Here is a 57,671-nt window from a genome sequence, read left to right as displayed (position 1 = left end):
ATCGATTTCCAGGCTGTGATTCGGTTACAAAGGTCGGCTGCAATGATATCGAAAAACTCATAGCTTGGGGAAAGAAGTACGGACTTAAGGAAAAATGGGTACATAATGATGAAAATTACCCGCATTTTGATCTGTTTGGCGAGTGGCAAAAAGAAATTTTAATAAAAGAAGAAAAGTGGGAACAGATAAAGAAATTCCGTATATAATGCTACAAATAAGGCGCTCTCTCAGCGCCTTATTTTGGTACGTATTCAAATTTAGCTTCCTGCATTTTATCGTTAAAGGTTACATGCAAATCATATCCATCGAAATACCATGCATCTTTATTTTCTATAAAGAATGTAATTCCTTCTAAATCTGCCGAAGAAAAAATATCGGTTGGGACAACTTGTTGTACGCCTATCGAAAAGCCCGGAATATGTCCGCCAAATCCGTAGCGAACAAAGAATCGTAAATATGCACCTTCACTTAATTCTAATTCATTTTTATACCATTGGGCGGCTTCTTTAGCCATTTGCAAATTCATCGAAGTCATCTCCTTATTCAGGGGATTAACGGTTTTTCTCTTTCTTTTCCGGCACTAAATCCACTCCACCCGGGTGAAAGGGGTGGCATTTACTTATTCTGATGACTGTTAAATAAGCTCCCTTTATAGCTCCAAACCGTTTAAAAGCTTCCAGGCCATATTCGGAACAGGTTGGATGAAAACGGCAGGAAGGAGGCTTGAACGGGCTAACGGCAGCCCGGTAAAATTTAATCAACCCAATAAAAATATATTTCATTGTTTATATAACCTTCTTATTAAAGTTTGGCTACGCTTGGTTCCCTACATAAGATTATACTCCAGCTGAAAACATTTTTCTATATTTTGAATTGCAGATCCGGGTTAACTGATTTCTTTGTCAAAAGTTACTGAAGCAATGGCATCGTGCATATGAATAGATTCTTCGTTGCGGCATGACACTTTGAATTTTGTTACGAAAGGCATTTCATATAAGTCTGCCGCAACCAAACGGACCATATCTTCCACAAAGCGCGGGTTTTCATATGCTGTCTCCGTTACTATTTTTTCATCAGGCCTTTTCAGTACAGGATATAATTTTGCACTTGCATTGCTTTCGGCCGCTTCCAGCAGTTTTTCTTTCCAATCTATCTCTGCCTCATCGAAATCCTCGCCAAAGTCAATTTCCATTGTTATTTGGCCTCGCTGATTGTGTGCGCTGTACTCGCTTATTTCTTTGGAGCAGGGACATAAAGTGGCAATTAGAGCGGAAAGTGACCCCGATAGGGTATACCCGTTTTCCCGGTTATAAGAAACTGTAATGGAAACATCTGCATGATTCATGCCTGAAAGCCCCGTATGTGGACTGTTTTGCTGGAAAAACCATGGAAAGGAAATTTCCACCTCAGTATCATCTTGCTCAAGGCGATCGGCCAGTGCTTTTGTAAAGCTTCTCAGGCTTTTTATATCAACACGAAACCCATTTTCTGAATAGGCTGTTAAAACTTCTGTGAATCGACTCATATTCGTGCCTTTACTTGTTTGCTTCAACCCGGAAGTAAGGGTAAATGCAGCCACTGTTGTTTGTTCATCTGGTTTCAGATTACTTTCCACTATGATCGGATATTTCACATTGGTTATGCCAACTGCATCCAAGTCGAATAAAAAATCCTTTTTTGTGTTTTGCAAGTCTGCCATATCTTGTTTTTCGACAGGCTTTGTTCGAGGGGCGGGTTCAACAGACCCGAATAATTTATGTCTTTGTGCTTTATTTGGCATTTTTTTTTGCGGGAATGTTTTGAGACTGTACATAACATAATCCCCTTTCTCTGTTAAGCTAAAAACAAGTATACTTTACGAAAATTTATTATTCAATTTATTGGTTTATCAGTATCTACATCCATTTTATTTTTGGCTCTGTCTTATTTTTAATTCGTTTCAAATTTGCTTTATGTCTATAAAACACAAACGCAGTTAAAATTGCAATTACGATAGTAAGCCCTGTATCCTGAAAAATAATGGAAACAATAACTGCAACTATACCAGTTATCATGGAAGAAAGTGAAACATATTTGGATAAATATAAAGTTAAGATAAAAGTAATGATCATAATCAGAAATAAAATGGGATTAATACCTAAAATAATCCCTCCGGATGTTGCTACGGCTTTACCGCCTCTAAATTTAGCAAATACTGGATAGGTATGTCCGGCTACAGCGAATAGACCGATTGCTAACCCGTATACATCAGCGCTGAATAATAGTGGTATTAACACGGCAATTGTTCCTTTTAAAATATCAGCAAGGGTCACAGCGATCCCTGCTTTTACCCCTAAAACGCGAAAGGTATTCGTTGCTCCGAGGTTGCCGCTGCCGTGCTCCCGTATATCTATCTTATAAAAAAGTTTTCCCACTACAAGTGCGGAGGGAATCGATCCGAGTAAATAGGCAATAATAGCAAAAATAATATATTCCATCTAACTTCCTACTTTCATCATTAATTTATAAAATGGTTATGATACTTATTTTAGCATGAAGTGCTATTGGAAAGAACCTAAAATGGCAGATATCTTTAAAAAGAGAGGAGATATGTTTAAATATTATGAAATCGGGGTATAAAACAGCATTAGAGTGTTTCATATTGGAGGAATTACATGATAGAGTTTAAGCACGTATCAAAAACATATCCGGATGGTACAGAAGCAATAAAAAATATATCTTTTAAAGTGGAAAGCAGTGAAATAGTAACATTAATCGGACCCAGTGGCTGTGGTAAAACAACAGCAATGAAAATGGTCAACAGACTTATCGAGCCAACGTCAGGCTCTATCTTTATCAATGATAAGGATATTAATAATTATGACATCAATGAATTGCGCTGGAATATCGGCTATGTACTACAGGAGATTGCTTTATTTCCCCACATGACAATCAGTGAAAACATAGCCGTTGTACCGGAAATGAAAAAATGGAAACGTTCAGCTATTCGAAAAAGAACAAATGAATTATTGGATATGGTTGGGCTTGATCCAGCCACATATGAAAACAGATTCCCCACGGAGTTATCCGGTGGACAGCAGCAGCGGATAGGCGTTGCCAGGGCACTGGCTGCTGATCCTGATATTATCCTGATGGACGAGCCTTTCAGTGCACTCGATCCCATCAGCAGGGAGCAGCTGCAGGAGGATATCCGCAATTTGCAGAAAGAAATTAGAAAAACAATTCTATTTGTCACACATGATATGGACGAAGCGATGGCACTCGGAGATAAAGTCGTGTTAATGAAGGAAGGGGGGATCATTCAATATGATGTGCCTCAAGCATTAATTCTGCATCCTAAAACAGACTTTGTGAAAGAATTTATCGGTGAGCGCAAGTCACCATGGCTTACCGCAGTAGATGTTATAGCTAATCCAGATAGTGAATATGTTGTTACAAAAGAAAACGTTGAAACAGGAAATTATCCCAAATCACATATGCTCATTCTTCGAGATGAAAATTACTATTACGAAGGAGGAGTAATAGATGGAGGACACTTCAGTTTAAAGACATTAGAAAATGATATGCCTCTGTATAAAGCTGCAGAGACTATTGAAGAAAATGATCAATTAATTTATCCCGTTTTAAAAGATAAAACGTTAGTAGGTGTTTTAACTTATAAAGATATTGTATTCTTTTTAAAAAGTAAAACTAAGATGGAAAACGGGGTGGTTCAGTGATGAGTGAATTTATCTCCGTTTTTCAGAACCGTCAGGATATGCTGCTTGAAAAAATATGGGAGCATCTGCAGATATCACTTATTTCTTTGCTGATTGCAATGTTTATTGCTGTCCCGCTCGGTTTACTGCTTACAAGGTATCACCGTACAGCTGAGCCAATTATTGGTTTATCTGCTATTATGCAAACAATCCCGAGTTTAGCAGTCCTGGCATTTTTAATTCCATTTTTGGGGATAGGTACTACGCCGGCTATTATTGCTTTAACTTTATATGGGCTGCTTCCTATTCTTAGAAATGTATATACAGGTATAAACGAGGTTGATCCCGCTTTAAAAGAAGCCGCGACAGGGATGGGAATGTCCTCGTTCAGGCGTTTAACAAAGGTCGAGCTGCCAATTGCTACTCCTGTAATCATGGCAGGAATTCGTACGTCAATGGTTCTAATCGTAGGAACAACTACAATTGCTGCCTTGATTGGAGCTGGGGGACTGGGTGAAATTATCCTTCTTGGGCTTGACCGGGGAGCTGATATTAATTTAATCATTCTTGGTGCGATACCAGCCGCATTATTGGCTATTGCACTGGACTTTATTTTAAGGGGCTTTGAACATGTCTCCAAAAAATTCGGCGTTAAATCATTTGTTGCTATGCTGGTGATCGTTTTCCTGGTTGTTTTTACTCCGCTGTTTATCAATTCGGATAGAGCTGATTTGGTTATTGGCGGGAAATTAGGTGCAGAACCGAATATTTTAATCAACATGTATCAGCTATTAATTGAAGAGGAAACGGATTTAACCGTTGAGCTGGAGCCGGGCCTTGGAAAGACTGCATTCGTATTTAGTGCGCTTGAAGAAGGGAGTATAGATGTTTTTCCTGAATTTACTGGAACGGCGATTGTAACACATATGGAAGATGAAGCAGACAGCAATGAAGCAGAAGCGGTTTATGAACAGGCCAGGGATGGAATGAACGATATGTATGACATGGCATTATTGCAGCCAATGGCTTTTAACAATACGTATACAGTGGCCACAACCCAGGAATTTGCTGACACGCATAACCTTGAGGAAATTGGCGACCTGCAGCAAATAGAAGACGAGACGGTTGCCGGATTTACGCTGGAATTTAATGACAGATACGATGGATATGTAGGAATGCAGGATATTTACAACCTTGATATTGCCGAAGTACGGACAATGGAACCGGGTATCAGACAGGGAGCGATAGAAAACAGTGAAGTAGATATCATAGATGCTTATGCAACGGAGAGTTATATGATAGAATTAGAATTAGTGACATTGGATGATCCGGAAAATTTATTTCCGCCATATCAGGGTGCTCCCTTATTAAAGAATGAAACATTGGATGAATATCCTGAACTGGAACAGATTCTGAATCAGCTTAGCGGAAGAATCACTGATGAGGAAATGCGGGAAATGAATTATCAGGTTGATTATGAAGACGCCTCAGCAAATGATGTAGCACGAGAATTTTTAGAAGAAGAAGGCTTTATTGGTGAATAAACCTTTCAAATTAAAAAATTTAAGGAGGCAGTATATATGGCTTGGGAAAACCCTTCAAATGAAAAAATAAAAGAAATATTGGAATCGGCAAAAACAATTGCGGTAGTAGGATTATCAAATAACCCCGACAGAACATCTTACCAGATTTCTAAAATGATGCAGGAAAATGGATATAAAATTGTTCCGGTTAATCCTAGTGTTGATGAAGTGCTTGGCGAGAAGGCTTATGCTGCGCTGGAAGACCTGCCGGAGGATGTGGACATTATTAATGTGTTCAGAAGACCGGAAGTTCTGCCGGAAATAGCAAAAGACGCAGCCAAAACGAATTGCCGAGTTTTCTGGGCACAACAGGGGGTTGTAAACCAGGAAGCATATGATTACCTGACTGAACGCGATTTTACCGTAATCATGGATCTTTGTATTAAAGTCCTGCATGCTGTATTAGTAAAAAAATAAGTCAGGATAAGGGTGACAGCCTCATGTCATCCTTTTTTAATAGGTCTTAAAATAAACCTGGTTTCCCTTTTTTTAATATTATTTGATAGATTCAGCTACACCTCTGGCTTTGATATGCTATACAAGCATCTTTCATATATAGTATACTAAATAGCATGTTCGTGACACGCAGAATAAATTATTGGAATTAGGGATTATTTTTGATTTACGATAACAATAGGCTCAACATGAACTAAAATGTTAATATCATAGAAATCATGCACGCTTATAATTGAAAGGAGCAGGAATAGCTTGAATCAAAAAACAACGCAATACTCGGATGATTCGATTCAAGTTTTAGAAGGACTTGATGCTGTAAGAAAAAGACCTGGTATGTATATTGGCAGTACTGACTTACGCGGTTTGCACCATTTAGTGTTTGAAATTGTTGATAATGCAGTTGATGAAGCGTTAGCTGGGTATGGTAATTTTATTAAGGTAACCATACATAAAGATAATAGTATTTCTGTGGTGGATAATGGCCGGGGAATTCCCACGGGGATGCACAAGACAGGGGTTCCAACTACTGAAGTAATATTCACGGTACTTCATGCAGGAGGAAAATTCGGTCAGGGCGGATATAAAACCAGCGGCGGTCTGCATGGTGTAGGTGCTTCTGTAGTAAACGCGCTTTCCGAGTGGCTTGAAGTAACCATTCACCGGGAGGGCAATACGTATTATCAGCGTTTTGAAAACGGAGGTAAACCGGTTGGTTCCCTTGAAAAGAAGGGGGCAACGAGAAAAAAAGGCACGACGATTCATTTTAAACCTGATACAAGTATTTTTTCAGTAACCAACTACGATTTTGAGATACTTTCGGAAAGGTTAAGGGAATCAGCTTTTCTATTAAAGGGCTTGAAAATAGAAGTCATTGATGAAAGAAATGAAGTGCAAGAAACTTATGAATATCCCGAAGGTCTTAAATCATTTGTTGACTATTTGAACGAAGATAAGGACTCACTGCATCAGGTTGTATCCTTTGACGGGGAGCATCAGGATATCGAAGTAGATTTTGCGTTTCAGTTTAATGATGGATATGCAGAAAATATGCTTTCCTTTGTAAACCATGTACGCACAAAAGATGGCGGTACACATGAATCCGGTGCGAGAACTGCCATTACAAGAGCATTCAATGATTATGCAAGGAAAGCAGGTCTCCTAAAGGAAAAGGATAAAAATCTTGAGGGCACAGATATAAGAGAAGGCTTAACAGCGATTGTTTCTGTCCGCATTACGGAAGAAAAACTTCAGTTTGAAGGTCAGACAAAAGGGAAGCTCGGGACAACAGAGGCACGCTCTGGCGTGGACGCTGCAGTTTCGGAAGGGCTCTCCTACTTTTTGGAGGAAAATGGCGACATTGCCGGTCTGTTAATTAAAAAGTCGGTGAAAGCTAAAGAAGCCCGAGAAGCTGCTCGTAAAGCGCGGGAAGATGCCAGAACAGGCAAGAAAAAACGGAGGAAAGATGCTTTATTGAGCGGAAAGCTAACACCTGCCCAGTCAAGAAACGCTAAGAAAAATGAATTATATCTAGTTGAAGGGGACTCTGCAGGCGGATCTGCAAAGCAAGGAAGAGACCGTAAGTTTCAAGCTGTGCTTCCACTAAGGGGTAAAGTAATAAATACGGAGAAAGCGAAATTGGAAGATGTTTTTAAGAACGAGGAAATATCCACCATTATTCATACAGTAGGTGCAGGAGTTGGTGGAGATTTCGACTTAAAAGATGTGCAGTATGATAAAATAATTATTATGACTGATGCAGATACCGACGGAGCTCACATTCAAGTGCTGTTACTCACGTTTTTTTACAGATATATGCGGCAGCTTGTGGAAATAGGAAAAATATTTATTGCTCTCCCGCCGCTCTATAAAATTTCTAAAGGGAAAGGAAAAAAAGAACAAATTGTTTATGCCTGGAATGAAAAGGAAAGGGAAGAGGCAGTGAAAAAATTTAAAAATGGATATATTATTCAACGCTATAAAGGGCTGGGTGAAATGAATGCAGACCAGCTGTGGGAAACAACGATGAATCCAGAAACGCGCACATTAATCCGCGTAACCTTGGAAGATCTTGCCAGAGCAGACCGCAGAGTTACGACGTTAATGGGGGATAAAGTAGCTCCAAGGAGAAAATGGATTGAAGGCAATGTTGAATTTGGCATGGTGGAAGATGACAATATATTGGAAAATGAAAAAATTCATACTGAAGCTTGAGGTAATTGGGGGGAATTGGTTTGCCACAATCAGAAACTTATCTGGACCTTCCTTTAGAAGAAGTAATTGGTGATCGATTTGGAAGATACAGTAAATATATTATTCAAGATAGAGCATTACCGGATGCACGAGACGGATTAAAGCCAGTACAAAGAAGAATACTATATGCAATGCATCAGGAAGGAAATACGTTTGATAAAAACTTCCGTAAATCCGCAAAGACCGTAGGAACAGTAATAGGGAATTACCATCCGCACGGAGATTCTTCCGTTTACGAGGCCATGGTAAGACTAAGCCAGGATTGGAAAATACGTAATGTGCTGATTGAAATGCACGGAAATAACGGGAGTATTGACGGAGATCCACCGGCAGCAATGCGTTATACAGAAGCCAGACTGGCAAATATTTCATCTGAACTGCTGCGGGATATTGATAAAGAAACGGTAGATTTTATACCAAACTTTGACGATACATTATTAGAACCTGTCGTGCTGCCTTCTAAATTTCCGGGACTTCTTGTTAATGGTTCAACAGGTATTTCTGCAGGGTATGCCACGGATATTCCGCCGCACAACCTGTCTGAAGCAATTGATGCGGTAATCATGAAAATAGATACTCCAAATTGTGGAGTAGATCAGCTAATCCAAGTACTGAAAGGACCAGATTTTCCTACAGGTGGGATCATACAGGGGAAAAAAGGAATAAAAGAGGCATATGAAACAGGCAAGGGGAAAATTGTCGTTCGCGGAAAGACGAGAATAGAAAATATACGCGGCAGCCGTGAGCAAATTATTATTGACGAAATTCCTTATGAAGTAAATAAAGCAACAATGGTTAAAAAAATGGATGAGCTGCGTATTGACAGAAAAGTGGAAGGAATTGCCGAAGTACGGGATGAAACGGATCGCACGGGGCTTAGAGTAGTCATTGAACTCAAGAAAGGAGTTAATAGTGAGGGTGTATTAAATTATTTATTTAAAAATACAGACCTGCAAATTACATACCATTTCAATATGGTAGCTATTCAGGACAAAACACCAAAACTATTATCCCTTCCCAATCTGATCGATGCTTATATCGAGCATCAGAAACAAGTTGTTATTAGACAATCAACCTATGATTTAAATAAAGCGAAGAACCGGGCTCATATTGTAGAAGGCTTAATAAAAGCCATTTCCATTTTAGATGAATTAATTGCAACCATTCGCGCATCGAAAGATAAAAAGGATGCAAAAAACAGCATCATGTCAAAATTTGGTTTTTCGGAAAAACAAGCTGAAGCCATTGTTACATTACAGCTTTACCGTTTAACAAATACAGATATAAAATCATTGGAACAAGAAGCGGATGAGCTAAAGAAGCAAATTAATGAGTTGGAAGCTGTTTTGAATAGCGACAAAAAGCTGCTTCAGACGATAAAGAAAGATTTAAGGCAGATCAAAAAAAGGTTTGGAGACCCAAGAAGAACAATAATTGAAGATGAAATTGAAGAACTGAAAATAGATATTGAGGTCGTTGTTCCAAGAGAAGATGTCCTTGTTTCGGTAACAAAAGATGGTTACATGAAAAGAACCAGCTTGCGATCTTATGGAGCGTCAAATGGACAGGATTTTGCCATTAAAGATAATGATCATGTCGTTGGATTATTGGAGCTAAACACCACGGACACTGTTTTGTTATTTACGAATAAAGGTAATTATATATGTTTACCGGTCCATAAACTTTCTGAAATACGCTGGAAAGATCTGGGCCAGCATGTATCCAATATCGTGCCAATTGAAAAAGATGAACGAATTGTTAAATGTATCCCAGTCAGGAAGTTTGAAGCAGATGAGTATTTAATATTCTTCAGTAAAAATGGAATGGTTAAGCGAAGTGAAATGAAGCTTTATGATGCACAAAGATATTCCAAAGCATTGATTGCACTAAACTTAAAAGATGATGATGAAGTGGTCAATGTATGTCAGACAAATGGTTATTCTGATATCTTCATTACGTCTAATAAAGGATATGGACTTTGGTATCACGAAACAGAGGTTAATGTAGTTGGTCAGCGTGCAACAGGGGTTAAAGCCATTAATTTGAAAGGTGAAGATTACGTAGTAAGTGCCCATACTTTTGATGAACTTTCCGAACCATCAATCGTCCTCATCACACAGCGTGGTGCTATTAAACGAATGAAATTAAAAGAAATGGAAAAAACCAGCAGGGCAAAAAGAGGAAAGCTGATGCTAAGGGAATTAAAAAGAAAGCCCCATCGTGTCATAGGTTTCTTCCTGGTACATGAAAATAATACGATACGCTTTTTAACAAATGAAGGAGATAGCTCTTCCTTATTCCCGCTTGAATTCCCTTTAAGTGACAAGCAGAGTAATGGATCGTTTGTTATTGATTCAGATAATCAGGGAGAAGTAGTGGAAGTATGGAAAGAAGCTTTATATGAAAAGCCTTTTGACAACGGACAGGAAGATTAAATCTTCCTGTCAATTTGCAAAAAAGTTGATAAGGCTTACAAAAAATTCCTTTCAAACTCTTTATAGATTCAGAATAAAATGGTAAACTAAGTATTAATTTGAGAAAGGAGTGGGAATATAGCGGGTTTGCGTGAAGAGATTGTTCAATCTTCGTTAAATTTATTTGAAAAGTATGGGTTTCATGGGGTTTCCGTAAATCAAATTGTAAAAGAAGCAGGAACCTCCAAGGGTGGTTTTTATCACCATTTTTCATCAAAGGATGAATTATTGTATGTTATACACGATACATTCATCACACATGTAATCCAAAAAGCAATGATCGCAAATAGTACTTATGAATCACCAACGAAAAAGTTACAAGCTATTATAAAGGATTTTGTGAAAGTATTCGACCTGTATAAAGCCCATCTTGCTGTATTCTACCAGGAAAATAAATATTTGAAACCGGAATATGAAATAAAAATTAAAAAGAAAAGAGATCAATTTAGACAAATGATCGTTCAAGTAATCAGTGAGGGGAAAAAGAACGGGGAATTCCGCCAGGATCTTCCGATTGAAATAACAGCTATGGCTGTACTGGGGATGGTTAACTGGACATATAAATGGTACCAGCCAGATGGAGAAAATACGATTGATGAAATTGGGGATATATATATGGATTTAATTTTAAGTGCTATCTTAGAACCGGAATCTATTTCAAGTGCAGGATATATGGACTTATTAATTGAAAAGCCTTTCTTTTTAAAGTAAGCTTTTTTTAAGCCAGTATCAGACCGACTGGTCGGTCTCAACATTTATACAGGAGGAAAAATATGAACTTCGAATTAACGAAAGAACAACTTATGATAAAAAAAATGGTGAGGGATTTTGCGGAAGATACAATTCAGCCAAAAGCAATTGAAATTGACAAAGAAGCAAAATTTCCGGTGGAAATCTTTGACCAAATGGGAGAACTGGGATTATTGGGTATTCCGTTTCCCGAGGAGTTTGGAGGCTCAAACGGGGATACTTTGTCTTATGCTTTGGCTGTAGAAGAAATTGGCCGTATTTGTGGAAGCACCGGTTTGAGTTATGCCGCTGCTGTTTCATTAGGAGCCAGCCCGATTTATTATTTTGGAACAGAAGCTCAGAAAAAGAATTATTTAACACCACTGGCAAGCGGCAAAGCGTTAGGGTCTTTTGGTTTAACCGAACCAAATGCCGGATCTGATGCAGGCGGAACAAAGACAACTGCAGTGGAAGATGGCGATGATTTCATTATTAATGGGGAAAAATGCTTTATTACCAACGCAGGTTTTGCCGAAACCATTATTGTAACCGCTGTCACCGGAAAGCAGGCTAATGGCAAAAATATTATATCGGCAATCATTGTTCCATCAGATAGTGAAGGTCTAACGATCACAAGTAATTATGATAAGATGGGGGTGCGTGGTTCCGATACAGCCGAAATCGTGTTAGATAATGTCCGAGTCCCGCAAGAAAATTTGCTTGGTGATCCAGATAAAGGTTTTAAGCAATTTTTGTATACCCTGGATGGGGGCAGGATTTCCATCGCGGCATTAGGTTTAGGCATAGCACAAGCTTCACTGGATAAGGCGCTTAGCTATGCGAAAGAGAGAAAACAGTTCGGAAAATCTATTTCAAGCTTCCAGTCCATTCAATTTAAACTGGCAGATATGTCAATGGAAGTTGAATTAGCCAGGAACATGGTGCACAAGGCAGCGTGGTTAAAGGATCAGGAAAAGCCATTCAGTAAAGAAGCAGCATACGCTAAACTCTATGCAACTGAAACGGCATTCCGTGCAGCAAACCAAGCAATCCAGATTCATGGAGGTTATGGCTACATGCGTGAATATGAAGTGGAAAGATATTTGCGAGATGCAAAATTATTGGAAATCGGCGAAGGTACATCGGAGATACAGCGGCTTGTAATTGCAAGACAACTAGGTTGCTAGTTTCAACTTGCATGTTTCTTATAATTTCCAAAGCATATTGCGTTTGTGGAAGTACTTCAAGTAAAAAGAATAAATGATAATAAAAGTGTTTCAGTTAGGAGGAAGTTCATGATTCAAAAAATACTTATAGCGAATCGAGGGGAGATTGCTGCGCGCATTATCCGTACCTGCCAGAATCTTGGAATTAAAACAGTAGCAGTTTATTCTGAAGCTGATCAACAAGCGCCCTATGTTAAGATAGCGGATGAAAGTCAACTTATTGGGCCGCCCCGTGTAAATGAAAGCTATTTAAATGTGGATAAAATTATATCTATTGCAAAAGATGCAGGTGCAGATGCCATCCATCCCGGTTACGGGTTTTTAAGTGAAAACGGGGAATTCGTTCAGAGATGCCAGAATGAAGGACTTATTTTTATTGGTCCTTCCAGTGAAGTAATGAGACAGATGGGCAGTAAAATTGCTGCCAGAAAGACAATGAAAGAAGCAGGCGTTCCAGTAGTGCCAGGTACTGACGGAGGGGTAGATTCACTGGAGGAAGCGATTGAAACAGCTCACAAAATAGGCTATCCAATTATGCTTAAAGCTTCTGCAGGAGGCGGCGGTATTGGCATGCAGGTAGTAAAATCTGATGATGAATTAACTAAAGCATTTGAAAGTAATTCGAAACGTGCTCTAACATTTTTTGGTGATGGATCCATGTTTTTGGAGAAAAAACTGGAAAACGCCCGTCATATTGAAATACAGCTGTTGGCTGATGAACATGGAAATGCCATTCATTTATTCGAGCGTGAGTGTTCGGTTCAACGCAGAAACCAGAAAGTAATTGAAGAAGCACCCTCTTCCTTTATTTCACAAGAAACGAGAAAGGCAATGGGAGAGGCTGCGGTATCTGCTGCTAGAGCACTGCATTATACAAATGCAGGTACGATTGAATTTCTGGTAGATGAAAATGAAAATTATTACTTTCTTGAAATGAATACGAGAATACAAGTGGAACATCCTGTAACAGAAGAAATTACAGGTGTTGATATTGTGGAACAACAGTTAAAAATTGCCCAGGGTAAGCCCCTAAAAATAGAACAGAAAGATATAAAAATAAATGGGCATTCCATTGAAGCGCGTATTTATGCGGAAGATCCGGTAACATTTTTTCCTTCTCCAGGATATCTATCAAAGTTTGAAGAACCAAAGGGAGATTTCATTCGAAATGAGCTATCGGTAACAGAAGATGTTGATGTTACACCTTTTTATGATCCAATGATAGGCAAACTGATTGTCAAAGGCGATACAAGGCAGGAAGCTATTTCTTTATTGAAAGACGCTTTGCTGCAATATAAAATAGAAGGGATAAAAACGAATATTCCCATGCTTTTAAAAGTTGTTGATCATGAAGAATTTAAGATAGGGAATACGACGACAGATTTTGTTCAAAAACATTATTTACCTTTAGCAAAAACAAATTAGGAGGAATAACTGATGGAATTAAAGGCAAACATGGCAGGAAACGTATGGAAAGTAAATATAAAAGAGGGAGATAAAGTCGAAACTGATCAGGATGTTGTCATTCTGGAATCAATGAAAATGGAAATCCCAATTGCTGCGGAAAAGGCAGGTACAGTTACTGAATTAAAGGTGAATGAAGGGGATTTTGTGAATGAAGGCGATGTTATTGCAGTTATTGATTAATTAGCTGCCGGGAACAGCTCCTCAAAGGAAAGAAGCTGTATGAGGATTTTATATAAGAATTATCATTTAAATCGCGGGGAGGTAAAAATGACTCAACTGATAGATTATAAGAAAGTGGATGATCATATTGGCCTGATTACGCTTAATCGGCCTGAAGCGGCCAATGCCATGTCAAAATCTTTATTGGCAGGTTTGGCTAAGGCAGTCCATGACATAGAAAATGATCCGGCTGTGTATTGTGCAGTGATTACCGGAAACGGCGAAAAGGCTTTTTGTGCCGGAGCTGATTTAAAAGAAAGAAAAGGAATGTCTGAAGCTCAGGTAATTGAAGCAGTAAAAAATATAGGTGAAACGGTTACGCTGGTTGAAAAAATAAAAGTGCCTGTGATCGCGGCCTTGAACGGGGTAGCTTTCGGCGGAGGACTTGAACTTGCTTTAGCATGTGATCTTCGTATTGCTGGTAAAAACGTTAAAATGGGATTAACCGAAACCTCACTTGCTATTATCCCGGGAGCGGGTGGAACACAGCGTCTGCCCCGTTTAGTCGGCCCGGGACAAGCAAAGCGGCTTATTTATACTGCATCAGCTATTACAGCAGAAGAAGCATTATCCATAGGACTTGTTGAGGGAATTGCAGAGAATGAATCTGTTCTTGAAACCGCTTTACAGATGGCTGAAAAAGTCGCCAGTAATGGCCCAATAGCATTAAAACAAGCAAAGACAGCTATTAATCATGGTATGCAAACAGATCTTTCCGCAGGTCTCACTATAGAACATCTTGCTTATAAAGAAACGATACCAACAAAGGATCGTTTGGAAGGGCTGCAAGCTTTCCGTGAAAAAAGAAAACCTGTATATAAAGGTGAATGAAGCAGGAGGAATGAAGAAATGTCGTATGTTGAAGATTTACAAAACAGGATTGGAAAAATAGAAAAAGGCGGCTTGGAAAAATATCATCAAAAAAATGAGGAAAAAGGGAAATTATTTGTAAGAAAGCGTCTTGAATTATTATTTGATGAAGGTATGGATGTAGAAGATGCTTTTTTTGCCAATTGCATGGATGATACCCTGCCATCAGACGGAGTGGTTACAGGAATCGGGAAAGTAAATGGACAATCCGTATGCGTAATGGCTAACGATTCCACAGTAAAAGCAGGTTCGTGGGGGAAAAGAACAGTAGAAAAAATAATTCGTATTCAAGAAACGGCAGAAAAACTGGAAATTCCAATGATTTATTTAGTAGATTCTGCAGGAGCAAGAATTACGGACCAAATTGAAATGTTTCCCGGGCGTCGGGGAGCGGGGAGAATTTTTCATAATCAAATAAAATTATCCGGACGGGTTCCGCAGGTTTGTTTATTGTTTGGCCCGTCAGCAGCAGGCGGCGCGTATATCCCGGCCTTTTGTGACATCGTCGTTATGGTCGATGGAAATGCTTCTATGTATTTAGGTTCACCGCGGATGGCTGAAAAGGTAATCGGTGAAAAAGTATCCCTGGAAGAAATGGGCGGGGCCAACATGCATACCTCTGTTTCCGGGGTAGGAGATGTGTTAGTGAAATCCGAGGAAGAAGCTATTGCATATTCCCGCAATTATTTAAGCTATTTTCCTGGCAATTTCCGAAGTAAACCAAAAGCGATGGAAGCAAAGGAAAAGAAGGATTTCGAAAAGTCTATTACTGATCTTATACCTGAGAATCAAAATGCACCTTTTGATATGCTTGAATTAATTAACCGTGTTATTGATGAAGACAGTTTTTGCGAAATTAAAAAGAATTTTGCACAGGAACTCATTACGGGTCTTGCCAGGATAGATGGAAAATCAGTCGGAATTATTGCAAACCAGCCAAGGATGAAAGGTGGGGTATTATTTCACGACTCTGCAGATAAAGCAGCTAAATTCATGCAATTATGCGATGCCTTCCATATTCCGTTATTGTTCCTGGTAGATGTACCTGGTTTTATGATTGGCACAAAAGTAGAGCGTGCTGGCATCATTCGTCACGGGGCGAAAATGTTGTCTGCAATGAGTGAAGCTACTGTTCCTAAAATTTCAGTAATTGTGAGAAAAGCTTATGGAGCCGGTTTATATGCTATGGCTGGTCCCGCTTTTGATCCTGATTGCTGCCTGGCATTTCCAACCGCTCAAGTTGCAGTGATGGGACCGGAAGCTGCTGTAAATGCAGTGTATGCAAATAAAATAGCAGAACTGCCGGAAGAAGAGCGTCCTGCATTTATTAAAGAAAAACAGGATGAATATAAGGATAATATTGATATATATCGATTGGCATCTGAAATGGTCATTGATGCAGTCATTGATCCGAATAAATTACGGGAAGAACTGATTAACCGCTATGCTGCTTACGAAAGTAAAAATGTAACCTTCACAGAAAGAAAACATGGAGTTTATCCGGTTTAAATATTAGTTTTTATTTTGGGAGGCAGGAAAGGACACACCTTCCTGCCTGCACTTTTAAAATATAGCAAGATTTCCGGGAAAAAATCTATCACGACAGTATCGGTATATTGTTAAGATTTCTTATCCACGGGCTGCCGATGAAAGGCTGCAATTAGTATAAAAAAAGAAAGTCACACTTTTTTAAAAGAATTCCATCATAATAAGATTGGAACAAAAATGATAACGGTTACATCGAAAATTTTTAATGTTAATTCCAAACAGAAAATATAAAACATAAGGGGGAGAATCCATGAGCACAGATATGGGAGGAATTAAAGACATTATTAAGGAAAGCAAAATTGTCTACCCGGATATAGTGAAGCAGGGGGAAACAGAAATTGGGAGCAGTGAAGCTTTTCAAGCCTTGCTAAAAAAATCCCAGGAGGATCCTGAAGCATTTTGGAATGAAGCAGCGAAGGAATTACATTGGTTTAAACCGTGGGAAAAAACGATGAGCGGCAGCTTGCCGGATTTTGAGTTTTTCCAAGGAGGCATTAGCAACCCTAGCTATAATCTGTTGGATCGGCATATCGAAAATGGCGCTGGCAATAGAACTGCGCTGATTTGGGAAGGGGAAGATGGAAAAACCGAATTTTACACCTATAACATGCTGCTCGCAGAGGTGAATCGTTTTGCTAATGTACTTCAGTCTTTAGGTATACAAAAAGGCGACCCTGTTGCTATTTATCTTTCTAATCTTGCAGAGTCGTTTATTGCTATCCTGGCTTGTTTTCGAATAGGGGCTGTTTATAGTACCATCTTTTCGGGTTTTTCAGAGCAGTCTTTAAGCGATCGGCTGTCAAGTTATGAACCGAAAGTGGTAGTTACCGCTGATGCCAGTTTGCGACGTGGTAAAGTGATTCCGCTTAAAGAAAAAGTTGACAATGTTGTTGATGACATTGCCAGCGTAGATGCGGTTGTTGTCGTTAACCGATTAGGTACAAAACCATCTATGCAAAAAGGAAAAGACTTCTGGTGGCATGAAGAAAGGCAAAAGGCGTCCATTGAATTTGAGCCTGTACATGTTGAAGCGAACGAACCAGGTATTGTATTTTACACAAGCGGGACAACTGGGAAGCCTAAAGGTGTGGTCCATGCCGGTATGGCTTTTGTTGTTCAAAACTATATTTATGCGAAATATCATATGGATCATCGTCCTGATGACGTTTTTTGGTGTACCGCTGATGTCGGGTGGTTAACGATGCACATATGGGGTGTTGTCGGCTCTCTGGCAAATGGTGTTACAACGGTTGTTTATGATGGGGCTCCCAACTATCCGGAACAGGACCGTTTTTATCAAATTATTGAAAAATACCGGGTGAATAAGTTATTTACAGCTCCTACTGCATTGCGAATGCTCCGCAGTCTGGGCGAAAGAAAACTTGAACGCTATGACTTGGCTTGCCTCGATGTTGTATCCCTGGTAGGAGAACCATTTGACCCGGAAACGTGGTATTGGACAAAAGATGTACTAGGGGGAGGAAATATTTGTGTCAATAATACATGGGGGCAAACGGAAACAGCCGGAACACCATTAGCTGGAGCAGCTTGGCTTACACCGATGAAGCCAGGGGCGGCAGGTGTCCAGTTTCTTGGCGCAGATGCAAAGATTGTTGATGATGAAGGAAATCCCGTCCCTAAAGGTACATTGGGGAACCTAATCATCAGTAAGCCGTTTCCAATGCTTTGCCGTACATTATGGAGAGAACCTGAGCGGTATTATCAAAAATATTTCAGCCAGGTGGAAGGAAGCTATTACGCAAGTGATATTGCCTTAGAGGATGAAGATGGATTTTTCTGGGTTGTGGGTCGTTCTGATGATGCCTTTAACGTCTCCGGTCATCGTCTGAGTACCATGGAAATAGAAAATGCAGTCCTGGAATGCCAAGGAGTTTCTGAAGTCGCAGTAATTGGCGTGCCGGACAAAATTAAAGGCGAGGTACCAGTTGTGTATGCCACAGTAGCTGAAGGCACTCCTGCAGGAGAGGAACTGAAAAAACAAATTGAAAAAAGTATCATAAAGGGAATTGGTCAGTTGGCTCGCCCGCAAAACATCTTTTTTGTAGAATCCATGCCAAAAACAGTCAGCGGAAAGATTATGCGCAGGCTATTGAAGGAGGTTCAAATAAAAGGAGATGTATCCAGTGATGTGACCGGACTTGAAGATCCTGGGGCAATTAACCATATTAGGGAAATTGTCGCCGCTGACACGAATGCGAAAATATAAATTATACAAGCAGTTTTATTATTCGTATATTTGAAAAGGGTTCAAGCCTCTAAATTCCATTTATGGCCACTGATATAAATTGAATATCTGTGGCCTTTTTTTAAACCAAAAAATTCGTAGTGTATATTAAAAATAAAATGTAAAAATAGTAATATTCTAATTTATCGTATTTAACATCAAGTAATCAATTTTAGTATACTGTAATTTTATTATGTTAACTTAATACATCTTTGTTCAATTATTTCCTGTAAAATGATATGCTAACCATAATGGGAAAGGGGGAACTTAAAACAATGGATAGTCGCTTGTTTCGTGATGTCATGGGGCAATTTACTACTGGCATTACCATTGTATCAACAAATGATGATTACGAAATAAATGCAATGACAGTAAATGCATTTATGTCTGTTTCGTTAAAACCGAAATTAATTGCAGTTTCTATAGATGAAAAAGCAAGTATGTATCCAATATTACAGAAAGAAAAGAAATTTGGCGTAAGCATATTGTCAGAAAAACAAAAAGAGCTTGCCATGATCTATGCTAAACAAAAGAAAAAAGACAGAGAGATTTCTTTTATCCAACTGGACGGAGCGCCTGTCATTGATCATTCCATTGCTGTACTTTCCTGCAAGGTGGAAGATACAATAAAAGCAGGGGATCATAAGATAGTTATAGCGGAAGTAACCGAATTAAAAGTAAATAAAGCCGAACCAGTTATATTCCATGATGGAAAATATAAACAATTGAAGTAAACCTATTTAATGCCGATCAGATGATTTGATTGGTATTTTTCTTTTGCCTATATCTATAGAATACTGACAATAAAAATAATGGTAGAAAAAGCACATAAAGTCTCGTATAATAGACGCTGACAGGATATGAGAAGGGACATGAATAGCGTGATATTGAAGGAAAGAATACGATCAAATGTTCAATTACAACATTTGGCTGCTTTATATCAAATGATGATAGATAATAGGGATCATGAAAATGCAACAAAGGTTCTGGAGTTGTATGAGAAGCTGGATAAGAAGGAAATGATGGTCAGTTTTGCAGGTCACTTTTCTGCGGGAAAGTCTTCCATGATAAGCACTTTGACAGGTGCAGAGATTTTACCTAAAAGTCCTATACCGACAAGTGCAAATATTGTAGAGATCTCTTCAGGTGAAGGAGTGGCTCGTGTTTTTTTTCGTAATCAGGAGCCGGTAGAGTACAAGGAACCTTATGATATTGACATGATCAAGGAATATTCAAAAGATAAAGATGCCATCAAAAGGATGGAAATAAGTACCTCAAAGCCTATCATTCCTCCTGGCTGTAAAATCATGGATACTCCAGGCATTGATTCAGCGGATGACGCAGACCGATTGATGACAGAAGCTTCATTGCATTTAGTTGATGTACTTTTTTACGTCATGGATTATAATCATGTTCAATCAGAAGTTAACTTACGATTTTTAAAAGGGTTGCAGGAGCAGGAGATACCTTTCTATGTGATTATTAACCAAGTTGATAAACATGATGAAGCAGAATTACCTTTTTGTATGTTCGATAGAAGTATTAAACAAACGTTTGATCAATGGAATTTATCGCCAGTACGAGTCTTTTATTCATCATTATTTGCTCCATCTATGGAACAAAATGAATTACCTGAAATCAAACAAACGCTTTTCACCATTTTGGGAGAGGAAAAAGAGGCGTACTCTAGTATTGATCACGCTGTGAAAAACGTAATTGAATCTCATAAACGTTTTTTGAAAAACCAATATGAGGAGAAACTATCCCTCCATGACATGCAGGAAGAAGAAGTGGGTTTTAACCAAATAGAAGAATTATATATGAAACTTGACCAAATAGATGCCAACCTTCTGCGGTTAAAAGAGGATTTTCATCATGAGTTACAGCAAACATTAAAGAATGCTTATTTAATGCCTTCCAGTTTAAGGGATAAAGCAGAACTGTTTCTTGAATCCAAACAAAATGACTTTAAAGTAGGTTTATTTAATAGTAAAAAGAAAACAGAACTGGAAAGGGAAGAGAGGCAGACGGACTTTATTAACTCTTTACAGGAAACGACGGATACTGCTATTGAGTGGAGATTACGGGATAAATTTACCGCCCTATTAAAAACATATGGCGAAGATGATCCGACACTGCAAAATGAAATCCAAAGGCTGAATATAGAATTTACAGCGGAGGACGTCGTTAAGTTAATAAAACCAGGGGCAAAGTTAAATGGTGACTTTGTGTTAAACTATACCAATGACGTTTCAGCTGATATAAAAAATTTATATAAGCAAAAAGCACGAAAATTATGGGATGCCATTTATGAAGTTATTCATAAAAAAAATAAACAGCAAAGAACAGAGCTTGAAAATGAGATCAATTATTTACAGCAATTAAAGGATAATAATAGAAAAAGAGCTGAATTAGAGGCAGAGCTGAACGATAAATCAGCTGCTATTGATAGACAGCTGGAAACAGATACGGTCAATGAAAGTGCATGGAAATTGATTGAAAAGGAACAAATAAACAGGCAACAGCCACTAAAAGTGGTGGTTACTGATTTTAATCATAAAGTTCCTGAGTCTGAAAAGATGAAAGAGAACAGCATTGTTCATACTAAAAAGGAAGCGTCAAATTCCTATTCTGTAGAAAATGTGCTAAAGAGCATGGAGACTGCAGTGGCTACTGTAGAAGAATTACCGGGTTTTCAGACAATGATAGATGATTTGGGACGTAAGCAGGAACGGTTAACACACCGTTCTTATACGATTGCTCTATTCGGTGCTTTCAGTGCGGGTAAATCATCTTTTGCAAACGCATTGTTAGGTGAAAAAGTTTTACCTGTTTCACCTAATCCGACCACAGCAGCCATTAATCGAATAAATCCGGTAACAGAACAACATAAACACGGGACTGTTGTAGTTACTTTGAAGGATAAAGAGACTTTACTACATGATTTACTGTCCATCACAAAAAAGTTCTCTCCATCTGGGACAGAATTTGAAGGGTTATTAGATTGGGTTCTTGTAAATAAAATTCATCAAAACGAACAATTAAATAATTTATATCAATCCTATCTGAGGGCAATGATTAACGGTTATAATGCAGCAAAAGAAAATATAGGCAATAAAATTGCGATTGACCTGAACACATTCAGCGAATATGTAACAGATGAAACCAAAGCATGCTATATTGAATCTATAGATTTATATTATGATTGTTCAGTAACAAGGCAGGGGATTACGCTGGTCGATACTCCCGGAGCCGATTCCGTGAATGCAAGGCATACGAATGCATCATTTGACTATATTAAGTACGCAGATGCCATTCTTTACGTCACGTATTATAACCACGCATTGTCGCGAGCGGATAAAGACTTTCTCATGCAGCTGGGACGGGTGAAAGAAACATTTGAAATGGATAAAATGTTCTTCATTATAAATGCTGCTGACCTGGCAAATGATGATCAAGAACTGCAGCTTGTAAAGAATTATGCAGAAGATCAATTAATACAGCTGGGTGTACGTTTTCCAAGGCTATATCCTGTATCCAGTAAACGATCACTGCAAAATAAATTGGAAGATCAAACATTAAATCAGGAAATGGGCGAGTTTGAAAAGGCATTTTTCCATTTTATTCATCATGATTTAACTTCATTAACGGTGGATGCTGCATTATGGGATCTCCAGCGTATGTTTAAGCAAACCCAGCAATATTTACAATCATTGGATATGGATAATAAAGAAAAAGAAGCATTAAAACGAACACTATCAAGAAGAAAAGACACATTGCATCATACCATATACGGTATGGAAACGGATGTGTTTGAAAAGCAAATGACTCAGAAAATAGAAAAACAATTATTTTATGTTATCGAGAGGTTATCTATTCGATTTCATGATATGTTTAAAGAAATGTTTAATCCTACGACAATAACAGCGTCGGGAAAGCAAGCCCAAATACAGTTACGAATGAGTTTACAAAACTTGATCGATTATGTCGCTTTTGAGCTGCTTAAGGAACTGCAGGCGGTTTCATTGCGAGTAGAAAGTGAAATAAATACTTTGGCAAAAGAAGTATATTTTTCACTTGCAGAACAATGTAATGAGATTGACGAATCTTTCACAGTACCTGATTTCGAAATGAAGAAACTGGAAACGCCAGCATATCAGGAGGTCTTTCCTTCTGCTGATTCAAAAAGTTTTGATAAAATACTATCTACTTTCAAAGGGACGAAAGCTTTTTTTGAAAAAAATGAAAAAGAATTAATGAAGGAACAATTATATGAAAAAGTAGAGCCACTTGCTGGAGATTATATTCATCAAAATAAGATACTTATGCAGGAAGCATACCACGAGCAATGGACAAGTTTAGTTACCGAAATGAAAGTAAAAATAAAAGGCAGTGCAGATAAACATATCGATCATTATGCTGAAATGTTATCAAAACCGGTTGATTTGCACATTGTTAAAGAAAAAGAGCGAGTATTACAAGAAATACTAGAATGGAATAAGGTACAGGAGACGGAGAAAAATGGAAAATAAACAGGTATTATTAGTGGATGGCATGGCTTTATTATTACGCGGGTTTTTTGCTACGGCATTCCGGGGGAATTTTATGAAAACAAGTGAAGGCGTTCCTACTAATGGAATTTATCAATTTATGCGTTATTTTCTGGATGCAGTTAACACGTTCCAGCCAACGCATGTGGTTTGCTGCTGGGATATGGGGAGTAAAACCTTCCGCACCGAATTATATGAAGGTTATAAGCAGAACAGGTCAGCACCACCTGAGGAGCTTATTCCGCAATTTGATTTAATTAAGGAAGTGATGGAAGCATTTGAAATTCCGAATATCGGACTTGAAAATTTTGAAGCAGATGATTGTATAGGTACATTGGCTAAAGAGTACGCTACAGAAAATAAGGTTACTATTTTAACCGGTGACCAGGATATACTGCAGCTTGTACAGGAAAATGTTCGCGTAGCAATCATGCGAAAAGGGCAAGGTAATTATGAAGTTTTTAATGCGGAAAATTTCTATGAAAAAAAGAATATTAATCCGAAACAAATGATTGATCTAAAAGGTTTAATGGGGGATACTTCTGATAATTATCCCGGCGTAAAAGGAATAGGGGAGAAAACCGCATTAAAACTGATTAGGGAGTATGAAACCATTGATAGTTTGCTTGAAAACATAGATGAGCTTCCCAAAGGCATAAGAAATAAAATTAATACGAACATTGATATGCTGTATTTATCCAGAAATCTTGCGGAGATCAAATGTGATGTCCCTGTCAGTTGTGAATTGAACACAGCCGTATGGCAATTTGACAAAACGAAAGTAGAAGACAAATTTAATAAGCTGGAATTTAAAAATCTCGGTAAATTTTTATAGTATGCTTGTTTACTGTAATAAAACAATACGAATTTTCCTTTAATGGAAAAATCTACTGGAGGAATGAATCATGCAATTCCCTTCTAAAAAAGACGGCTGGATTACCGGCCTTTTATGGGGAGTCTCAATGGCCGGTGTTCTTATACCAGCTATAGTAGGCAATCCGCTATCCTCGGTTGTCATATTGCCATTGGCCGTATTTCTTTTATGGTTTTGGTTTAAAACAGATTATAGAATTATGGACAACAAAATAAAGATACGATATGGTCCTATACGGCAAACGGTTCCAATTGAGGACATCAGAAGCATCAGAAAAATGAAGAGCAGATTTGCTGCTGCACCGGCATTATCCTCAGATCGGATTCAAATTGATTACAGTAAATACGACCTCGTTAGAATTTCACCGGAAAATGAGGAAAAATTCATAAAGATGCTGCTTGAGATTAATCCGGATATTTTAGTGGATCAGCACCTAAAAAAACTTAAAAAAGAGACAGTGGATAAGAAGTAATAATCTAAGCATTTTTGAATAAACAGAATGATATGAGATAAACTGCGAAAATAACACGAAAGTAACAAAAGAAATTACGGTGGGGTATATTAAAAGATATGCCTTACTTTTATTTATTTTCTAGTTTACATAATATTTATTATAGGAACCAAATTTAAATCCGTATCATAAACCAAGTGTACTTATGATAGTGAGATGAAACAAAAATCATACCCTAAATTTGATGATTTTTCACAGTGGTTATTGATCATATATTTAAGTTTAAAGCTGCAGAGGATTAAAAAATTTAAGTAAGCATCCTCCAAAAGAGAACTTGTTTCCTGATACATGTAAGCATTTTATTAAGCTCAATATTAATGTTCTTTAATGTTATTTGCACATTTTCTTTATCTAATTTAATAAATAACTTTCTCTGGTTTTAGCTTTAAAAAACCCAGAAAACTCCAGTCTGGTATGTTAATTATCGTTAAATGACACACACTGAAATTTATTTCATTATACATTGTGAATGAATTCACTAATATCACTATTGTCTATGAGCGTTTCTGCAGATCCGATTGCTCTTGTTTGAAATTACGCAAATACAAAAAGCAAGCGTAATCGCTTGCTTTCTTACTTTTTGTATTCTACTTTTTTCAATGGTTTTTTAGCGGGGCCTTCAATTACATCACCAGTATAAGAAAACCTTGATCCGTGACAAGGACAATCCCAGGTCCGGTCACCGGAATTCCATTCGACTTCACAACCCATGTGGGTGCAAGTCGTATCAACCATATGAAGTTTACTGTTCTGATCCTTGTAGACACCGGTTCGTTTGCCCTTTACTCTAGTTACTGTAGCATCATCATCAGATAGATCCTGAACACGTTCTTTCGTATTATCAAATTTTCCTTTAATCATATGTTTTGCTGAATCTGCATTTATTTTCATAAACTTTCGCAAAGATGGATCCGCATGAAATCTGGATGGTGTAAACAAATCTTCGTATGGACTGGATTTATCAACTATCAAATCACTGATTACTTTTGCTGCAATGGTACCGTTTGTCATCCCCCATTTTCTGAAACCTGTTGCAACAAAAATATTTTCTTCACTTTTCGTGATCGGACCAATATATGGAAGTTTATCCATTGTAGTGAGATCTTGTGCTGACCAGCGATAAGAGAATTCTTCGATGGGAATATGTTTTTTTGTAAATGCATGTAGTGCATTATAATTTTCGATCATCGATTTTCCCTGACCTGTTTTATGGTTTTCTCCTCCTATCAGCCACAAATCATCGCCATTTATTGATGTTGTTCTGATGGATCGTGAGGGCGATTCTGCATTGATATACATGCCTCCAGGAAATTCTTTTGATGATTTTACCGCAATGATATAGGAACGTTCCGGGTGCATTCTTGCAAAATAAAAACTGTGCCGGTCGTAAAATGGGAAATGTGATGCTGAAATAATATAACTGCAGTTAATTCGATGTCCATCCTCTGTTAAAATGGACGGGTGTTTATTGTATTCAACGTCAAGCGCAGTCGTATTTTCATAAATTTGTACACCAAGTTTCACACATTCTTTTGCTAAAGCACTTAAATATTTCAAAGGATGAAATTGAGCCTGATTTTCCATCATAAGCGCTGATTTTATCGGTATATCCAGTGGCATTTGATCCATTACTTTCCCGGAAATGTTTAACTTATCATATGCTTTTTCTTCTTTCTCCAATTGATCCATATAGTTGTCGGAATTTGTATAAATATATGCATCTTCATTCGAAAAATCTGCATCAATGGAATGGTGTTCTATTAATTTTTGAATTAATTTACCTGCTTCCTTCCCTGCTTCATAATATAACCGGGCTTTCTCCATTCCAAAATGCTGAATGAATTCATCATAGATAAGTCCATGCTGTGCAGTAATTTTTGCTGTGGTGTGGCCAGTTGTTCCGTTTGAAATTTGACTGGCATCGATCAGTGCTACTTTCACATTTTGTTTAGCTAATAGATAAGCTGCAGTTATTCCGGTAATACCGCCACCTACTATTCCAACATCTGCCTTGATAGATTGATCCAGCTTAGGGAAACTTTCCAAGTTTACTGAATCCTGCCAATAAGACTGGGGAAACTGGGACATTTGATCTTTAGTCAAATATTTCTCCTCCTTTACCACTTTATTGTAAAGTTTTCCCTTTCTGGTACCACTTTATTGTAAAGTTTTCCCTTTCTGGCTAAAAATATGTCTAAAAATAAAAAATGCCACATTTTTTTGTGACAGTAATCATCCTGTTAATCTTCATCTCCATTAAACAGTGTATTTTCTTCTCCCTGATTGTGAATTCCCTTGATAACAAGCCATGCATGAAATTGATTTAAAATTTCTTTTGTAACTTTATTTTCTGCTTCTAACTGTTCTTTAATGTTTCCTATAATAATCCGAAAAAGATCGTGATCCCTGGATAACATATGTACGTCTCTTTCAAGTTCCGGTTTTTTTCCAGGAGTTCTTTATAAAAGCTTTCATCTTCGGTCGACCTCCACTTGGACAGCCGCGTGGTTCATATTCAGGCTATCAGGCCTCGTTGATGGATAATACGTCGCCTGGGTTTCCCAGGCAATAATTCCATCCTTAACGTGGACCTTCCAGCTGCATGAACCGGTACAGTTAACACCATGTGTAGTGCGAACCGTTTTATCATGCTACCACCTTCTGCTGTAATGCCTTTCCGTTTTTGTACGGTCTTCAGGAAATCTTTTATATTGCTCATTCAGCTTTTCTGCTTTTGCAAAGTACGATAAACGCTTCCACAAAGGCGTAGATTGCTTACTCTTATTGCACCTCCAACGAAATGACAGGTTTATAGTTAATATTAGAAAAATCTAAAATGTTAATTAGTGGTAAGAATAACATGTATAGATTACCTGTACAAATAATTAAGTGATTTATATCATACTTTTATGCCGACGCTTACTTTATTCAGCTTGCCCAAAAAACGAGTTAATTATTGACAATTTTTTTCAGAAAATGTTTGACTCATTCTATCGTATTTATTTGGATGAGGCAGATATAAACTTGTATAATATAAAAAGCCGCTAAACCTATGCAGGCAGCGACTTTTATAGTTATTGCTCTTCAAAAAATTTACGGTTTAATTCAATGTACTTCGTTTCTTCTTCCGGTACTTCATCTTCCATGTAAATAGCCTCTACAGGGCAAACTGCTTCACAAGCCCCGCAATCTATACAAATATCCGGATCAATATAAAACATATCTTTTCCTTCTTCTATACAATCAACAGGGCAAACTTCCACACATTCCCCTGATTTCTCTTCTATACACGGTGAAGTGATTATAAATGCCATTCGCCTTCCTCCTCAGTAGTATGATTATTATCTATGTCAGTTACTACCAGTATACCGTATTTCTCTTGAAAAAAAAATAAACTTAATAAAAAAGCTTGTCCATCAAGTAAATCATTCATTTTTCTGTGCTGATTATCTTAGAGATTACTATTCCGCCCAAGAACGAGGGAAATGAATAGAGGTCACGGTAAGAAGTGGAGATATGTTATGGTATTATGGTCAATTATTTGGTCTCCCCTTCATATTGATTGAGGATTCCAATCCTGGCATCTTAATAGAATAATTAACCATAGGTCAAAAAATTAAGATTCCCGGTTATGTCCCTGAACCTTATACGATCCAGCCAAATGACACTTTATGGACTATTTCCATTACAAATAACGTCCCTTTGGATAGCCATTAAATCAACAAATTGACACGCTCCAATTGCAATTAAACGAACAAATCTATTTGCCTCAAAAAGTGAACGATCTCATTATCTCGGATGCTAATTATTACACTTATGAAACGATGCTGTCAGACTTGGAAAAATTAGCTTCAGTGTATCCGTTTATTACGCAGCAGGTAATCGGTAAATCTGTGATGGGTAAAGAAATTATAGATTTGCAGATTGGCAGGGGTTCTGAAAAAAATGTACACGTAAATGGTTCTTTTCATACAAATGAGTGGATCACCCCCCTGTGCTTATCGTTTTATAAATGGGGTACAGCCAACATTTTAACGAAAATATACGCTAAGACAATATTTGGAATAGAAAAGCCGAATCTCCCTACTCTAAGGAGATCCGGCTTTTCTTATATTCATTGAAGGTAAAGGCTGTAGACCGGCCTTACTATTGGATTTGAATGTGTATTTCCCTAGGAAATTAATATGCTCCCCACGCAAGAGGTGATACATGAGCTAACATAGTGTGGGGGAGGTTAGTCATTTCCCATTTGTACTAAACAGTTGCCCCTAATGGCAACTGTTTAGTGCTATATAATTTTATATTTCATCTTCTAGGTTTTCTATAAAAAAATTAAGTTCGTTTAAGATTCCCATCGTTAAGGCAGGATTATCGATTTCCTTTTCTAAGTATTTTATTACATTTGTTACTTCCAAATTCAATGGAAAAAGCTGCCATTAAGGCAGCTTTTAAATTTCTAAACTTAATTCTTATTATACAGATAGGTAAGAGTTTGAAGTTATCGCTCCCTTTTCCCCCTGTTAGCACCGTACGTGTGACTTTCATCGCATACGGCTCCCCAACTAATCCAATTCTATTTAATCACCAACACTTCTGATATCTTAACATTTTCCACCTTCCTATTATTGTTCGCTCTGCAGCTGTTCAATAACATGCTCAGTAGCTTTTTCGATTAACGCATCATCAAAATCTGCATCTGTTGTATCACGACTGGAAAGGATAGCAATAACAATTGGCTCTTTCTGATTAGGAGGCCATATCACAGCGACATCATTTCTTGTGCCGTAACCCCCTGCTCCGCTCTTATCTCCTACTTTCCAGTCTTCCGGAACTCCAGCGCGAATCAACGTATCTCCAGCTTCATTTCCTGTTATCCAATCAGTCAGCAAATCTCGCTTGTCCTCAGGAAGCAAATCACTTAGTACATATTTTTGCAGACTTTCAGCAAGTGCCTGTGGGGTGCTCGTATCTTGAGTATCTCCCGGTACTGCTTCATTTAAATCTGGCTCTATTCGATCTACTTCTATTGTTTCATCACCAATTTCTCTTAATATTTCTTCCAGTCCATCTGGTCCTCCTAGCTCTTCCAATAAAAGATTTCCTGCTGTATTATCACTGTAGCGAATAGCAGCTTCCATGATTTCTTTTAGTTCCATCCCATCATCTACATGGTTCTCCGTCACAGGAGAGTACGTTATTAAATCATCTTTAGAATAAGTGATTACCTTCTCCAATTCCTCCATTGGTTTTGTTTGTAAAATGGCTCCTGCTGCTAAGACCTTAAAAGTAGATGCATAGGCAAATCTTTCATCTGAACGATAGGTAACTGTCTGATCAGATTCTGTATCAATAGCATACACCCCAAGCCTTGCATCAAATTCATCTTCCAGTTCTTTAAAAATTTCCTCGCTTTGAGGTGCCTGTTCTGGAACTTCAGAACTTTCATCACTGTTCTCCACCTCATTAGAGCAGCCTGCTAATCCTATCACGATAATAAATAACAATAAGGATAATAACCTCTTATTAAAAATATCTTGAAAATGTATCATTTAAAATCCTCCTAATTTTTTTGACTACAACCGTAATACAATACTACATATGTAGTCTAAATATGTCAATTCCAATTTTTACCTTTATTCTCAGAAGATTGATAACTTCGCTTTAGAGTGCTAGAATTTAATGTATTACAAATGTAATTCAAAATAACTTTCGGTAAAAAGTTTATACCGCAATGAAGAATGGAGACGAAAAGCATGTTTATTACGACGCTTATTACTGGTTTCATCATTTCTTCCATTACAGTTGGGTATATTTTGCTTATTAAAAAGCTATTCCAAAAGCAATTATCTGCTAAATGGCAATATAATCTATGGTATCTATTGCTTGTTGCTTTAGCCATTCCATTTATACCTGCCCGCTTCATTCCTGCAGGCAATCTATTCAATGCATTTACGGGCAGTCAGTCTATAGAAGGTAGTCCCGATTCCATAAATAACACGGCGTTCGGAACCGGGGGGACAAACGCAAATTGGATGCAGGATTTTTCCGTAACGGTTACCCAGACAAATACGGAGCTGTTAAATGAGATTGTCGCTGGAATATGGATTGCTGGTGCTCTCGTGTTCACCGGGCTTTCTATACATGCATGGCTGAAATTAAAAGGAATTAAAAGGTCTATTTCTCAAGTGAAAAATAAAGACATCCTTGACCTTTTCAAAATATCTAAACAACAGTTAAATATCTCAAAAAATATAATATTGGGCGTTTCAGATGAAGTACGTTCGCCTCTGACATTCGGGTTACGTAAAACCTTTGTTATATTACCGGCGAATTTTGAAGAATGGTTATCTAAAGATAACATCAAACATATCTTCTTACATGAATTAAACCATTATAAATATAAGGATATCCCTACCAACTATTTGATGGTTTTCTTTCAAATCATCTACTGGTTCAATCCTTTAGTTTGGATTGCATTTAAAGAAATGCGCCTGGACCGTGAGATTGCATGTGATTACGCTGTATTAACCTCTTTGGATGACCAAAGCTATAAGAAATATGGAAGTACAATCATTCATTTTATCGATAAATCACCCAGTCACAAGTACAATAAACTGGCAAATCAATTAAATGGATCTAAAAAGCAAATAAAGAAACGGATTATAGAAATTGCCTCCTTTAAAGCAGACTCTAAATTATTGCATGCCAAAAGCATTGGAATTTTCTTGCTGGTCGGAATATTTGTAGTCACACAGATTCCGCTTGCTTCTGTGATGGCAAATGACAATAATCGTTATACATCTTTTAACCATGAACAGACAAACGAAGAAGATCTCAGTGCCTATTTTCAAAATTACGATGGCAGTTTTGTTCTATATGACATGCAGGAAGATGCTTATCATATCTATGATAAAGATAAGAGCACGTTGAGAGTTTCTCCTGATTCTACCTATAAAATCTATAGTGCATTATTCGGATTAGAGGATAACATCATAACACCGGAACAGAATACCATCGAATGGGATGGGACCGAACATCCTTATGACCAATGGAATGAAGATCAAAATTTAGAAACTGCTTTAAATCGTTCTGTTAATTGGTATTTCAAGCAGTTGGATCAGAAAATGGGTCTAGATAGCATTCAATCCAATCTAAACCTAATCCATTATGGAAACCAGGATGTTTCTGGAGGTCTTGAACAATACTGGCTGGAATCTACTTTGAAAATTTCACCAGTGGAACAGGTGGAGCTATTACAGTCACTCTATAACAATAGTTTTGACTTTCAGGAAGCCCACATTGCGGCTGTCAAAAATGCATTGCAAATGGAAGAAAAGAACGGCGCTACACTCTATGGAAAAACGGGAACAGGTAATGTGAATGGCAAGGATATAAACGGCTGGTTTATTGGTTTTGTCGAAACAGAAACAAACACGTATTTCTTTGCAACCAATATTCAAGATGAGGATAATGCCTCTGGAAGTGTAGCAACAGAAATAACCTCAGCCATTTTAAATGATAAGCAAATTTATGAGGAATAAAACCGGGGTGAGACACATGACGAAAAAAGTACCCAGCATTTCTGAAGCAGAATGGGAAGTAATGAATGTACTGTGGCAAAAGTGGCCGCAAACAGCAAATGACGTGATTACCTCCTTGCAGGGGCAAAAAGATTGGAAAGCCAAGACCATACGCACACTTTTAGACCGATTGGTGCAAAAAGGCGTTGTCCATGTCGATAAAGAGCATCGGGTGTATACTTTCTATCCTCTTTATTCCCAGGATGATTGCCAGCGCGCAGAAGCAGAATCCTTCATTAAACGAATATATGGCGGTACTGTAAAATCAATGCTTGTCCAGTTTATTGAAGAAGATTCTTTATCCGAGGAAGATATTGAGGAATTAAAATCGATTTTAGATGAAAAACCGAAAAAGAAAAAATAACCTTTAATAAAATGTTCGCCACTTTATCCTTGCTCCCCTGTTAGAAGTGGGGGGTTATTCCTTTATGTATTATTCGGTTTTTAAAGGCAGGTTTTCTCTCTACGCTGCCGCTAGCGACTGCCGTCGCCAACGAGAGGGAACCTGCCTTTTATCTGCTCATGTTATAATTACAATGATGGATAGGAAAGGGATCCCCCCACCATTTCCTGTTGTACAGGGTTAGAACTCTCAAAACTTTGGTTGAGGTGTTGAGGGTTCTTTTTCTTTGGTGAAAAGTTTCTCCCGCCATTAAACATTTAATTTCTTTATTGGAATTATTACCGTTACCTAAACGAGAATTATCTGATTTGCTAATTTGGACTAAATTAGTAATTTGATTGTTGGACTATTATGGTCGATGTGATGGATGACGGTTCCTTGTTTCAAAGATTCTAATTCATGATGAGTAATGCGAACATTAGATTTAATTAAAAGACTTATTTGATAATAACCAAAACTCCTCCGGAATCCGAAGAGATTGTAAATGATACGAAAGAGTAAGCGGCTATCTTCCTGTCCAATACGTTGATAGTTTCGCAGGGTATAAAGATTGGTTCATACAGGATTTCAGGAGACCCGGATTTACTGTTGAACTCGGCAGCGGTGTTAACCCGCTGCCTGTAGAGCAATTTCCGGAGATGTATGAAAAAAGCTTAGGGATCCTGCTTGCCAATTTATATTTGAATTAAATTTAGAAAAAAGCAGACGGAGAAATAATACCCCGTCTGCTTTTTACAGTTTTCTTTTATATGCTTATTTTATTCAAAGTATTCTTTCAGGAATCCGCCTATCCGGTTACTGTTATCCACAATAAAATAAAACGCATCGGTTTCATTTTTTACATCATACGTTTTACCTGGAGTTAATTTTCTGTTCACAATAAACTTTTTTGCATCTGCATGTACACATTTAATCTGTTTAATGCTTTCCCTGTTTTCCCAATTGAGATGAATCACGCCTTAACCCCCTCTATTCCTTGAAAAGATATAAATGTTTTCCGTAGCCTTCTTTTTCCATATCTTCTTTTGCGATAAAGCGCATGGCAGCAGAGTTCATGCAATAACGCAATCCTCCTGCTTCTTTTGGCCCATCCTCAAATACATGTCCTAAATGCGAATCGGCATTTTTGCTCCTGACTTCTGTCCTGACCATTCCGTGCGTAGTATCCATATTTTCGACTAATTGATAATTATCGACCGGTTTGGTAAAGCTTGGCCACCCACAGCCTGCATCATACTGCTCACGGGAAGAGAAAAGAACATCCCCTGAGATGATATCCACATAGATTCCTTCTTTTTCATTATCCCAATATTCATTTTGATAAGGTCGTTCCGTTCCGTTTTCCTGTGTTACATGGTATTGCATCGGTGTTAACTTCTTTTTTAAATCTGCTTTGTTAACGGGTTTTTGCCAATTTTCTTTAATAAAGTCTTCTCTTCCGGATCCTTTCTTATACAGACGATAATGAAAAGCTTGTTTTTTGTAATAATCCTGATGTTCTTCCTCAGCTTCGTAGAAAGGTTTAGCAGGAAGGATTTTTGTTACAATCGGTTTTGAAAATTTTTTGCTTTCTTCCAGTTCCTGCTTGGAAGCTTCTGCAACCTTCCGCTGCTCTTCATCATGATAAAATATCGCTGTTTCGTACGATTCTCCTCTATCATTAAATTGACCGCCCGGATCAGTCGGATCGATTTGCTGCCAGAATGTTTCTACAAGCTGTTTGTAAGACATAATCTCCGGGTCATAAGTAATCTGCACTGCTTCTACATGTCCTGTTGCATTGGAAGCGACCTGTTCATATGTCGGATTTTCGATATCTCCGCCTGTATATCCTGAAACTATTTTTATAATACCCGGCCGCTCGTCAAATGGTTCTACCATACACCAAAAGCAGCCGCCTGCAAATGTAGCTTTTTCTATATTTGAAGCCATTTCTGCACCTCCAATAGTATAAATTAATACTACTTCTATTTTTTCTTTTATTGTATAAAAAATCAAGTGTGGCGACTTATTTTATATATATAGCTTCGGAAGAGACTGCCCATTTCCGCTATGTGCACGTTTTCCCCTCCTTCCATTTCGTTCCTCTTCCCCACTTTCTTCACTGCTCTCCCAGTCAATAGACTCAAAAGACTCAATTTCTAAGTCATCTGTGGATTCTTTGGAACTTTCCTCTGATTTGTCACCAGAGTCCATATCCTTAAATGCCTTCATCATTTTATACATAGCAGGCAGATTTTTTACCATTGGGCCGTATTCCTGGACAAGGGGGGCACCAGACTGCACTAAATTTAATACTTGCTGTACATTATTTAATGCACCGGACAGTCCTCCTCCCCCTGGGGTGGCAACTCCGGCAGCAGACTGAGAGTTCAATAAACGTGATAAAATCCCCGGTGTGTTATTTGCCTGGGGCATGGTATTCATTGTTCTTCCAGGCATCATAAAATTGCTTGGAGGACGCATTTGGTTAGGCATGACATTACCTGGACGCTGGTTTGGGAAAAACATGTATATCTCCGCCTTTGCATATATTAGTCTGGATTATTGTACGTATTTTATCAGAAATTGTGTAGGCTGTTGTAAAGCAAAATCGTTTTTAATAGTGATTAAATATATTAGGAAATACTATTTCCCGGGAAACCGCAGGAATTTACAATTGGTTTGCTATTTCGGGCAAAATATAGCGAAAAATACAGAATGAAAACATTTCGTGTAGAAATAGGCTTCCTCCCCAGGGTTGCTGCTGAGCATATTAGCACGAATGGAAGAAAATCACATTGAATAAAGAACGCATGTTCCGGTATAATAATTTAGAGGTGAGGAAAATAGTACAGGACAGAGGAAATATAAAATGGTCGACGCTCATGCTCCCGGAGCATGCAGAATTGCTTAAAGAACTGTGGGCAGAAGATAAAAAAGCAGTGAAACCGATATTGGATCCACAGGAAATAGAAAATATGAATCATCAACTTGAGGAAGCTTATGTGCATCAGCATGCCGTTACCTTATCTATTTATGAAAAAGGAATTGAAATGGATTACGCCGGAAAAATAAAAAACATGGATAAAGAAAGGAAATGTATAATATTAAAAAGGAAATATAACGGGGAAATAAAAATAAACTTTGATTCTGTTATCGGGTTTACAATAAATTAATGGCGCCCTTGCAAGAGCACCATTAATCAGTTTCTTTATAGATTTCCCATAGTTCATCAAATACAGTCAGTGCACCTGGAAACGGGCTGTTCGTTTCCAGGTATCTGCTGATTTCGTCATACTCAGCTGAATGCTTTGGAAAGTCGAATGATTTATATGCCCAGTCAGCAAGGCGACTTTCATCATTTGGTTTGAGTTTCCCCCGATAAGTCATTAAAAAATGGTAAAATGAACGCAAAGCTTACACCTCTTAGTCTTCCATGAAATTCCGATGTTTTTCCTCTTTTTTGCGTGCAACAAGTTTTGATAAGTATATACTTGCCTCATATAAAACGAGCAATGGTACTGCAATAATAAGCGGTAATATTAAATCCGGCGGCGTGACCATGGTACTAATGACAATTAAAATAAAATAGGCGTATTTTCTTTTTCTTCGCATAAATTCCGGAGATAAAAGCCCAAGACTCGTCAAGAACATCGATATCACCGGTATTTCAAACAATATAGCAAATGGCAATGTCACCCGGAGTACAAATTTAAAATATTTTTCCGTAGTGAACATTTCGTTAAACATCCCTTCACTGATACTGAGCAGGAAAGGCAAGATCAGTTCTACAAACATAAAATAGCCAAATACAAAACCACTCACAAATAATAAAAAGATTGCCGGAATGTACGGTATGCTTGCTTTTCTTTCTTTCGGGGTCAGTCCCGGTTTAATAAATGCCCATATTTGGTAGGAAAGAAGCGGCAAAGTAGCTGTAATAGCCACCAGTCCGGCCATCATAAAATAAAGCCAAACTGCTTCTCCAGGACTGAGAATGGTTAGCTGAAAGTCCAAATCTTTAATGAAGAAATTATATATATCCTCGACAAAAATAAAACCGGTAATAAAAAATGCAACAAAGAAAACAGCGGTCACAATCAGCCTATTTCTCAGCTCGGAAAGATGTCCGACAAGATTCATTTCTTTGTCATTATATTCTGTTTCATGCTTAGCCATTATTTCACCTCTTGCAGCCTTGGACGACTATCTGATAAACATAAAAGAAGATGCAAGGCTATATACCTTACACCTTCACTTCACCCTATAAATATTCATTTTTCATCCTTTGAGGAAGCGTTATCTGATGATATATCTTTTGTAGCATTTTTAAACTCTTTCAAGGACCCCCCAAAAGCTTTGCCAATCTCCGGCAATTTAGAAGGGCCGAATATAATCAGTGCAATGATAAGTATTAAAATTAACCCCGGGATACCAATACTGCTTAACATTTCATTCACTCCCAAAGATTTATTTGGCAGGTACAGGTTATTGTGTTCTCTTTACAAAAGACTTTCCCGCCTGCATAAGTAAACTGCGAAAACCTTTATTTTTCTAATCCTTATTTTCATTTGTAGCTATTTCTTTTACTTCATTTACTTCATCTTTCACATCACCGGTTAAGTCATTTGCAGACTTTTTGAATTCCCTTAACGTCTGACCTGCAGCTTTACCGATTTCTGGTAATTTGGACGGACCAAATATAACTAATGCAACGATTAATATTAAAATCAAACCTGGAACACCGATACTGGCCATGATTTCACCTTCTTTAAGTTATAGACTTTATTAAGGTAGCAATTATTTAAAACAACAAAAAACAAACGAATCTTCATAGCATATTATACTTCCTTCCATTAGAAACATCAATAGTTTAACATGTAATTCACTAATTGGACAAATCATACAATAACTTTGCTTGTTCATAGTCGGACGGTGTATTCATATTGAAAAAATGCTGCTGTAAAACTTCAGTCGAGATCATGGCAAAATCATCGACATAGTTTACGTGAATGTTTTTAAAAAAACTTTTCACTTTTAGCTCATCTTTATCCAGCTGCTGCTGTACAGCTTTTAAAACAGACCGCCGATATATTCCCGATAGCGGATGAGTTTGCTCATTGAAAACAGGTACAACTGCTTCATAATCGTGGAGGCGTGACAAGAGATACTTATAGACCTCTCTTTTAATAAGCGGCGTATCACAGGCAGAGACAACATAAGCATCTGCTTTCTTATGAAAAAAAGCTGTTTCCAGTCCGGCTAATGGCCCTTTTCCCGGGAATCGGTCACTGACAATATTACTGGTAAGAAATGAATATGCTGAAGGCTCATTTGCAACTATTACCAGATCATCTGTACAGCTTGTTAATTCATCATGTATATGCTGAATCACTTTTTTATTTTCTATAGATAACAAAGATTTATTCTTTCCCATTCTGGATGATTTTCCTCCAGACAGAATTACTCCGGTAACAGTCATAAAAACTCCTTGATTTATTATTTTCGATCATATTGCAAAAAGTAATAATCATAAGGGTTTTTTTCATCCGTCTCCCCTTTTTCCCTTGAAGTTAAATGCCAGTCCTCATTGGAAAAATCAGGGAAAAAGGTGTCCCCTTCAAAGGGTTCATCAATCCATGTAATATACATTCTGTCGGCATAAGGCATTACTTGCGAGAAAATGTTTCCTCCGCCGATCACAAAAAACTCCTTTTCCGGTTCCCTCCTGTTCAAATCCATTACAGTGGATACATCAGAAATAACTTTCACTTCTTCCGGAAGATTAATTCCTTGCTTTGTTAAAACTACATGCTCTCGTTTTGGCAGAACCCTGCCAATGGATTCAAAAGTTTTTCTTCCCATAATAATCGTTCCGCCAGTAGTTTTTTCTTTAAAAAAACGTAAATCCTTTGGAAGATGCCATGGCAAATCATTTTTGTACCCTATTACACGGTTTCGATCCATTGCTACTAATAATGATATCAAATTTATCCCCCCTGTTTAAACAGCTATTGGTGCTTTGATAGATGGATGTGGATTATAGTCAATCAGTTCAAAGTCAGATAAATCAAAATTGAATATGGAATTTTTATCTTCGTTGATTTTTAGTTTTGGAAATTCCCGTTTTTCTCTTGCCAGTTGCGTATTAACTTGTTCAATATGATTTGAATAGATATGAGCGTCTCCTAGTGTATGCACGAATTCTCCGACTTCCAGGCTGCATTCATGGGCGATCAGTTGAGTCAGTAATGCGTAACTTGCAATATTAAACGGCACTCCCAGGAAAACGTCAGCACTCCGCTGGTACAATTGACAAGATAATTTTCCTTCAGCAACATAGAATTGAAATAATGTATGACATGGGGGGAGTGCCATGGACGGGATATCTTCGGGATTCCAGGCAGAGACAATATGGCGCCGAGAATCAGGTGTTGTGCGAATAGATTCAATTACCCCCTTTAGCTGATCGATCGTATCATTTTGGGATGTTTTCCACTTTCTCCATTGCTCTCCGTAGACTGCACCCAGTTCACCATATTTATAAGCAAATGCTTGATCACTCAGTATTTTATCTTTAAATTTGTTCATTTGTTCTTCGTATTGCTTTTTAAATGCCGAATCCCGCTGACTGCGATTTCCAAAATCGGTCATATCAGGTCCTCCATAATCAACGCTTTTTACCCAACGTTCAAATGCCCATTCATTCCATATATTATTATTATGTTCAAGTAAATAACGTATATTGGTATCCCCTTTGATAAACCAGAGAAGTTCACTTGCAACTAGCCGGAACGGAACTTTTTTAGTAGTTAATAAAGGAAACCCATCGCTTAAATCAAAACGCATTTGATGACCAAATACAGAATATGTCCCAGTGTTTGTCCGATCTTCTTTTTTTGTACCCTCATCTATAATATGTTTGCATAAATCCAAATAAGCCTGTTCACCTTTAATCATAGCGCTGCCTCCAAATATCATAGTTCATTTACTATTATTGTAACATAAAGAACTCATGATAGTATTGTATTGAATTGTAATGTAACCGTAATTCATAAGTAGCGATGTTTCTCATAAAACTTTATAGACAGCTAAAAAGGAAGGGGATTTTTGCATGATTAACGGTACAGTAGAGCAAGTAGTAAAAAAATCTGTTTTATACAGCTATGTGCTGAGTCAGCCCCTTATGTTTTACGTCGATGCATACCCTGAATTGCAGAATGAAATATTATTGGAAACAGAACAGCTTCAGTACGGTGAACACGGGGAATCGGTTAAGATTCTGCAGCATAAATTAAAAAAATTATCCTACTATGATGATGAGATAGATGGAGATTTTGGGCTATTCACGGAACATGCGCTAAAAAAAGTACAAACCGAACACCATATAGCATCTTACGGCCAGGCTGATGAAGATACCATTGGCGCCATCATAAAAATGGAAAAGGAAAGGTATCTGAATCAAGTGGAGCAGCTATCCGAATCTATTTATCCCGGGATGCACGGGGAAGATGTGAAGATTGTGCAGGAGGCATTGCAATATTTTGGCTATTATAAAGGGGAATTAGATGGCATTTATGGCCCGCTTACAAAGCAAGCCCTTGAAATTGCCGAGGAAGAACATGGCATAGAATTATCTGAGGAGATTACCCAAGAAGCGCTAACTGCTTTATATGAATCAGATCAGGATGAAAGCCCGGAAACATCCGAGAATTTGAATGGAAATGCGGAAATTAATCAAGAAAATGAAGAAGCAAAAAATACGAAGAACGAAAAAGATAAGCAGGAAAAAGAAATAAAAAAAGTGAAAGTTGAAGCTTCTCATACGGATGCTGTAGTGAATGAAGCCCGGGCAATGATTGGGTCTCCCTATACCTGGGGGGGCACAGCTCCCAGTGGCTTTGATTGCAGCGGATTTATTCAATATATATTTCAATCACAAAATGTAACGATCCCCAGAACGGTAAGTGAAGTATGGAATTTTGCCCAGCCGGTGGAATCCCCTTCTGTAGGTGATCTTGTTTTCTTTGAAACATATAAGCCTGGACCCTCCCATATGGGTATTTATATAGGCAATGGAGAGTTTATTCATGCCGGAGAATCAAATGGTGTTGAAATCAGTAAATTAAGCAATTCTTACTGGGAACCAAGATACTTAGGCGCAAAACGAATTTTACAGTAATAGTCGCCTTAAGCAGTCTACATGTCATCTAAAGCTGTTTCATAAACTTTATATATTTGTAAATACTAATCCTACAGCATAGAAAAGGTGGGATTAGATGACTGGTTTAGTAGTAAAGTTACTTGTTACTCCAATTGGAATCATCCTGGCTTCCTGGATTTTTCCGAATGTCAATTTTGGAGGCTGGTATCAGCCAATTATTATTGGTGCAGGATTAGCTTTTATTGGTTTTGCAATGGAACTTGCCATACTAAAAGAAAATACAAACTGGCTGAGCACTTTTATTGATTGGGGTGTCTCGGCTATCGTGATTTATTTTGGGGCTATGTTTTTCGTGAATACCTCCGTAACATTTTGGGGTGCAGTTTTAACCGGAGCACTTCTCGCTGTAACTGAAATATTTCAGCATAATTGGCTGTTAAACAGTGATCGAGCACATAAAAAATCGGTTAGTGAGTAGCATCAAAAAAGAACCATCGTATTGAAAGGGATACCGAATGGTTCTTTTTTGATGCTTTTTTAACTTTCTAAAATAACCCTTGCACTTTTCCTTCGTTTGTAACATCCATATTTAATGCAGCAGGTTTTTTTGGTAAGCCCGGCATGGTCATTACATCTCCCGTCAATACAACGATAAACCCTGCACCGATTGATGGGCGCAGTTCCCTTATGCTGATGGTGAAATCATTCGGACGTCCCAGAAGGGTCGGATCGTCAGACAGGGAGTATTGCGTTTTTGCCATACAAATCGAAAGCTTCCCCCACCCCTGCTTTTCATAAAATATTATTTGTTTTTTGGCTTTTGACGATAATTCAATGTCATTTGCTCCATAAACGGTTTGGGCTATTTTTCTGATTTTGGATTCTAGTGACTCATCTATATCATACAAATAGCGGAAATCTTTATCAGGAGAATCTGCTTTATCAATTATTTTTTTCGCTAATTGGACACCGCCCTCTCCCCCATTTGCCCAAACATCAGTTAATGCTACTTCTATATTTCTGGACGCGCACCAAGTTTCAATGAAATTTGTTTCCGCCTCGGTATCAGTAGGAAATTTATTAATAGCTACTACGAACGGCAGGCCAAATGTTTCAACCGTCTCAATATGTTTTTTTAAGTTTTCCATACCTGCTTTTAATGCTTCTACATTCTCTTCTTTCAACTGGTCTTTTGCAACTCCGCCGTGCATTTTTAAAGCGCGGACAGTTGCTACGATAACAACAGCATCTGTTTCAAACCCGCCTGCCCGGGACTTGATATTGAGAAACTTTTCGGCACCGAGATCAGCTCCAAAGCCTGCTTCTGTGACGACGTACTCCCCTAGTTTGGCCGCAGTTTTTGTTGCTATAATACTATTGCAGCCGTGTGCAATATTGGCAAATGGGCCACCATGAATGATGGCCGGCGTGTTTTCCGTTGTTTGCACCAGGTTTGGCTTCATGGCATCCTTCAGCAGTAATGTGAGTGCTCCTTCCACTTTCAGGTCTTTGACGGTAACCGGCTCTTCTTCATGCGTATAACCGACGACAATATTGGAAAGCCTTACTTTTAAATCATCCAGGCTCATAGCCAAACATAAAATGGCCATGATTTCCGAGGCTACCGTAATATTAAAGCCTTCTTCTCTTGGAACACCACGTAAAGGACCTCCCAGGCCAACGACAATTTGCCTTAAAGCCCGGTCATTCATGTCCATTACCCGTTTCCATTCAATCCTTCGGGAGTCAATATTTAATTCATTACCCCGGTGAATATGGTTATCAATCATGGCGGAGAGCGCATTATTTGCTGCTGTAATTGCATGCAAGTCTCCAGTAAAGTGCAGATTAATATCTTCCATCGGCAGTACTTGTGAATAACCTCCTCCTGCTGCGCCCCCTTTCAATCCCATTACAGGGCCTAAGGAAGGTTCACGAAGCGCAATAACGGTTTTTTTGCCAATTTTATTTAATGCCTGACCAAGACCGACAGTAACCGTCGACTTCCCTTCCCCTGCAGGTGTCGGATTAATGGAAGTAACCAATATTACTTTTCCATCCGGTTTATCCTGAAGTCTATGTAACAATTTATCAGACAGTTTTGCCTTTGTATGACCGTACGGCTCCCAATCATCCTTGGATAATTGAAGATCTGAGACAATCTCACCAATCGGTTTTAATTGTGCCTCTTGCGCTATATCGATATCTGTTTTCATATAGGATGCCCCTTCCCCTTTTTAACTTGATGCTCGAATCTTATTAAGCGGTTTCATTATAACTTAAATTGTACTTTTTATAAAATAATATATGGGAAAATTTAATAATAAACGATCCAATAGAGAGCCGATTTTAAATATTTAAAACCGATTGTTAGTGAAATTCTTGACTGACACTTATAATTAAGCTATATTAGACTCAAGCAAAGAAGATGTACGGATTCATTTACAGCATAGGCAGCTTCTATAGAAGTGGATGTGAAAGTGATCCTGCAATTCTATATGGGCTGCCTTATTTTATGTTCTGTTAGTCTGCTTTGTATTACCACGTTTCCTATGATGAACGTGAAAGTTTTTAGGAGGATTATATACATGGAAAACGGAGTAGTAAAATGGTTTAATGCAGAAAAAGGCTATGGCTTCATTCAGCTTGAAGAAGGAAATGATGTTTTTGTCCATTATTCAGCAATTCAGGAAGAAGGCTTTAAATCTTTGGAAGAGGGCCAGCAGGTATCTTTTGAAATTGTTGAAGGCGAGCGTGGACCGCAAGCTGCAAATGTAGTTAAAAACTAAATTGTTTCTATATATATAAGCAGTAATCCTATGCAGGATTACTGCTTTTTTTAATGCCGGTTTACTATAATGATGCCTTTTCAAATAAACCTCCCCTTTCAGGCATCTTCAACTGCATTAATAGCAATTGAAATAAAGGAAAAATCAATGCTGTAACATATGCTCCGAATATCAGCGGAACAATAAATAGTTGAATGAAATTAATGACATTATAAGGTTCTTTTATAAATCTGTATGGTCCCCTTTTAAATAGCAGAACCCCAGGCAGCATAAACTTTCGCAGTGTCCAAAACCTTCCCAGACTCAGCACACACCAAAGCTTCCCTGCTGAGACCAGGATAAATAAAAATAAGAAAAACACATTAAATGTCCCCGGGTTAATTAAAAACAGCCATTCAAACAGGATGGACAGGAAAAATAACTGATGAAGCAAACGCAGCCATTTGTATTTTCTTCTTTCTTTTTCAACTGCCCTCCTTTCCTTAAACCATTGTTCATTTCTTTTCGATATATATAACTCCAAAACCCTGACTGATAATATGAATAAAAACGTGAAATACATCAAAATAGCCAATTTAAATCACTCCATTATTTTTATCATAAGGTCAACGCAGGAACATTTGTTTCTTTTTTCAATTATTATCTACAATTATTTCACATTTATGCCACAAACTTTATTAACCAAAAGGTTAGTAAAACCCTTATATAATGCTTGGTTTGAACTATTGAATAAATTGTGAAACCTGATGAATTGTAATTAAAACTATTGCTAACTTGTGTATGATGAAATCAAGAGGAAATTTTATATGAAAGGGTGGTAAAAATGAGCAGCATAGAAGGAAAAAAACAAGAAGAAAAAACACATGAACAAAAAGAACCTGACCTAAGAGGCACTTTCATATCAGTATTATTCGTTGGTCTATTTATTATCGTCAGCTGGGTTCTTGTATATGCACTATTTATTATCAGATAGAAAAAATAAATAGGGAGGGATATAATAATGCATTTACACAAGTTTGAAAAAATATGGCTTACCTTAGGTGTAGGATCATTGGTTGTATTTCTGATGGTACTTGGATTTGGAGCTTTCTGGCTGGGGACACACCCGCAAAGTCACGGAGCTACGATCGATCCGCAAAATATAGAAGCACACGAAGCATTTAAACCAGAAAATCTGGGAGTAACAAAAGTGGAAGATGACAAATACATTGTAAATATTGTCGCTGAGGCATTTAATTATGATTTGGGAACGGATGAGGATGGTTCTCCTGTAAACACGATTCGGATTCCAAAAGGATCTACTGTTTTATGGCAGGTTACATCACCTGATGTAGTTCATGGATTTAATGTAGCAGGAACAAATGTAAATATGATGGTTGAACCGGGCTATATCAGCAGTCTCGAGACAGAAATGAATAATACCGGGAAATTTACAATCGTATGTAATGAGTATTGCGGAACAGGCCACCATTTAATGTATGCAACTTTGGAGGTGTATGAATAATGGCAATGGAAAAACTAGAAAAGTTTTATGACAACTCAAGGCTGCCTCTATCTATATCAAAGCAGGAATCAAGGCTGTATATGTCCTTCATGTATGTTGCATTTATTTCTTTGGCAATTGGAGGTCTGGCAGGCCTCCTGCAGACACTTGTAAGGTCCGGGACCATTACGCTTCCTTGGGGAATTGATTATTACCAGGTACTAACATTGCACGGTGTAATTCTTGCTCTCGTATTAACTATCTTTTTTATTATCGGTTTTCAATTTGCTTTAATGGGCAAAACAGTCGGGATGTCAGATAAACATCGGAAAGCAGGATGGCTGAGCTTCTGGGTCATGTTAGTTGGTACAACACTTGTTGCTATTACAATACTCTTGGGCAGAGCAAATGTGTTATATACGTTTTATGCTCCATTAAAAGCACATCCGCTATTTTATATTGGATTAGCTTTAGTTATTATTGGAACTTGGATCGCTGCATTTACGAATTTTCACCAGCTGTATAAATGGAAGAAAGAACATCCAGGTGAAAAAACACCACTTCTAGCATTTATGGTTGTTATTAATTTTATCATGTGGGTTGTTGCTTCCCTTGGAGTAGCTATTGCTGTAATTGTGCAGTTTATTCCATGGTCTTTAGGCTATGCAGAAACTATCAACGTATTGGTTAGCCGTACATTATTCTGGTACTTTGGTCATCCGCTCGTTTATTTCTGGCTATTGCCTGCATATATGGCCTGGTATGCTATTATTCCAAAAATCATAGGTGGAAAAATATTCAGTGACTCACTGGCAAGACTTGCTTTTGTACTGCTGCTGTTTTTCTCTATTCCAGTTGGATTCCACCACCAGCTAACGGAACCGGGAATCGATCCAACATGGAAATTTATACAGGTTGTACTTACTTTCATGGTAGTAATCCCAAGTTTACTAACAGCATTTTCCATTTTTGCAACCTTTGAAATAACCGGGCGCAAAAAAGGGTTTGGTGGTCTATTCGGCTGGCTGAAGCATCTGCCTTGGAAAGATGTAAGGTTTCTTGCTCCATTTATAGGTATGCTTGCATTCATTCCAGGCGGCGCGGGTGGTATTATTAATGCTTCTCACCAAATGAATGCGGTTGTTCATAATACTATTTGGGTAACGGGACATTTCCATTTAACCGTTGCTACAACAGTGATCCTGACCTTTTTTGGTGTTGCTTATTGGCTGATTCCCCACCTGACAGGAAGAACATTAACACCTGCTATCAATAGACTTGGGATCATCCAGACCATTATTTGGACAATCGGGATGACAATTATGTCTGGTGCCATGCATATTCAAGGTTTGCTGGGCGGTCCAAGACGCTCATCCTATTCCGAATATGGCGGAACAGAGCAAGCTGCTGAATGGATTTGGTATCAGGCAGCACAGGCAATCGGCGGATCGATTCTTTGTATTGGAATCATTCTGATGGTTTATATTGTCATTAAACTTGCCTTCTTTGCACCTAAAGGACAGGAAGAGTTCCCAATCGCAGAAGAAGAGGAAAATGCCGAGCCTACGCCAAAATTCTTTGATAACTATAAGCTTTGGATAGCGATCACTATTGCGTTAATTCTATTTGCTTATACAATACCGTTCATGGATATTATCCAAAATTCGCCTCCGGGATCGCCGCCATTTGATTGGCCGATTGGAAATTCATAGTAAAAAAGAAAGCAGGCTATTGAGACAACAGGGAGCCTGCTTTCTTCATTTTAAGGTCTGATTGCTCTATTCAATGCCTTCTCTTCACATGGTATCCGAATCCGCAATAAAAGAATATGCAATATAGGAAAAACAACAGCAGTAATATAAGCACCAAATAATAAAGGGATAATGAAAAGCTCAATCCCTACAATAATATAATTTGGATGTTTAACATACTTATAAGGCCCCTTCTTTACTAATGAAGAACCTGGCAATACAATGATTTTTGTATTCCAGAATTTACCCAGTGACAGAACACACCAAATTCTGGCTGCTTGTGTTAAAAGAAATAACAAAAATAAAATATAGTTAAATGGTAATATAGCACCATCACGCAGTGTAGTTTCAATAAGAATAGAGAGGAAAAACAAGCTATGAATAAGCACAAACCATTTATAGTGTTCCTTCCCTATTTCCACTCCACCTTTCCTCTTTATCCATTTTTCGTTTCTTCTTGCTATTTTTAATTCTATTAACCGCTGGATGATGATCAATACAAATAATGTCCACAGAAATACCCCCATCACTTAACCCCACTCCATCAGCAATAATTCGGAACTAAAACCCGGGCCCATTGCTGATATTATACTCTTTTCATTTTTGTCCACTTTTTCTTTCATCCAGTTTTTCAGCACATATAAAACAGTAGCTGATGACATATTTCCGTGATCGGCGAGAACCTGATAGGAATGTTTAAACTTATTGCCGGAAGCTTGTAAGACTTTTTCCATCTCTTCCAGCACTTTTTTTCCCCCAGGATGGGCAATAAAAGAATGAATCTTGCTTTCACTCAGCTCATTTTCTTCTAAAAAGTGAGTAATATGCTCTTTCCAGAAAGTGCTGATAAGTACGGGAATGCTTTTGGAAAAGACTACTTCCAAGCCATTGTTTGAAATCTCCCATCCCATCACATCCTGACTGTTCTTTTTTGTAGAGGAGCTGGTGTTTTTAATCTGAGGTATATTGTTTTTCGAGCAGGAGCGGAGCGGCGAGTCTTTTCCGATTGCAATGGAGGCAGCAACACCGTCTCCAAATAATGCAGTACCAATAATATTGCTCTTCTTTCTATCAGTTTTCTGAAAGGTTAAGCTGCAGAGTTCACAGCAGACAATTAGTGCAGCTTTATCCGGATTGGCTGTTATAAAGTCATGTGCTCTTGATAGACCAATGGCCCCCCCTGCACAGCCAAGCCCCCATAAGGGCATTCGCTGCACGCTTGCTTTAAAAGGACGTTCATTCATAAGGTGAGCATCAATCGAGGGGGTGGATAAACCTGTACTTGACACAAAAATAATCATATCAATGGCCTCATACGGGATATCTTTTTCAAGAAAGTCCTTGTTTGATAAACATTCATCAATTGCTTCCAGTGATAAAATTTTTGCAGATTGCTGATAAAGATCATTACTTTCCTTAAATGTATGGGTGTTTTTAAACCAAGATGGATCAGCTGCAAATTGTCTCTTCTTAACCAATGTATTATCAAAAACAGGAAAAAACTTAGCTGATTCTCTGTCTGTAAGAGAAAAAATATCCTTTATAAATGGTTTTATTTCTTGCTGGGTCATTTCATATGGCGGCATAGCAGTTCCTACTGAACAAATATATGTCATGTTTCACCCTTCTATAGCTATATTTTTCTCCATCTTAGTTTTCCCTTTCGAGTGGAAATCATGCAATAGCTTCTTAGAATATCATATGGTTGATTTTGTAGCTATGTAATAACTTGCCCAATATAAATCTTATCCATTTAAAACGAGGGTGGGACAAAACCATCTTAGCAAACGAAAATCCGAACAACATTAAACTTATGACCCGCTCCGGAAATATACTTCGCTTTTGACCTGACCCGTTTCACCGACGCCGACGCAAGCCCAGGGTGTGCGAGTGTCGGCGTTGGTCACAGGACGTGACCAAACTTAGCCGACCTCCCACAGGAGTCTACGTATATTTCCGGTGCTACTGTGGTTGATTGTATTTTTTTACCATACTACTTTTTTTCAGGTGAACGATTTTTTTCCGAAATACTGATAATAATTCGTTTGAATAAACCCGTTAAACAGCTTTCTCTTTTTAGTTGCTGTCATACCATACTTGTGTTCAAACTTTTCAAAAGCAGTGAGAATATATACACTCCAGCTTGTATGATCTTTCATGACCTCACCCAAAGCTTGATAAATTTCTGCTACTTTACTTTTATCCCCTATCCGTTCTCCATATGGCGGATTTCCGATTAAATATCCATTTTCTCTGCTTATATGAAGGTCCTTTACTTGCATTTGTTTCCAGCTGATTAAGTCACCAAGACCAGCTTCCGTTGCATTGTTTGCTGCAGTTTGGATAGATTTATGGTCAATATCTGACCCATAAATCTCCAACTCTTGATCATATTTGGCCTTATCCTCAGCTTCTTCAAAGGCTTCCTGCCAGTATTTTTCATTGATCAACTTCCACTCCTCAGAAACAAATTCTCTATTAAATCCAGGTGCGATATTCTGTCCAATTAATGCCGCTTCAATCGGAATGGTGCCGGACCCGCAAAACGGATCAATCATTGGATCATCTGGTTTCCAATTTGTCAGCAGCACAAGTGCAGCAGCCAATGTTTCTTTCAAAGGGGCCTCCCCCTGCCCGATGCGATAACCTCTTTTATGCAGTCCCGCACCAGAAGTGTCGATCGTGAGTGTAGCTTCGTCCTTTAATATAGAAACTTCTATTTTATAAAGGGCTCCTGTTTCAGGCATGTTTGATGCCAAACCATATTTTAATTTCAAGCGTTCTGCAATTGCTTTTTTCGTAATACTTTGGCAGTCGGAAACACTGAAAAGCTTTGATTTTACTGATTTTCCAGTAACCGGGAATTGACCATCTTCTTCTATGTAATTCTCCCAAGGGAGCGCTTTTACCGATTCGAATAGTTCATCAAAACTTACTGCTTTGAATTTCCCGATGACAATTTTTAAGCGGTCAGCCGTACGCAGCCATAAATTACATCGTGGTATAGCGGATAAAGGAGCGGTGAAAATGACTTTCCCGTTTTCTACTTCCACCTCGTATCCCAGTTGTTTTACTTCATCTGCGACAAGAGATTCCAATCCCATGGCAGCAGTGGCTACTAGTGTTACTTCTTTCATATGCCTCAATCCTTTCAAGTTCAATTTTATCTCGAGCATTTCATTACATCTATTTTATGTTAAAATTAAAAAACCTTTCTTATAGAAAGTACCATAAGAAAGGTTTTTTCATCCACTAAAGACTGTTAACTATTCGATAAGCCATGTTCTGTGCCATTGTACTGCAAACGGTGGTCATCCTCGTACTCCGGCTGTAATCATCTATCTACAAGTATTTATTTACTTGTCCCTTATTCAGTTCATTTCCCTAGTAAAGGGTGCCCCTACCATTGTTTGGGTTGCTCACTCGCGGGGTTTACCTCGTTCCACCTGCTATGTTTCCATAGCAGCTCCGTCACTGTGGCACTTTCAAAAATATCATTCCCTATCAATCATGACTTAGGAATTTATTTTGCCGTTAGCCGTTTAGGCTACCTTAACTTATGATTTCGTCAAGCACGAACACTACAAACGTCTCAGTTTGTGTGAGCATGGACTTTCCTCTGTAAAAAATTTACAGCGATTACATGAACAGTTAACTTTCATATCTTCTAATAGTTTATCATGGAAGGACTTTGTTTTCAAGACTTGTTAAAAACTGACAATGAATCAAATTCTTTACCCATCCGAATCGGCATATTTTTTACCGAATACTGCTTTCTCCAGATTGGATAACCGCTTTAAAACATCGTAATTCACCTGGGGAGCTGATTGGGTTTGTGCTTGTCTCGTTCTTGTATGCTCTTGGGAACTTTGCTTCAGGCGGTTATTTTCCTGCTGCAATTTTTCGATCTCTTGGCGGAATATATCATAATCTTTTATAATCATATCCAGAAATTCATCCACTTCTTCCTGATTATATCCCCGCATTGTCGTTTTAAAATCTTTTTCAAGTATATCTTTTCCTGTTAACTGACCAAGATTTGAACTCATGCCTTCACCTCATTATATACCATATTTATTCTGTCAGTTTACATGTTGCACGCTAATGTTAATTATATTATTTTAATGTAGATTTAGACCATTATATTTATTATAGCAAAAAGGAAGGAAACTGAAAAACAGTACCCTCCCTTTTTGCAATTTCTTTATAAACTATTTGGAATCCATATCGGCCTTTTCAAAGGAAAATGGCAATAAACTTTCCATCGTTACTGTTTTGATTTCATTTTGTAAATTCATCAGATGAACAGGCATTGACTTACTGAAAAATTCACTCATTACCTGCCTGCATGATCCACACGGAGGTACCGGTCTTTTTGTATCTGCAGCAACAACCATTTCGGAAAATGTTTTTTCTCCGTTCGAAATGGCTTTAAATATAGCTACACGTTCTGCACAGCAAGAGACAGGGTATGCTGCATTTTCTATATTGCCCCCGGTATAAATGGTGCCGGATTCAGCAAGCAGCGCAGCCCCTACCCGGAAATTTGAATATGGCACATATGCATTTTTCATGCTGTTTTTTGCCTCAGCCATTAATTGTTCTTTCATAGATTGTCTCCTCCTGGTTCAAATTGATGCCGCTCGATCTCTCTTAGCAATTGATCAAAAATGTATATGATGGAATTATGCAGTTCCATAAACCGCTTTTCTTTCACATCAATATAATAGCTATGCATAATAAACATTTCCATATTTTCACTTGTTGAAGAAACTTGCTGCGGATGCACATTGATTTTTCTTTTTTTAACTAGTTTTAATGCAGATGCTTCCCAGGATTCCAGTAATTGATAAATAGGTGCTGTTTCTTCTTTAACCCGTAAGAACAGTTGTCTGTCTTTCCTGTTTTCGGGAGGCGAACTGGTTTTATACCTGTCTTTTAAGCCGGTTACATACTTTTTTAATTGTTCTGTTTGTTCTATTATATCGTCCATAATAACAACCGCCTTTTATGATGCATGCTCCCTTTTACTTTATCAGTTTTCGGTAAATTTAGCATCTATAAAAACATTTCAGCTGGATTATTTCCCTGTATTTGTTCTATCTATTATCGTCTTTGTATAATAGATTTTATTTTGCTGGTCCTGATACTTATTCCAAATTTCACTGTCTATCTTCATTGTCAGCTTTTGATCCATAATACGAATTTGATCCAGTAATTGTTGTAATGAGGCTTCTGCTGCTCTCTTTTCCAAGCCGCTGCTGCCATATGAATATTTTTTTTCTGCCAAAGCCATGTAATTCACCCTTTCACTAATAATTCTTTGCTAATAATATTCGATATCAATGCATGGTATCCTTTATGTTCGACAAAACTAGAAGAAAGGTTACAAAAGAAGTGTAATTACGCTTTTTATTTCTTTTACATTTAATGAGTGTACAGGCTGTTTAGCCCCGCCATGTAGCATATTGAAGGGAGGCATTTACGTGAAGGAAAATAAAAATAGAAGTAAAAAGACGGATAGTCTCCGTTCCAAGTCATTAAAAAAAGGTGATAAAAAACTGGATGGTCCAAACAGGCCTTCGACATAAGAAAGGAAAGGATTCATTACGAATCCTTTCCTAAGTTACAGCATTTTTAATATGATAATAAGCAAATAATATATTTCTTTTCTGGTAAAATTCATTGGCAACTTTTATGTTACCCATTGTGTGTACACTATTATACCACTTTCTTTTTACCTTTCTTTGTTTCATCCAATCGTTGCGTATATGATCTTCATGTGTAATTACTGGATAAATCAAGCGCAGCATGGGGGCTTCAGGAAAAGAAAAATTTAAAAAACGTTCATAATCTTTTCTCGACCCTGTATGTTCATGTGTTAACATAAAATCCAGGACTTGTTCATGAATATGAGGATGAAATATAGTCGTCGCAATCCGCTTACCTAAAGTAATCCGGTTTGTCAGACTGGTAAAGCCATGTACGTATGCTCCGTATAAGCCATTTTTAGTTGGCAGTAAAACAGCATTCATCCAGAATATATTTTGTAACAGGTATGGCAATTTATGAAATACGTGATACTGGAAATAGGAGTGATTTATCACCGGGGAATGAATCACATTTTGTTCATTTATAATCAGTGATCTGATTAGCCTGTCATAATCATGAAAGTTCCAGAAATGAAACCATTCATTTATCATAAATTCAGAGACGTAAAAATACTTCAAGAGATGGAATAAAGGTTTATTCGCGGATTTAGCTTGCTTATAAATAAGTAGTTGCGGATAGGCATCGGAAAATATAAGCCAATTGGCCCGTTCATATGTCATAAAGAGGTGAAGAAGTTCTTTTTTACTGAACATACGCTGGAACGGGGATAAATATAAGTCCGTCATATTCCAGCCTGCGTTTCTTGATACCAAACTGGCTGCCAATGCCCACCCTATCTCAGGATGCTGTAAATAAAACTGCAAGTAGGCATTTGTACGGCTGATATTGTCAACATTATGTTTTTTTACCTCTTTTATTATATAATGGAATAAGGTATAATCCTTTTGATTGTTATTCATAGATAACCCTGCTTTCTTATTCTGTGTTTAACTATCTGTAATTATTCATATTTTATACTGTTTAATAATTACTCATTTTTTAAAGATGATGCAGTATAGTCCTAGGAGGATAGTGGATGAATTATCCTAATGGAAACAACAATGTACAAACAAACAGAGCTTCGAACGTACTGGGAAACAAAATGTACGGTAATCGCGGGATGACGCTGGAGGAAGATATTAATACAACCAACCAATATTATTTGGAAGCAAATAAAGCAGTTATTCATAAACAGCCGACCCCTGTTCAAGTCGTGAACGTAAATTATCCGAAAAGAAGTGCTGCGGTCATCACCGAAGCTTATTTTAAACAAGCATCTACGACTGATTATAACGGAGTTTACAAGCAAAAACATATCGATTTTGAAGCCAAGGAAACAAAAAATAAAACGTTGTTTCCTTTAGCTAATATCCATGATCACCAAATTGAACACATGAAATCAGTTGTTCATCATGGAGGCATTTGTTTTTTAATTATCCGGTTCAGGGTATATAATGAAACGTATTATTTGCCTTTTGAGAAACTTTTATTGTTCTGGAACGACAAATTAAATGGCGGGAAGAAATCCATCTCTTACCAGCAAATGAAAACGGAAGGATATTTAATCCCCTTTCATTATCAGGCAAGAGTTGATTATTTAGCGATAGTAGATAAGCTTTACTGTTCAGTATAAAAATTTTCAATCTGTATATATGCATCAAAATTGATGTAAAAGCATAAACGAAAAATGAATTTTTCGTTGTCTAAGGCTTGGCGATCAACCAAGTTTTTTAATAGAGACGGAGGTATGGAGATATGGCAGATAACAGCCAAACTCGTACAGGGAGAAGACATCAAAAAAAATCGAAAAAGAAACCATTATGGAAAAAAATAGTGTTAGCTGTGCTGCTTGTGTTTTTATTTTCTGGTCTAGCAGCCGGGGCAGTTGGTACTTATTGGATTGCTACCGCTCCTGATTTGGATGCAGCCCAATTAACGGATCCACTTTCATCTGTAGTGCTGGATCAAAATGACGAAGTAGTGACAACGCTAGCGGGAGAGGAAGATCGAACAGAAATATCTTATGAAGATCTGCCGGAGGTGCTTATTGATGCAGTTATTGCCACGGAAGACGCACGTTTTTTTGACCATCCGGGGATAGATATAAGGCGAATTGGCGGTGCCGTGCTCGCTAACATCAGCCGTGGCTTTGGTGCTGAAGGGGCTAGTACCATTACACAGCAGGTTGTTGAGAATGCATTTTTGTCACCCGATCAGAAATTAAGCATAAAAGTACAGGAACAATGGCTGGCACTTCAGCTAGAGCGCCAATATACCAAGGAAGAAATTTTGGAGATGTATTTAAATAAAATATTTTTTGGAAATCATGCATATGGCGTAGCAACAGCAGCGCAAACCTATTTTGGTAAAGATGATTTGCATGATTTAACCCTGCCTGAAGCTGCTATTTTAGCTGGATTGCCACAGCGGCCATCAGCTTATAATCCATATAATAATCCTGAATTAACAGAAGAAAGAATGAATACCGTATTAAATTTGATGGTGCGTCATGAAAAAATTTCGGAAGAAGAAGCTGATGAAGCAAGGGAAGTTGACATCCCCTCCCTGCTATCCGATTCAACGACAGATTCAACACCATACCCAGGTTTCATTCAACAAGTACAAAGAGAAGTGGAAAGCAAAGTGGACGGGGCAGATATTTATACGGATGGCTTAAAAATATATACTACCCTCGACACAGAGGTCCAGGAGCATGTGGAATTTCTTCTTTCAGACAATGAAGAAAATCCAATCCCATTTCCTGACGATGAAATGAATGCCGGAATGGTAGTGCTGGATACGACAAATGGCGCTATTCGCGCTGTAGGCGGAAAAAGAAATCAGCAGGGTGATGAATATAATGTCGCTATTCAAGGCGGCCAGCAGCCCGGTTCCGTTTTTAAACCGATCACCGCTTATGGACCTGCGATTGAGCATAATCAAATATCTACGTATCATCAGTTAAATGATGATCAGCCGTATGAGGTAGAAGGAACCAGCCCAATCAGAAACTGGAACCGTTCCTACGGGGGCTGGATGACTGCCAGACATGCATTAAATCAATCATTAAACGTTCCTGCTGTTAAAGTAATGGAAGAAGTGGGACGAGAGCATGCAAAACCATTTGCTGAGAGTCTGGGAATTAATTTCCATGAAGATTATATGGATGTACGTGACGCCATTGGAGGAACTGATACAAATGCTACTCCGCTCCAAACGGCAGGAGCTTACCGGGCATTTGCCAATGAAGGTATTTATAATGAGCCATATGCAGTAACAAAAGTGGAATTTCCGGATGGCAGAACGGTGGAACTCTCACCGGAGCCGGAAGCTGTCATGTCCGATTATACGGCCTATATGATTACAGACATGCTAAAAACGGTTGTGACTGAAGGTACCGGAACAAATGCAAACGTTCCTGGTGTACCGGTTGCAGGGAAAACCGGCACCACCAGTCATCCGGAAGAAGACGGCAGTCCCGATTCCTGGTTTGTAGGCTATTCGACCAATTACACCATTTCTGCGTGGACCGGCGGATATGCAGACCGCGCACCGATCCCAAGCGGTCATACACAGGTACCACATGCTTTATTTAAAAATACGATGGAAGAAATATCAGCGGGAATTGATACCCCTGATTTCACGAGACCAGATTCGGTTGTGGAAGCAGAAGTGGAAAGAGGCTCAAACCCTGCTGCGCTTCCAAGTGATCATACTCCATCATCAGAAATTGTGACAGAGCTGTTTGTACAAGGAACTGAGCCATCAAGTACGTCAGAAAGATTTGATGAATTAGACCCGGTTAGCGGTCTATCAGCTGCCTACGATGAAGATTCCAATTCCATTGAAGTGCAGTGGGAGTATGACGGTGATGAAGATGTATCCTTTGATGTCAGCTATAGTATAGATGACGGACAAATGCAGAGCCTCTCTTCAACCGAAGATACAAGTATAGAAATTTCCGAAGTCGAACCAGACGCCGATTATGAAATTCAAGTGGTTGCCGTAAGCAATGACAATGATATGGAAAGCGAGCCTAGAACAACGAGCATCCGGGTCCCTGGGGAAGACGAAGATGAAGATGAAGATGAAGTGGAAGAGGAAGAAAACGAAGAAGAGAATGAGGAGGACAACAATGGCGAGAATATCCCTCCTGTTAGTAACTTGAATGCTCAGTATGATGAAGGGAATGCCATTATTGATGTCACTTGGAGCTATAATGGTCCTCCTGCTACTTTTGAGGTAGAAGTAAACGGTCAAACACAGACTGTAGAATCAACTGGAATTGAAATAAGCGGAGCCACACCTGGACAGGATTATGCGATAATTGTTACGCCAATCGGCCAAAATGGTGCAAATGATGGTGTGAGGGGCGATCCACAAAGCACATCAGTTTCTGTTCCGGCGAGTGAAGAAGAAGACGAAGAAGACGAAGAAGATGAGGAAGATGAAGAGCAGGGTGAAGATGATGAAGACGGGGACGGTTAAACAATAAAAAAAAGAGGTAAACTTCAAACGGAGTTTACCTCTTTTTTTGCATTAAAGATAGCAATTATGATAGCTCTACCTTTTTCATTCGCTTCTTCCCTTCCCTGCATACTTCAAGCAGTGGACATTCCGGACAATTTGGGTTTCTCGCTTTACAATGATATCTGCCAAAAAAAATCATCCGATGATGCGTATCGCTCCATTCTTCTTTAGGAACTTTTCTCATCAGCGTCTCTTCTACTTCCAGCACGGAATCCTTCCATCTGCAGAAAGCCAGACGCTTGGAAACACGCTCTACATGCGTGTCTACGGCAATTGCTGGTTCATCAAACGCGACAGAAGCTACTACGTTTGCAGTCTTCCGCCCCACTCCGGCCAATTTCATCAATTCTGTTTTAGATTCCGGCACTTCTCCCCCGTAGTCATCAATTAGCATCTGAGATAGTTTTCGGATATTTTTCGCCTTATTCCGGTACAGACCGATAGACTTAATGTCCTGCTCTACTTCTTTCAAAGAAACCGCTAAAAAGTCCTCCGGGGTCTTATATTTCTTAAATAAATCCGCAGTTACTTTATTAACCAGTACGTCGGTGCATTGTGCGGAAAGAAGTACAGCAATGACTAATTCAAAAGGACTATTATGATTCAATTCACACTTCGCATCGGGAAACATTTTTTC

General features: G+C 38.2%; 60 protein-coding genes, 1 other RNA gene and 2 pseudogenes (2 of these 63 cut by a window edge). 31 read left to right on the top strand and 32 right to left on the bottom strand.

Features of this window, described 5'->3' with window-relative positions; translation table 11 throughout:
* On the top strand, positions 1–206 hold the 3' portion of the coding sequence (locus tag ACDX78_RS11570; protein WP_486028015.1) for a hypothetical protein. It extends 94 nt beyond the left edge of the window; only the last 206 of its 300 coding nucleotides appear in the window; its start codon lies beyond the left edge, outside the window; it ends in the stop codon at positions 204–206.
* A 29-nt stretch (positions 207–235) separates the two neighbouring features.
* Here the strand turns inward: ACDX78_RS11570 and ACDX78_RS11565 are convergent, their stop codons facing one another.
* From ACDX78_RS11565 to plsY, 4 genes are all read right to left on the bottom strand, one after another.
* Entirely contained in the window at positions 236–526 is a 291-nt protein-coding gene (locus ACDX78_RS11565) for a HesB/YadR/YfhF family protein (protein WP_486028013.1), read from the bottom strand.
* A 25-nt stretch (positions 527–551) separates the two neighbouring features.
* A complete protein-coding gene (yidD, locus tag ACDX78_RS11560) occupies positions 552–782 on the bottom strand; it encodes a membrane protein insertion efficiency factor YidD (RefSeq protein ID WP_486028011.1) in 231 nt (76 codons plus the stop codon).
* Positions 783–886: 104 nt separating this feature from the next.
* Complete coding sequence (gene folE2 / locus ACDX78_RS11555) at positions 887–1,813, bottom strand: GTP cyclohydrolase FolE2 (protein ID WP_486028009.1); 927 nt, start codon at positions 1,811–1,813, stop codon at positions 887–889.
* 82 nt (positions 1,814–1,895) lie between these two features.
* Positions 1,896–2,477, bottom strand: coding sequence for a glycerol-3-phosphate 1-O-acyltransferase PlsY (gene plsY / locus ACDX78_RS11550; protein ID WP_486028007.1), 582 nt, complete (start codon positions 2,475–2,477; stop codon positions 1,896–1,898).
* A 177-nt stretch (positions 2,478–2,654) separates the two neighbouring features.
* On the opposite strand from plsY, the gene ACDX78_RS11545 reads away from it, so the two are divergent.
* The 16 genes from ACDX78_RS11545 to ACDX78_RS11470 all read left to right on the top strand — a co-directional run bounded on the left by ACDX78_RS11545 (position 2,655) and on the right by ACDX78_RS11470 (position 24,661).
* Entirely contained in the window at positions 2,655–3,719 is a 1,065-nt protein-coding gene (locus ACDX78_RS11545) for an ABC transporter ATP-binding protein (RefSeq protein ID WP_486028005.1), read from the top strand.
* A complete protein-coding gene (locus ACDX78_RS11540; protein WP_486028003.1) occupies positions 3,719–5,242 on the top strand; it encodes an ABC transporter permease/substrate-binding protein in 1,524 nt (507 codons plus the stop codon). Before ACDX78_RS11545 ends, ACDX78_RS11540 begins: the two co-directional genes overlap by 1 nt.
* Before the next feature lie 36 nt (positions 5,243–5,278).
* Positions 5,279–5,698 (top strand): CoA-binding protein, encoded by a 420-nt coding sequence (locus tag ACDX78_RS11535; RefSeq protein ID WP_486028001.1) that lies wholly within the window; start codon positions 5,279–5,281, stop codon positions 5,696–5,698.
* Positions 5,699–5,989: 291 nt separating this feature from the next.
* A complete protein-coding gene (gene parE, locus ACDX78_RS11530) occupies positions 5,990–7,948 on the top strand; it encodes a DNA topoisomerase IV subunit B (protein ID WP_486028000.1) in 1,959 nt (652 codons plus the stop codon).
* A 20-nt stretch (positions 7,949–7,968) separates the two neighbouring features.
* Positions 7,969–10,422 carry a DNA topoisomerase IV subunit A gene (parC, locus tag ACDX78_RS11525; protein ID WP_486027998.1) on the top strand — a complete coding sequence of 818 codons (2,454 nt, stop codon included), beginning with the start codon at positions 7,969–7,971 and terminating at the stop codon, positions 10,420–10,422.
* 117 nt (positions 10,423–10,539) lie between these two features.
* A complete protein-coding gene (locus ACDX78_RS11520) occupies positions 10,540–11,172 on the top strand; it encodes a TetR/AcrR family transcriptional regulator (RefSeq protein WP_486028031.1) in 633 nt (210 codons plus the stop codon).
* A 62-nt stretch (positions 11,173–11,234) separates the two neighbouring features.
* Positions 11,235–12,377: an acyl-CoA dehydrogenase family protein gene (locus tag ACDX78_RS11515; RefSeq protein WP_486027996.1), complete on the top strand. Its 1,143-nt coding sequence runs from the start codon at positions 11,235–11,237 to the stop codon at positions 12,375–12,377.
* A gap of 108 nt (positions 12,378–12,485) precedes the next feature.
* Positions 12,486–13,841 carry an acetyl-CoA carboxylase biotin carboxylase subunit gene (locus ACDX78_RS11510; protein ID WP_486027994.1) on the top strand — a complete coding sequence of 452 codons (1,356 nt, stop codon included), beginning with the start codon at positions 12,486–12,488 and terminating at the stop codon, positions 13,839–13,841.
* A gap of 12 nt (positions 13,842–13,853) precedes the next feature.
* On the top strand, positions 13,854–14,063 hold the full coding sequence (locus tag ACDX78_RS11505; RefSeq protein ID WP_486027992.1) for an acetyl-CoA carboxylase biotin carboxyl carrier protein subunit: 210 nt from the start codon (positions 13,854–13,856) through the stop codon (positions 14,061–14,063).
* Positions 14,064–14,150: 87 nt separating this feature from the next.
* Positions 14,151–14,933, top strand: coding sequence for an enoyl-CoA hydratase (locus tag ACDX78_RS11500; protein WP_486027990.1), 783 nt, complete (start codon positions 14,151–14,153; stop codon positions 14,931–14,933).
* 18 nt (positions 14,934–14,951) lie between these two features.
* Complete coding sequence (locus ACDX78_RS11495; RefSeq protein ID WP_486027988.1) at positions 14,952–16,481, top strand: acyl-CoA carboxylase subunit beta; 1,530 nt, start codon at positions 14,952–14,954, stop codon at positions 16,479–16,481.
* Between the two features lie 289 nt (positions 16,482–16,770).
* A complete protein-coding gene (locus ACDX78_RS11490) occupies positions 16,771–18,747 on the top strand; it encodes an acetate--CoA ligase (RefSeq protein ID WP_486027986.1) in 1,977 nt (658 codons plus the stop codon).
* Between the two features lie 293 nt (positions 18,748–19,040).
* Positions 19,041–19,499 (top strand): flavin reductase family protein, encoded by a 459-nt coding sequence (locus tag ACDX78_RS11485; protein ID WP_486027984.1) that lies wholly within the window; start codon positions 19,041–19,043, stop codon positions 19,497–19,499.
* A gap of 138 nt (positions 19,500–19,637) precedes the next feature.
* On the top strand, positions 19,638–23,297 hold the full coding sequence (locus tag ACDX78_RS11480; RefSeq protein WP_486027982.1) for a dynamin family protein: 3,660 nt from the start codon (positions 19,638–19,640) through the stop codon (positions 23,295–23,297).
* Complete coding sequence (locus ACDX78_RS11475; RefSeq protein ID WP_486027981.1) at positions 23,287–24,150, top strand: 5'-3' exonuclease; 864 nt, start codon at positions 23,287–23,289, stop codon at positions 24,148–24,150. The genes ACDX78_RS11480 and ACDX78_RS11475 overlap by 11 nt, the downstream gene beginning before the upstream one ends.
* Positions 24,151–24,220: 70 nt before the next feature.
* Positions 24,221–24,661, top strand: a complete 441-nt coding sequence (locus ACDX78_RS11470) for a PH domain-containing protein (protein WP_486027979.1) — start codon at positions 24,221–24,223, stop codon at positions 24,659–24,661.
* Positions 24,662–25,273: 612 nt separating this feature from the next.
* Here the strand turns inward: ACDX78_RS11470 and ACDX78_RS11465 are convergent.
* The 4 genes and pseudogenes from ACDX78_RS11465 to ACDX78_RS11450 all read right to left on the bottom strand — a co-directional run bounded on the left by ACDX78_RS11465 (position 25,274) and on the right by ACDX78_RS11450 (position 28,014).
* Positions 25,274–26,803 carry an FAD-dependent oxidoreductase gene (locus tag ACDX78_RS11465; protein ID WP_486027977.1) on the bottom strand — a complete coding sequence of 510 codons (1,530 nt, stop codon included), beginning with the start codon at positions 26,801–26,803 and terminating at the stop codon, positions 25,274–25,276.
* A 137-nt stretch (positions 26,804–26,940) separates the two neighbouring features.
* Entirely contained in the window at positions 26,941–27,117 is a 177-nt protein-coding gene (locus ACDX78_RS11460) for a hypothetical protein (RefSeq protein WP_486027975.1), read from the bottom strand.
* A 70-nt stretch (positions 27,118–27,187) separates the two neighbouring features.
* Positions 27,188–27,423: pseudogene (locus tag ACDX78_RS11455) on the bottom strand (hypothetical protein); the annotation flags it as partial.
* Positions 27,424–27,774: 351 nt separating this feature from the next.
* Positions 27,775–28,014 carry a ferredoxin family protein gene (locus ACDX78_RS11450; RefSeq protein WP_486027973.1) on the bottom strand — a complete coding sequence of 80 codons (240 nt, stop codon included), beginning with the start codon at positions 28,012–28,014 and terminating at the stop codon, positions 27,775–27,777.
* Positions 28,015–28,536: 522 nt separating this feature from the next.
* Here ACDX78_RS11450 and ACDX78_RS11445 point away from each other — a divergent pair.
* Positions 28,537–28,821: a M14 family zinc carboxypeptidase gene (locus tag ACDX78_RS11445; protein ID WP_486027971.1), complete on the top strand. Its 285-nt coding sequence runs from the start codon at positions 28,537–28,539 to the stop codon at positions 28,819–28,821.
* Positions 28,822–29,068: 247 nt separating this feature from the next.
* On the opposite strand, the gene ACDX78_RS11440 is transcribed toward ACDX78_RS11445, so the two are convergent.
* Together ACDX78_RS11440 and bla are read right to left on the bottom strand one after the other, a co-directional pair.
* Positions 29,069–29,245, bottom strand: a complete 177-nt coding sequence (locus tag ACDX78_RS11440; RefSeq protein WP_486027969.1) for a hypothetical protein — start codon at positions 29,243–29,245, stop codon at positions 29,069–29,071.
* Positions 29,246–29,322: 77 nt separating this feature from the next.
* Positions 29,323–30,249 (bottom strand): class A beta-lactamase, encoded by a 927-nt coding sequence (gene bla, locus ACDX78_RS11435; RefSeq protein WP_486027968.1) that lies wholly within the window; start codon positions 30,247–30,249, stop codon positions 29,323–29,325.
* Between the two features lie 204 nt (positions 30,250–30,453).
* Between bla and ACDX78_RS11430 the strand changes: the two genes are divergently transcribed.
* The 3 genes and pseudogenes from ACDX78_RS11430 to ACDX78_RS11420 form a co-directional block, all read left to right on the top strand.
* Positions 30,454–32,241: a BlaR1 family beta-lactam sensor/signal transducer gene (locus ACDX78_RS11430; RefSeq protein ID WP_486027967.1), complete on the top strand. Its 1,788-nt coding sequence runs from the start codon at positions 30,454–30,456 to the stop codon at positions 32,239–32,241.
* A gap of 16 nt (positions 32,242–32,257) precedes the next feature.
* Positions 32,258–32,644, top strand: coding sequence for a penicillinase repressor BlaI (gene blaI, locus ACDX78_RS11425; protein ID WP_486027965.1), 387 nt, complete (start codon positions 32,258–32,260; stop codon positions 32,642–32,644).
* 498 nt (positions 32,645–33,142) lie between these two features.
* A pseudogene (locus ACDX78_RS11420) lies at positions 33,143–33,372 on the top strand (peptidase M14); the annotation flags it as partial.
* A 69-nt stretch (positions 33,373–33,441) separates the two neighbouring features.
* Here ACDX78_RS11420 and ACDX78_RS11415 read toward each other — a convergent pair.
* The 3 genes from ACDX78_RS11415 to vrrA form a co-directional block, all read right to left on the bottom strand.
* Positions 33,442–33,639, bottom strand: a complete 198-nt coding sequence (locus ACDX78_RS11415; protein WP_486027963.1) for a DUF6501 family protein — start codon at positions 33,637–33,639, stop codon at positions 33,442–33,444.
* 13 nt (positions 33,640–33,652) lie between these two features.
* Positions 33,653–34,615 carry a peptide-methionine (S)-S-oxide reductase MsrA gene (gene msrA, locus ACDX78_RS11410; protein WP_486027961.1) on the bottom strand — a complete coding sequence of 321 codons (963 nt, stop codon included), beginning with the start codon at positions 34,613–34,615 and terminating at the stop codon, positions 33,653–33,655.
* An 81-nt stretch (positions 34,616–34,696) separates the two neighbouring features.
* Positions 34,697–35,194, bottom strand: a complete 498-nt coding sequence (gene vrrA, locus ACDX78_RS11405; protein ID WP_486027959.1) for a VrrA/YqfQ family protein — start codon at positions 35,192–35,194, stop codon at positions 34,697–34,699.
* Positions 35,195–35,463: 269 nt separating this feature from the next.
* Between vrrA and ACDX78_RS11400 the strand changes: the two genes are divergently transcribed.
* On the top strand, positions 35,464–35,841 hold the full coding sequence (locus tag ACDX78_RS11400) for a YolD-like family protein (protein ID WP_486027957.1): 378 nt from the start codon (positions 35,464–35,466) through the stop codon (positions 35,839–35,841).
* Between the two features lie 22 nt (positions 35,842–35,863).
* Here ACDX78_RS11400 and ACDX78_RS11395 read toward each other — a convergent pair whose 3' ends face one another.
* The 7 genes from ACDX78_RS11395 to ACDX78_RS11365 all read right to left on the bottom strand — a co-directional run bounded on the left by ACDX78_RS11395 (position 35,864) and on the right by ACDX78_RS11365 (position 39,625).
* A complete protein-coding gene (locus ACDX78_RS11395; protein WP_486027956.1) occupies positions 35,864–36,079 on the bottom strand; it encodes a YozE family protein in 216 nt (71 codons plus the stop codon).
* Between the two features lie 12 nt (positions 36,080–36,091).
* Positions 36,092–36,844 (bottom strand): twin-arginine translocase subunit TatC, encoded by a 753-nt coding sequence (gene tatC / locus ACDX78_RS11390; RefSeq protein WP_486027954.1) that lies wholly within the window; start codon positions 36,842–36,844, stop codon positions 36,092–36,094.
* A gap of 95 nt (positions 36,845–36,939) precedes the next feature.
* Positions 36,940–37,116 (bottom strand): twin-arginine translocase TatA/TatE family subunit, encoded by a 177-nt coding sequence (gene tatA, locus ACDX78_RS11385; protein WP_486027952.1) that lies wholly within the window; start codon positions 37,114–37,116, stop codon positions 36,940–36,942.
* Between the two features lie 103 nt (positions 37,117–37,219).
* On the bottom strand, positions 37,220–37,423 hold the full coding sequence (locus tag ACDX78_RS11380) for a twin-arginine translocase TatA/TatE family subunit (protein WP_486027950.1): 204 nt from the start codon (positions 37,421–37,423) through the stop codon (positions 37,220–37,222).
* A 130-nt stretch (positions 37,424–37,553) separates the two neighbouring features.
* Positions 37,554–38,147 (bottom strand): molybdenum cofactor guanylyltransferase, encoded by a 594-nt coding sequence (mobA, locus tag ACDX78_RS11375; RefSeq protein ID WP_486027948.1) that lies wholly within the window; start codon positions 38,145–38,147, stop codon positions 37,554–37,556.
* A gap of 17 nt (positions 38,148–38,164) precedes the next feature.
* Positions 38,165–38,653 (bottom strand): dihydrofolate reductase, encoded by a 489-nt coding sequence (locus ACDX78_RS11370; RefSeq protein WP_486027946.1) that lies wholly within the window; start codon positions 38,651–38,653, stop codon positions 38,165–38,167.
* A gap of 15 nt (positions 38,654–38,668) precedes the next feature.
* Positions 38,669–39,625 carry a thymidylate synthase gene (locus ACDX78_RS11365; RefSeq protein ID WP_486027944.1) on the bottom strand — a complete coding sequence of 319 codons (957 nt, stop codon included), beginning with the start codon at positions 39,623–39,625 and terminating at the stop codon, positions 38,669–38,671.
* Between the two features lie 154 nt (positions 39,626–39,779).
* Between ACDX78_RS11365 and ACDX78_RS11360 the strand changes: the two genes are divergently transcribed.
* Together ACDX78_RS11360 and ACDX78_RS11355 are read left to right on the top strand one after the other, a co-directional pair.
* Positions 39,780–40,847 carry a C40 family peptidase gene (locus ACDX78_RS11360; RefSeq protein WP_486027942.1) on the top strand — a complete coding sequence of 356 codons (1,068 nt, stop codon included), beginning with the start codon at positions 39,780–39,782 and terminating at the stop codon, positions 40,845–40,847.
* A gap of 97 nt (positions 40,848–40,944) precedes the next feature.
* Entirely contained in the window at positions 40,945–41,307 is a 363-nt protein-coding gene (locus ACDX78_RS11355) for a DUF2512 family protein (RefSeq protein WP_486027940.1), read from the top strand.
* A gap of 67 nt (positions 41,308–41,374) precedes the next feature.
* Here the strand turns inward: ACDX78_RS11355 and ACDX78_RS11350 are convergent, their stop codons facing one another.
* The gene (locus ACDX78_RS11350; protein ID WP_486027938.1) at positions 41,375–43,045 is read right to left on the bottom strand and encodes a formate--tetrahydrofolate ligase; all 1,671 of its coding nucleotides are present in this window, start codon (positions 43,043–43,045) and stop codon (positions 41,375–41,377) included.
* Positions 43,046–43,417: 372 nt separating this feature from the next.
* Here ACDX78_RS11350 and ACDX78_RS11345 point away from each other — a divergent pair, with 372 nt between their 5' ends.
* Positions 43,418–43,618: a cold-shock protein gene (locus tag ACDX78_RS11345; RefSeq protein ID WP_461183278.1), complete on the top strand. Its 201-nt coding sequence runs from the start codon at positions 43,418–43,420 to the stop codon at positions 43,616–43,618.
* Between the two features lie 64 nt (positions 43,619–43,682).
* Here the strand turns inward: ACDX78_RS11345 and ACDX78_RS11340 are convergent, their stop codons facing one another.
* A complete protein-coding gene (locus tag ACDX78_RS11340) occupies positions 43,683–44,192 on the bottom strand; it encodes an isoprenylcysteine carboxylmethyltransferase family protein (RefSeq protein WP_486027935.1) in 510 nt (169 codons plus the stop codon).
* 249 nt (positions 44,193–44,441) lie between these two features.
* Here ACDX78_RS11340 and ACDX78_RS11335 point away from each other — a divergent pair, with 249 nt between their 5' ends.
* From ACDX78_RS11335 to ACDX78_RS11325, 3 genes are read left to right on the top strand one after another with little or no spacing between them, the layout of a single operon-like run.
* Positions 44,442–44,591, top strand: a complete 150-nt coding sequence (locus ACDX78_RS11335; protein WP_486027933.1) for a cytochrome c oxidase subunit 2A — start codon at positions 44,442–44,444, stop codon at positions 44,589–44,591.
* Positions 44,592–44,618: 27 nt separating this feature from the next.
* The gene (locus ACDX78_RS11330) at positions 44,619–45,122 is read left to right on the top strand and encodes a cytochrome c oxidase subunit II (RefSeq protein ID WP_486027931.1); all 504 of its coding nucleotides are present in this window, start codon (positions 44,619–44,621) and stop codon (positions 45,120–45,122) included.
* Positions 45,122–46,813 (top strand): b(o/a)3-type cytochrome-c oxidase subunit 1, encoded by a 1,692-nt coding sequence (locus tag ACDX78_RS11325; protein ID WP_486027929.1) that lies wholly within the window; start codon positions 45,122–45,124, stop codon positions 46,811–46,813. Before ACDX78_RS11330 ends, ACDX78_RS11325 begins: the two co-directional genes overlap by 1 nt.
* Before the next feature lie 50 nt (positions 46,814–46,863).
* Here ACDX78_RS11325 and ACDX78_RS11320 read toward each other — a convergent pair whose 3' ends face one another.
* From ACDX78_RS11320 to ACDX78_RS11285, 8 genes are all read right to left on the bottom strand, one after another.
* Complete coding sequence (locus tag ACDX78_RS11320; protein ID WP_486027927.1) at positions 46,864–47,379, bottom strand: isoprenylcysteine carboxyl methyltransferase family protein; 516 nt, start codon at positions 47,377–47,379, stop codon at positions 46,864–46,866.
* A gap of 3 nt (positions 47,380–47,382) precedes the next feature.
* Positions 47,383–48,468 carry a type III polyketide synthase gene (locus ACDX78_RS11315; protein ID WP_486027925.1) on the bottom strand — a complete coding sequence of 362 codons (1,086 nt, stop codon included), beginning with the start codon at positions 48,466–48,468 and terminating at the stop codon, positions 47,383–47,385.
* A 387-nt stretch (positions 48,469–48,855) separates the two neighbouring features.
* Complete coding sequence (locus ACDX78_RS11310) at positions 48,856–49,989, bottom strand: THUMP domain-containing class I SAM-dependent RNA methyltransferase (RefSeq protein ID WP_486027924.1); 1,134 nt, start codon at positions 49,987–49,989, stop codon at positions 48,856–48,858.
* 132 nt (positions 49,990–50,121) lie between these two features.
* Positions 50,122–50,503, bottom strand: an RNA gene (gene rnpB / locus ACDX78_RS11305) — RNase P RNA component class B.
* A gap of 83 nt (positions 50,504–50,586) precedes the next feature.
* Positions 50,587–50,901 (bottom strand): cell division regulator GpsB, encoded by a 315-nt coding sequence (gene gpsB / locus ACDX78_RS11300; protein ID WP_486027922.1) that lies wholly within the window; start codon positions 50,899–50,901, stop codon positions 50,587–50,589.
* Positions 50,902–51,063: 162 nt separating this feature from the next.
* Positions 51,064–51,462: a cytidine deaminase gene (gene cdd / locus ACDX78_RS11295; protein ID WP_486027920.1), complete on the bottom strand. Its 399-nt coding sequence runs from the start codon at positions 51,460–51,462 to the stop codon at positions 51,064–51,066.
* A complete protein-coding gene (locus ACDX78_RS11290) occupies positions 51,459–51,845 on the bottom strand; it encodes a DUF1798 family protein (RefSeq protein ID WP_486027919.1) in 387 nt (128 codons plus the stop codon). The genes cdd and ACDX78_RS11290 overlap by 4 nt, the downstream gene beginning before the upstream one ends.
* 87 nt (positions 51,846–51,932) lie before the next feature.
* The gene (locus tag ACDX78_RS11285; protein WP_486027917.1) at positions 51,933–52,148 is read right to left on the bottom strand and encodes a hypothetical protein; all 216 of its coding nucleotides are present in this window, start codon (positions 52,146–52,148) and stop codon (positions 51,933–51,935) included.
* A 190-nt stretch (positions 52,149–52,338) separates the two neighbouring features.
* Between ACDX78_RS11285 and ACDX78_RS11280 the strand changes: the two genes are divergently transcribed.
* A complete protein-coding gene (locus ACDX78_RS11280) occupies positions 52,339–52,443 on the top strand; it encodes an acid-soluble spore protein SspM (RefSeq protein ID WP_486027915.1) in 105 nt (34 codons plus the stop codon).
* Between the two features lie 30 nt (positions 52,444–52,473).
* On the opposite strand, the gene ACDX78_RS11275 is transcribed toward ACDX78_RS11280, so the two are convergent.
* Entirely contained in the window at positions 52,474–53,424 is a 951-nt protein-coding gene (locus ACDX78_RS11275) for a DUF2515 family protein (RefSeq protein WP_486027913.1), read from the bottom strand.
* Positions 53,425–53,540: 116 nt separating this feature from the next.
* Between ACDX78_RS11275 and recU the strand changes: the two genes are divergently transcribed.
* Positions 53,541–54,137, top strand: a complete 597-nt coding sequence (gene recU / locus ACDX78_RS11270) for a Holliday junction resolvase RecU (RefSeq protein WP_486027911.1) — start codon at positions 53,541–53,543, stop codon at positions 54,135–54,137.
* A gap of 122 nt (positions 54,138–54,259) precedes the next feature.
* Positions 54,260–56,992: a PBP1A family penicillin-binding protein gene (locus ACDX78_RS11265; RefSeq protein ID WP_486027909.1), complete on the top strand. Its 2,733-nt coding sequence runs from the start codon at positions 54,260–54,262 to the stop codon at positions 56,990–56,992.
* A gap of 64 nt (positions 56,993–57,056) precedes the next feature.
* Here the strand turns inward: ACDX78_RS11265 and nth are convergent, their stop codons facing one another.
* On the bottom strand, positions 57,057–57,671 hold the 3' portion of the coding sequence (gene nth / locus ACDX78_RS11260; protein ID WP_486027907.1) for an endonuclease III. The gene runs 42 nt beyond the window's last position; only the last 615 of its 657 coding nucleotides appear in the window; the start codon falls outside the window, past its right edge — the gene reads right to left on this strand; its stop codon occupies positions 57,057–57,059.

The sequence above is a fragment of the Virgibacillus oceani genome, assembly GCF_041521345.1.
Lineage (GTDB): Bacteria > Bacillota > Bacilli > Bacillales > Amphibacillaceae > Virgibacillus_N > Virgibacillus_N oceani_A.
The sequence above is the reverse complement of the archived record's forward strand: the minus strand, read 5'-3'. Positions and strand labels throughout refer to the sequence as shown.

Coding starts and splice junctions, on each gene's coding strand:
- ACDX78_RS11565 (WP_486028013.1), bottom strand. CDS start 526: ATGAATTTGCAAATGGCTAAAGAAGCCGCCCAATGGTATAAAAATGAA.
- yidD (WP_486028011.1), bottom strand. CDS start 782: ATGAAATATATTTTTATTGGGTTGATTAAATTTTACCGGGCTGCCGTT.
- folE2 (WP_486028009.1), bottom strand. CDS start 1,813: ATGTACAGTCTCAAAACATTCCCGCAAAAAAAAATGCCAAATAAAGCA.
- plsY (WP_486028007.1), bottom strand. CDS start 2,477: ATGGAATATATTATTTTTGCTATTATTGCCTATTTACTCGGATCGATT.
- ACDX78_RS11545 (WP_486028005.1), top strand. CDS start 2,655: ATGATAGAGTTTAAGCACGTATCAAAAACATATCCGGATGGTACAGAA.
- ACDX78_RS11540 (WP_486028003.1), top strand. CDS start 3,719: ATGAGTGAATTTATCTCCGTTTTTCAGAACCGTCAGGATATGCTGCTT.
- ACDX78_RS11535 (WP_486028001.1), top strand. CDS start 5,279: ATGGCTTGGGAAAACCCTTCAAATGAAAAAATAAAAGAAATATTGGAA.
- ACDX78_RS11515 (WP_486027996.1), top strand. CDS start 11,235: ATGAACTTCGAATTAACGAAAGAACAACTTATGATAAAAAAAATGGTG.
- ACDX78_RS11510 (WP_486027994.1), top strand. CDS start 12,486: ATGATTCAAAAAATACTTATAGCGAATCGAGGGGAGATTGCTGCGCGC.
- ACDX78_RS11505 (WP_486027992.1), top strand. CDS start 13,854: ATGGAATTAAAGGCAAACATGGCAGGAAACGTATGGAAAGTAAATATA.
- ACDX78_RS11500 (WP_486027990.1), top strand. CDS start 14,151: ATGACTCAACTGATAGATTATAAGAAAGTGGATGATCATATTGGCCTG.
- ACDX78_RS11495 (WP_486027988.1), top strand. CDS start 14,952: ATGTCGTATGTTGAAGATTTACAAAACAGGATTGGAAAAATAGAAAAA.
- ACDX78_RS11490 (WP_486027986.1), top strand. CDS start 16,771: ATGAGCACAGATATGGGAGGAATTAAAGACATTATTAAGGAAAGCAAA.
- ACDX78_RS11485 (WP_486027984.1), top strand. CDS start 19,041: ATGGATAGTCGCTTGTTTCGTGATGTCATGGGGCAATTTACTACTGGC.
- ACDX78_RS11480 (WP_486027982.1), top strand. CDS start 19,638: ATGAATAGCGTGATATTGAAGGAAAGAATACGATCAAATGTTCAATTA.
- ACDX78_RS11475 (WP_486027981.1), top strand. CDS start 23,287: ATGGAAAATAAACAGGTATTATTAGTGGATGGCATGGCTTTATTATTA.
- ACDX78_RS11470 (WP_486027979.1), top strand. CDS start 24,221: ATGCAATTCCCTTCTAAAAAAGACGGCTGGATTACCGGCCTTTTATGG.
- ACDX78_RS11460 (WP_486027975.1), bottom strand. CDS start 27,117: ATGTTATCCAGGGATCACGATCTTTTTCGGATTATTATAGGAAACATT.
- ACDX78_RS11450 (WP_486027973.1), bottom strand. CDS start 28,014: ATGGCATTTATAATCACTTCACCGTGTATAGAAGAGAAATCAGGGGAA.
- ACDX78_RS11440 (WP_486027969.1), bottom strand. CDS start 29,245: ATGAAAGTCACACGTACGGTGCTAACAGGGGGAAAAGGGAGCGATAAC.
- bla (WP_486027968.1), bottom strand. CDS start 30,249: ATGATACATTTTCAAGATATTTTTAATAAGAGGTTATTATCCTTATTG.
- ACDX78_RS11430 (WP_486027967.1), top strand. CDS start 30,454: ATGTTTATTACGACGCTTATTACTGGTTTCATCATTTCTTCCATTACA.
- blaI (WP_486027965.1), top strand. CDS start 32,258: ATGACGAAAAAAGTACCCAGCATTTCTGAAGCAGAATGGGAAGTAATG.
- msrA (WP_486027961.1), bottom strand. CDS start 34,615: ATGGCTTCAAATATAGAAAAAGCTACATTTGCAGGCGGCTGCTTTTGG.
- vrrA (WP_486027959.1), bottom strand. CDS start 35,194: ATGTTTTTCCCAAACCAGCGTCCAGGTAATGTCATGCCTAACCAAATG.
- tatC (WP_486027954.1), bottom strand. CDS start 36,844: ATGGCTAAGCATGAAACAGAATATAATGACAAAGAAATGAATCTTGTC.
- tatA (WP_486027952.1), bottom strand. CDS start 37,116: ATGTTAAGCAGTATTGGTATCCCGGGGTTAATTTTAATACTTATCATT.
- ACDX78_RS11380 (WP_486027950.1), bottom strand. CDS start 37,423: ATGGCCAGTATCGGTGTTCCAGGTTTGATTTTAATATTAATCGTTGCA.
- mobA (WP_486027948.1), bottom strand. CDS start 38,147: ATGACTGTTACCGGAGTAATTCTGTCTGGAGGAAAATCATCCAGAATG.
- ACDX78_RS11365 (WP_486027944.1), bottom strand. CDS start 39,625: ATGATTAAAGGTGAACAGGCTTATTTGGATTTATGCAAACATATTATA.
- ACDX78_RS11360 (WP_486027942.1), top strand. CDS start 39,780: ATGATTAACGGTACAGTAGAGCAAGTAGTAAAAAAATCTGTTTTATAC.
- ACDX78_RS11355 (WP_486027940.1), top strand. CDS start 40,945: ATGACTGGTTTAGTAGTAAAGTTACTTGTTACTCCAATTGGAATCATC.
- ACDX78_RS11350 (WP_486027938.1), bottom strand. CDS start 43,045: ATGAAAACAGATATCGATATAGCGCAAGAGGCACAATTAAAACCGATT.
- ACDX78_RS11345 (WP_461183278.1), top strand. CDS start 43,418: ATGGAAAACGGAGTAGTAAAATGGTTTAATGCAGAAAAAGGCTATGGC.
- ACDX78_RS11335 (WP_486027933.1), top strand. CDS start 44,442: ATGAGCAGCATAGAAGGAAAAAAACAAGAAGAAAAAACACATGAACAA.
- ACDX78_RS11330 (WP_486027931.1), top strand. CDS start 44,619: ATGCATTTACACAAGTTTGAAAAAATATGGCTTACCTTAGGTGTAGGA.
- ACDX78_RS11325 (WP_486027929.1), top strand. CDS start 45,122: ATGGCAATGGAAAAACTAGAAAAGTTTTATGACAACTCAAGGCTGCCT.
- ACDX78_RS11320 (WP_486027927.1), bottom strand. CDS start 47,379: ATGGGGGTATTTCTGTGGACATTATTTGTATTGATCATCATCCAGCGG.
- ACDX78_RS11315 (WP_486027925.1), bottom strand. CDS start 48,468: ATGACATATATTTGTTCAGTAGGAACTGCTATGCCGCCATATGAAATG.
- ACDX78_RS11310 (WP_486027924.1), bottom strand. CDS start 49,989: ATGAAAGAAGTAACACTAGTAGCCACTGCTGCCATGGGATTGGAATCT.
- gpsB (WP_486027922.1), bottom strand. CDS start 50,901: ATGAGTTCAAATCTTGGTCAGTTAACAGGAAAAGATATACTTGAAAAA.
- cdd (WP_486027920.1), bottom strand. CDS start 51,462: ATGAAAGAACAATTAATGGCTGAGGCAAAAAACAGCATGAAAAATGCA.
- ACDX78_RS11290 (WP_486027919.1), bottom strand. CDS start 51,845: ATGGACGATATAATAGAACAAACAGAACAATTAAAAAAGTATGTAACC.
- ACDX78_RS11285 (WP_486027917.1), bottom strand. CDS start 52,148: ATGGCTTTGGCAGAAAAAAAATATTCATATGGCAGCAGCGGCTTGGAA.
- ACDX78_RS11275 (WP_486027913.1), bottom strand. CDS start 53,424: ATGAATAACAATCAAAAGGATTATACCTTATTCCATTATATAATAAAA.
- recU (WP_486027911.1), top strand. CDS start 53,541: ATGAATTATCCTAATGGAAACAACAATGTACAAACAAACAGAGCTTCG.
- ACDX78_RS11265 (WP_486027909.1), top strand. CDS start 54,260: ATGGCAGATAACAGCCAAACTCGTACAGGGAGAAGACATCAAAAAAAA.